Source organism: Chroococcidiopsis cubana SAG 39.79, assembly GCF_003991895.1.
GTDB lineage: Bacteria > Cyanobacteriota > Cyanobacteriia > Cyanobacteriales > Chroococcidiopsidaceae > Chroococcidiopsis > Chroococcidiopsis thermalis.
The window spans coordinates 1-57,671 of sequence record NZ_RSCK01000026.1 but is presented as its reverse complement, the minus strand read 5'-3'; the positions used below and the strand labels follow the sequence as shown (position 1 = coordinate 57,671).

46 protein-coding genes and 2 pseudogenes (1 of these 48 running past the window's edge) are annotated in these 57,671 nt (G+C 45.4%); 29 read left to right on the top strand and 19 right to left on the bottom strand.

Annotation, left to right across the window (positions count from 1 at the left end):
- The 5 genes from DSM107010_RS17135 to DSM107010_RS17115 all read left to right on the top strand — a co-directional run.
- Window positions 1-108, top strand: partial view of a phytoene desaturase family protein gene (locus DSM107010_RS17135; protein ID WP_106170608.1) — the end only. 1,422 nt of this gene lie to the left of the window's left edge; 108 of the gene's 1,530 nt are visible here — the last part of the coding sequence; its start codon lies beyond the left edge, outside the window; it ends in the stop codon at window positions 106-108.
- A 183-nt stretch (window positions 109-291) separates the two neighbouring features.
- A complete protein-coding gene (locus DSM107010_RS17130) occupies window positions 292-1,620 on the top strand; it encodes a GGDEF domain-containing protein (protein ID WP_241994245.1) in 1,329 nt (442 codons plus the stop codon).
- Between the two features lie 70 nt (window positions 1,621-1,690).
- Window positions 1,691-2,740, top strand: coding sequence for a type 2 isopentenyl-diphosphate Delta-isomerase (gene fni / locus DSM107010_RS17125; protein WP_106170694.1), 1,050 nt, complete (start codon window positions 1,691-1,693; stop codon window positions 2,738-2,740).
- 185 nt (window positions 2,741-2,925) lie between these two features.
- On the top strand, window positions 2,926-4,773 hold the full coding sequence (sppA, locus tag DSM107010_RS17120; protein WP_127023439.1) for a signal peptide peptidase SppA: 1,848 nt from the start codon (window positions 2,926-2,928) through the stop codon (window positions 4,771-4,773).
- A gap of 189 nt (window positions 4,774-4,962) precedes the next feature.
- On the top strand, window positions 4,963-6,402 hold the full coding sequence (locus DSM107010_RS17115; protein ID WP_199755584.1) for a cation:proton antiporter: 1,440 nt from the start codon (window positions 4,963-4,965) through the stop codon (window positions 6,400-6,402).
- Between the two features lie 37 nt (window positions 6,403-6,439).
- Here DSM107010_RS17115 and DSM107010_RS17110 read toward each other — a convergent pair whose 3' ends face one another.
- Entirely contained in the window at window positions 6,440-7,144 is a 705-nt protein-coding gene (locus DSM107010_RS17110; protein WP_015153676.1) for a rhomboid family intramembrane serine protease, read from the bottom strand.
- Between the two features lie 235 nt (window positions 7,145-7,379).
- Here DSM107010_RS17110 and DSM107010_RS17105 point away from each other — a divergent pair, with 235 nt between their 5' ends.
- The 7 genes from DSM107010_RS17105 (at window position 7,380) to DSM107010_RS17070 (ending at window position 13,706) form a co-directional block, all read left to right on the top strand.
- The gene (locus tag DSM107010_RS17105; RefSeq protein WP_106168862.1) at window positions 7,380-7,562 is read left to right on the top strand and encodes a hypothetical protein; all 183 of its coding nucleotides are present in this window, start codon (window positions 7,380-7,382) and stop codon (window positions 7,560-7,562) included.
- Window positions 7,563-7,734: 172 nt separating this feature from the next.
- Complete coding sequence (locus tag DSM107010_RS17100; protein ID WP_106168858.1) at window positions 7,735-8,304, top strand: DUF4126 domain-containing protein; 570 nt, start codon at window positions 7,735-7,737, stop codon at window positions 8,302-8,304.
- A gap of 359 nt (window positions 8,305-8,663) precedes the next feature.
- On the top strand, window positions 8,664-9,674 hold the full coding sequence (locus tag DSM107010_RS17095) for a zinc-dependent alcohol dehydrogenase family protein (RefSeq protein ID WP_106168859.1): 1,011 nt from the start codon (window positions 8,664-8,666) through the stop codon (window positions 9,672-9,674).
- Between the two features lie 96 nt (window positions 9,675-9,770).
- Window positions 9,771-10,262: a DinB family protein gene (locus DSM107010_RS17090; RefSeq protein ID WP_106168860.1), complete on the top strand. Its 492-nt coding sequence runs from the start codon at window positions 9,771-9,773 to the stop codon at window positions 10,260-10,262.
- An 18-nt stretch (window positions 10,263-10,280) separates the two neighbouring features.
- Window positions 10,281-11,075, top strand: a complete 795-nt coding sequence (locus DSM107010_RS17085) for an SDR family NAD(P)-dependent oxidoreductase (RefSeq protein ID WP_015153681.1) — start codon at window positions 10,281-10,283, stop codon at window positions 11,073-11,075.
- A gap of 124 nt (window positions 11,076-11,199) precedes the next feature.
- Window positions 11,200-12,600 (top strand): class II fumarate hydratase, encoded by a 1,401-nt coding sequence (gene fumC, locus DSM107010_RS17080; RefSeq protein ID WP_181246444.1) that lies wholly within the window; start codon window positions 11,200-11,202, stop codon window positions 12,598-12,600.
- 353 nt (window positions 12,601-12,953) lie between these two features.
- Window positions 12,954-13,706, top strand: a complete 753-nt coding sequence (locus DSM107010_RS17070) for an SPOR domain-containing protein (protein WP_127023436.1) — start codon at window positions 12,954-12,956, stop codon at window positions 13,704-13,706.
- Window positions 13,707-13,726: 20 nt separating this feature from the next.
- Here DSM107010_RS17070 and DSM107010_RS17065 read toward each other — a convergent pair whose 3' ends face one another.
- A complete protein-coding gene (locus tag DSM107010_RS17065; protein ID WP_106169607.1) occupies window positions 13,727-14,143 on the bottom strand; it encodes an MAPEG family protein in 417 nt (138 codons plus the stop codon).
- A 307-nt stretch (window positions 14,144-14,450) separates the two neighbouring features.
- Between DSM107010_RS17065 and DSM107010_RS17060 the strand changes: the two genes are divergently transcribed.
- The 3 genes from DSM107010_RS17060 (at window position 14,451) to DSM107010_RS17050 (ending at window position 19,220) form a co-directional block, all read left to right on the top strand.
- Window positions 14,451-16,010 (top strand): NAD(P)H-hydrate dehydratase, encoded by a 1,560-nt coding sequence (locus DSM107010_RS17060; protein ID WP_106169605.1) that lies wholly within the window; start codon window positions 14,451-14,453, stop codon window positions 16,008-16,010.
- 109 nt (window positions 16,011-16,119) lie between these two features.
- The gene (locus DSM107010_RS17055) at window positions 16,120-18,600 is read left to right on the top strand and encodes an EAL domain-containing protein (RefSeq protein ID WP_106169602.1); all 2,481 of its coding nucleotides are present in this window, start codon (window positions 16,120-16,122) and stop codon (window positions 18,598-18,600) included.
- A 311-nt stretch (window positions 18,601-18,911) separates the two neighbouring features.
- Window positions 18,912-19,220 carry a hypothetical protein gene (locus DSM107010_RS17050; protein WP_015153687.1) on the top strand — a complete coding sequence of 103 codons (309 nt, stop codon included), beginning with the start codon at window positions 18,912-18,914 and terminating at the stop codon, window positions 19,218-19,220.
- A gap of 182 nt (window positions 19,221-19,402) precedes the next feature.
- On the opposite strand, the gene DSM107010_RS17045 is transcribed toward DSM107010_RS17050, so the two are convergent.
- Window positions 19,403-20,755: an NAD(P)/FAD-dependent oxidoreductase gene (locus DSM107010_RS17045; RefSeq protein ID WP_241994243.1), complete on the bottom strand. Its 1,353-nt coding sequence runs from the start codon at window positions 20,753-20,755 to the stop codon at window positions 19,403-19,405.
- A 167-nt stretch (window positions 20,756-20,922) separates the two neighbouring features.
- Window positions 20,923-21,084, bottom strand: a complete 162-nt coding sequence (locus DSM107010_RS38505; protein WP_158631802.1) for a hypothetical protein — start codon at window positions 21,082-21,084, stop codon at window positions 20,923-20,925.
- Here DSM107010_RS38505 and zds point away from each other — a divergent pair.
- The 7 genes from zds to DSM107010_RS17010 all read left to right on the top strand — a co-directional run bounded on the left by zds (window position 21,083) and on the right by DSM107010_RS17010 (window position 32,202).
- On the top strand, window positions 21,083-22,549 hold the full coding sequence (zds, locus tag DSM107010_RS17040) for a 9,9'-di-cis-zeta-carotene desaturase (protein ID WP_015153689.1): 1,467 nt from the start codon (window positions 21,083-21,085) through the stop codon (window positions 22,547-22,549). The genes DSM107010_RS38505 and zds overlap by 2 nt on opposite strands.
- 68 nt (window positions 22,550-22,617) lie before the next feature.
- A complete protein-coding gene (locus DSM107010_RS17035; protein WP_015153690.1) occupies window positions 22,618-23,079 on the top strand; it encodes an SRPBCC family protein in 462 nt (153 codons plus the stop codon).
- Between the two features lie 355 nt (window positions 23,080-23,434).
- Window positions 23,435-23,935 (top strand): DUF4112 domain-containing protein, encoded by a 501-nt coding sequence (locus tag DSM107010_RS17030; RefSeq protein WP_015153691.1) that lies wholly within the window; start codon window positions 23,435-23,437, stop codon window positions 23,933-23,935.
- 19 nt (window positions 23,936-23,954) lie between these two features.
- On the top strand, window positions 23,955-24,872 hold the full coding sequence (locus tag DSM107010_RS17025; RefSeq protein ID WP_106169092.1) for an alpha/beta fold hydrolase: 918 nt from the start codon (window positions 23,955-23,957) through the stop codon (window positions 24,870-24,872).
- 450 nt (window positions 24,873-25,322) lie between these two features.
- Window positions 25,323-26,690 (top strand): thioredoxin-disulfide reductase, encoded by a 1,368-nt coding sequence (gene trxB / locus DSM107010_RS17020; protein WP_015153693.1) that lies wholly within the window; start codon window positions 25,323-25,325, stop codon window positions 26,688-26,690.
- A 433-nt stretch (window positions 26,691-27,123) separates the two neighbouring features.
- Window positions 27,124-29,979 (top strand): hybrid sensor histidine kinase/response regulator, encoded by a 2,856-nt coding sequence (locus DSM107010_RS17015; RefSeq protein WP_127023433.1) that lies wholly within the window; start codon window positions 27,124-27,126, stop codon window positions 29,977-29,979.
- A 3-nt stretch (window positions 29,980-29,982) separates the two neighbouring features.
- Complete coding sequence (locus DSM107010_RS17010) at window positions 29,983-32,202, top strand: two-component system response regulator (protein ID WP_015153695.1); 2,220 nt, start codon at window positions 29,983-29,985, stop codon at window positions 32,200-32,202.
- Between the two features lie 55 nt (window positions 32,203-32,257).
- On the opposite strand, the gene DSM107010_RS17005 is transcribed toward DSM107010_RS17010, so the two are convergent.
- From DSM107010_RS17005 to DSM107010_RS16965, 11 genes and pseudogenes are all read right to left on the bottom strand, one after another.
- Window positions 32,258-33,424: a hypothetical protein gene (locus DSM107010_RS17005; protein WP_106169246.1), complete on the bottom strand. Its 1,167-nt coding sequence runs from the start codon at window positions 33,422-33,424 to the stop codon at window positions 32,258-32,260.
- Window positions 33,425-34,090: 666 nt separating this feature from the next.
- A complete protein-coding gene (ppsA, locus tag DSM107010_RS17000; RefSeq protein WP_015153697.1) occupies window positions 34,091-36,544 on the bottom strand; it encodes a phosphoenolpyruvate synthase in 2,454 nt (817 codons plus the stop codon).
- Between the two features lie 326 nt (window positions 36,545-36,870).
- Window positions 36,871-37,050: pseudogene (locus DSM107010_RS39705) on the bottom strand (DUF4351 domain-containing protein); the annotation flags it as partial.
- A 12-nt stretch (window positions 37,051-37,062) separates the two neighbouring features.
- Window positions 37,063-37,263, bottom strand: a complete 201-nt coding sequence (locus DSM107010_RS39700) for a hypothetical protein (protein ID WP_199755582.1) — start codon at window positions 37,261-37,263, stop codon at window positions 37,063-37,065.
- Between the two features lie 132 nt (window positions 37,264-37,395).
- Window positions 37,396-39,969: an ATP-dependent DNA helicase RecG gene (gene recG / locus DSM107010_RS16990; protein ID WP_127023430.1), complete on the bottom strand. Its 2,574-nt coding sequence runs from the start codon at window positions 39,967-39,969 to the stop codon at window positions 37,396-37,398.
- Between the two features lie 55 nt (window positions 39,970-40,024).
- Complete coding sequence (locus DSM107010_RS16985) at window positions 40,025-40,930, bottom strand: hypothetical protein (RefSeq protein WP_127023427.1); 906 nt, start codon at window positions 40,928-40,930, stop codon at window positions 40,025-40,027.
- 11 nt (window positions 40,931-40,941) lie between these two features.
- Window positions 40,942-41,094 (bottom strand): hypothetical protein, encoded by a 153-nt coding sequence (locus DSM107010_RS38500; protein ID WP_158631801.1) that lies wholly within the window; start codon window positions 41,092-41,094, stop codon window positions 40,942-40,944.
- Between the two features lie 54 nt (window positions 41,095-41,148).
- The gene (gene tsf, locus DSM107010_RS16980; protein WP_015153700.1) at window positions 41,149-41,772 is read right to left on the bottom strand and encodes a translation elongation factor Ts; all 624 of its coding nucleotides are present in this window, start codon (window positions 41,770-41,772) and stop codon (window positions 41,149-41,151) included.
- Between the two features lie 92 nt (window positions 41,773-41,864).
- Window positions 41,865-42,668, bottom strand: coding sequence for a 30S ribosomal protein S2 (rpsB, locus tag DSM107010_RS16975; protein ID WP_015153701.1), 804 nt, complete (start codon window positions 42,666-42,668; stop codon window positions 41,865-41,867).
- A gap of 179 nt (window positions 42,669-42,847) precedes the next feature.
- Window positions 42,848-43,810, bottom strand: coding sequence for a glycosyltransferase family 2 protein (locus DSM107010_RS16970; protein ID WP_106168539.1), 963 nt, complete (start codon window positions 43,808-43,810; stop codon window positions 42,848-42,850).
- A 100-nt stretch (window positions 43,811-43,910) separates the two neighbouring features.
- Window positions 43,911-44,543: a DedA family protein gene (locus tag DSM107010_RS16965; RefSeq protein ID WP_015153703.1), complete on the bottom strand. Its 633-nt coding sequence runs from the start codon at window positions 44,541-44,543 to the stop codon at window positions 43,911-43,913.
- Between the two features lie 685 nt (window positions 44,544-45,228).
- Here DSM107010_RS16965 and DSM107010_RS16960 point away from each other — a divergent pair.
- Window positions 45,229-45,576, top strand: a complete 348-nt coding sequence (locus tag DSM107010_RS16960) for an STAS domain-containing protein (RefSeq protein ID WP_106168538.1) — start codon at window positions 45,229-45,231, stop codon at window positions 45,574-45,576.
- Between the two features lie 85 nt (window positions 45,577-45,661).
- Here the strand turns inward: DSM107010_RS16960 and rpsF are convergent, their stop codons facing one another.
- Both rpsF and DSM107010_RS16950 read right to left on the bottom strand, forming a co-directional pair.
- Window positions 45,662-45,985, bottom strand: coding sequence for a 30S ribosomal protein S6 (gene rpsF, locus DSM107010_RS16955; RefSeq protein WP_015153705.1), 324 nt, complete (start codon window positions 45,983-45,985; stop codon window positions 45,662-45,664).
- Window positions 45,986-46,122: 137 nt separating this feature from the next.
- Complete coding sequence (locus DSM107010_RS16950; protein ID WP_106168537.1) at window positions 46,123-46,767, bottom strand: M23 family metallopeptidase; 645 nt, start codon at window positions 46,765-46,767, stop codon at window positions 46,123-46,125.
- 445 nt (window positions 46,768-47,212) lie between these two features.
- Between DSM107010_RS16950 and DSM107010_RS16945 the strand changes: the two genes are divergently transcribed.
- The gene (locus DSM107010_RS16945) at window positions 47,213-47,596 is read left to right on the top strand and encodes a hypothetical protein (RefSeq protein ID WP_015153707.1); all 384 of its coding nucleotides are present in this window, start codon (window positions 47,213-47,215) and stop codon (window positions 47,594-47,596) included.
- A gap of 68 nt (window positions 47,597-47,664) precedes the next feature.
- Here DSM107010_RS16945 and DSM107010_RS39695 read toward each other — a convergent pair whose 3' ends face one another.
- Entirely contained in the window at window positions 47,665-49,005 is a 1,341-nt protein-coding gene (locus tag DSM107010_RS39695) for a glycosyltransferase family protein (RefSeq protein ID WP_106168536.1), read from the bottom strand.
- Window positions 49,006-49,461: 456 nt separating this feature from the next.
- Here DSM107010_RS39695 and DSM107010_RS16940 point away from each other — a divergent pair, with 456 nt between their 5' ends.
- The 4 genes and pseudogenes from DSM107010_RS16940 to DSM107010_RS42980 form a co-directional block, all read left to right on the top strand.
- Window positions 49,462-53,448 (top strand): magnesium chelatase subunit H, encoded by a 3,987-nt coding sequence (locus tag DSM107010_RS16940; protein ID WP_127023424.1) that lies wholly within the window; start codon window positions 49,462-49,464, stop codon window positions 53,446-53,448.
- A 93-nt stretch (window positions 53,449-53,541) separates the two neighbouring features.
- Complete coding sequence (locus tag DSM107010_RS42730) at window positions 53,542-54,135, top strand: transposase (RefSeq protein WP_106169436.1); 594 nt, start codon at window positions 53,542-53,544, stop codon at window positions 54,133-54,135.
- Window positions 54,136-54,245: 110 nt separating this feature from the next.
- Window positions 54,246-54,623 carry a GNAT family N-acetyltransferase gene (locus DSM107010_RS16930; protein WP_199755581.1) on the top strand — a complete coding sequence of 126 codons (378 nt, stop codon included), beginning with the start codon at window positions 54,246-54,248 and terminating at the stop codon, window positions 54,621-54,623.
- A gap of 18 nt (window positions 54,624-54,641) precedes the next feature.
- A pseudogene (locus DSM107010_RS42980) lies at window positions 54,642-54,812 on the top strand (GNAT family N-acetyltransferase); the annotation flags it as partial.
- 133 nt (window positions 54,813-54,945) lie between these two features.
- Here the strand turns inward: DSM107010_RS42980 and DSM107010_RS16925 are convergent.
- On the bottom strand, window positions 54,946-56,325 hold the full coding sequence (locus DSM107010_RS16925) for a WD40 domain-containing protein (protein ID WP_106169435.1): 1,380 nt from the start codon (window positions 56,323-56,325) through the stop codon (window positions 54,946-54,948).
- A gap of 76 nt (window positions 56,326-56,401) precedes the next feature.
- On the opposite strand from DSM107010_RS16925, the gene DSM107010_RS16920 reads away from it, so the two are divergent.
- Window positions 56,402-57,505: a tocopherol cyclase family protein gene (locus DSM107010_RS16920; protein WP_015153712.1), complete on the top strand. Its 1,104-nt coding sequence runs from the start codon at window positions 56,402-56,404 to the stop codon at window positions 57,503-57,505.
- The last annotated feature ends 166 nt before the right edge of the window (window positions 57,506-57,671 follow it).

Here is a 57,671-nt window from a genome sequence, read left to right as displayed (position 1 = left end):
TTCCCTGGTATCGGTTTACCCGCCGTCGCCGCCAGTGGTGCGATCGCGGCAAATACCCTTGCCCCATTATCTCAGCATTTGCAGTTATTGCGGAAATTAAGGGAGTAGGGAGTAGGGAGTAGGGAGAATTACTTTTGACTTTTAGCTTTTGACTTTTAGCTTCTCCCGAGTCGTGTTTTTACTTATACCAATTTCATATAAAAATTACATGTTGCTGCGCGTAATTACAGTAAACAGTTGAGATGGCTGCGGGCAAACTAAATGCAACTAAGCTAGCAGCTGCCAAACTTGATGAAAATCTGGGGTTCGAGTACCTCCATCCGCAATCGCTTCGCCTTTGGTATGGGAGCTATGCTGCTGCCGTTGATTTTGCTTGGTTGTGGGACTTTTATCTCGGTAGAAGGAGCGTTGAGTAAATTTGAAAAAAATGAAAACGCAACTTTAGAGGAATTGTTTCCCGTTACCGAGTTAGAATCACTGATTGTCATGGCATCAACTTCTGCTGATGATTATCTCAGCTACGGTACGCCAGATGCTCGCGATCGCTTTCTGCAGATAAGTGGTGAAATAGATAAAGCTTTTGTGACAATTCTGAATACCTCAAACGATACGCCAGAAAAAACAGCTTTGTTGTTCGTAGCTCAAAAAGCATGGCAACAAGCTAAAATCAGCAGCCAGGCGATTTTTACGAATTCCCATCTAGCTAGAACTAAGTTTACTGCCCAAGAAAAGAAGCGTTTGGACGTACAGCTCGAACAGGCTACAGAAGCTCTAGATCGATTGCAAGAACTCCTGACTCATTTGCAAATATCTGATAACGTCGCTCAAGCGCGAAACACCAAACTTTGGGTAAAGGCGATTGTAGTTGTTGTGTTTGGCTTGGGATTGGGAGTAGCGGCGATCGCGAGTTTAACTTTAGCTCGTTCTGTATTAATCCCATTGCAGATTTTAGCAGAGGGAGTCAAACACCTAGCTGAGGAAGATCTTTCTTACCGGATTGTCCTAACGAATCAAGATGAATTGGGGCAACTGGCAACGATGTTTAATCAAATGGCAGAAAAACTCGAACAGAGTCAGACAGCTTTGAGAAATTTAGCGACTTTGGATGGATTAACCGGAGTTTTTAACCGTCGCGAGTTCAACCAAAAACTCAAAACAGAGATCGAGCGATCGCATCGCTACATGCATCCTTGCTCTTTAATTATGTTAGATATCGACTATTTCAAAAAGCTGAACGATACCCACGGACACCAGGGGGGAGACAAAGCACTCAAAGTCGTTGCTGAGATCGTCAAACGCGAAATTCGCCCCGTGGACGTAGTGGCGCGTTATGGCGGCGAAGAGTTTGCCGTGATTCTACCAGAAACGCTCAACGATAGTGCGGCGATTGTCGCAGAACGATTGCGTCATGCTGTGGCTGTTGAAGCGATCGCTATTTCTCTCGAACTCTCGATTCATGTCACTGTCAGCGTCGGTCATGCAACTTTTCCAATAGATGCAATTTTAGAGGAAAAATTACTCGGTGCTGCTGACAAAGCCTTATATGCTGCTAAACATTCCGGTCGTAACCGAGTCGTGAGTTACAATAGCTTGCAGCAAACAGTAGAACAAGCCGGATGAAAACTTACCTGCATCTTCTACCCAAGACTGAGAAAATGGTAGTAAATGATGCTTCGATTTAAATCCACCTGTGAACCTTCCTACCAATTTGCCAGCAGCTACCGAATCTCGTAAAGCAGATCACCTGCGAATTTGCATCGAACAAGATGTCCAGTGCCAGTCTGTGACAAATGGATTGGAACGCTATCGCTTTACTCATACCTGTTTACCCGAACTAAATCGCGGTGACATTGACTTAACCACTACCTTTCTAGGTAAGAAGCTAGGCGCACCCCTACTCATTTCTTCCATGACTGGGGGTACAGAGCAAGCAGGCATCATCAATCGACGCTTAGCTGAGGTTGCCCAACACTATAAAATCGCGATGGGCGTAGGTTCTCAACGGGTAGCAGTGGAAAAACCGCAAGTTGCCGATACATTCGCCGTGCGATCGCTCGCTCCCGATATTCCCTTATTCGCTAACTTGGGTGCGGTGCAACTCAACTACGAATATGGCTTAGAACAATGCTTGCGGGTAGTAGACATCCTCGAAGCCGATGCCTTGATTTTGCATCTCAATCCCCTACAAGAGTGCATTCAACCCAGAGGTGATGTCAACTTCTGCGGTTTACTTGACAAAATCGAAAAACTGTGTGTAAGGCTACCCGTCCCGGCGATCGCAAAAGAAGTCGGTAATGGAATTTCAGGGGAGATGGCGCAAAAACTTATCAATGCTGGAATTGCAGCGATTGACGTAGCGGGTGCAGGTGGTACGTCCTGGGCAAAAGTAGAAAGCGAACGGGCAGAAACAGCCATGCAACGCCGCCTCGGACTCACCTTTGCTGACTGGGGTATTCCCACGGCAGAATGCATTATCAACGTGCGGCAGGCTGCCCCCAATATTCCTCTGATTGCCTCTGGCGGGTTGAGACACGGCTTAGAAGTTGCCAAAGCGATCGCCCTGGGAGCAGATCTGGCAGGTCTTGCCATGCCGTTTTTACGAGCAGCTGCCGAATCAGAACCGACCCTACACGCTCTTGCAGAAGTCCTAATTGCCGAAATTACCACCGTCCTCTTTTGTACTGGTAACGCTAACTTACAACAGCTCAAACAATCTCAAACTTTGCAGCGCGTAGCATAAATGATAGTTGTGGGAAAAATTAAATCAGTTGTCAGTTATTAAGTGACTAGTGGAACCAGTGGCTGGTGGCTAGAATACTCCCTCTGCTCCTCTACTTCCTTGTCCCCCTTGTCTCCCTTGTCCCCCTTGTCTCCCCTGTCTCCCTTGTTCCCTTCCCGACTCCCTACTCCCTACTCCCTAGTTAAATGCGTAACTTCCTCAAACAAACTTTTGCTAGTGCCATTGGAACCTTGCTCGGACTGCTACTATTTTTTGGTCTGAGTATATCTGGAATGCTTGTCATATTGGTGGCATTGGCTGCTCAAGATAACGAACCGCAAGTTAAGGATAGATCGGTCTTAGTTTACGATCTATCTCTCAATATCACCGATGCCCCGCGTAACTCCAGTACCAGCGCTTTGATTCAAAATGCTCTTTCAGGAGAAAGTAACCGCACGATCGCCCTTCGCACGGTGCTAGATACCCTGGAAAAGGCAAGGCGCGACCCTAAAATTATTGGAATTTATCTCGATGGCAGCAATAGCGCCGAGGATGGCAGCAGTGGCTACGCCAAATTGAAAGAGGTGCGGGGAGCCTTGGAAAAATTCCGTGCTGCTGGCAAAAAAATTATTGCTTACAGCTCAAGTTGGGGAGAGAAAGAATATTATCTCAGTTCCGTGGCGGATACCATAGTGCTGAACCCCCTTGGCGCAATGGAGATTAATGGTTTGGGTGCTTCAACTCCATTCTTAACGGGGGCATTAGAGAAATTTGGTGTTGGGGTGCAAGTGATTCGGGTAGGTAAGTTTAAAGCTGCCGTAGAACCATTAATTCGTCAAAATCTCAGTCCAGAAAATCGGCAACAGACACAGAAATTATTAAATGATGTGTGGGGAGAGTGGCGCACAGCAGTCGGTCAAAGCCGGAAAATTAGCCCTAACCAGTTACAAGCGATCGCAGACGGTCAAGGTTTCTTGCTGGCAGAAACAGCCCAAAAACAAGGATTAGTAGACAAAGTAGACTATTTCGATCGCGTTTTGGCGCAGTTAAAGCAGCTAACTGGTGAGGAAAAAGAAAATAAAACCTTCCGCCAAATTAGCTTGAGTGCATATGCTGGGGTTTCTGGTAAGGCTTTGGGCGTAGAACGGAACTCAGAGAATAAAGTGGCGATCGTCTACGCTGAAGGTGATATTGTGGACGGTCAAGGAGAGGCGGGACAAGTAGGAGGCGATCGCTTTGCCCGGATCTTCCGCCAATTGCGACAGAATCCCAATGTCAAAGCTGTTGTCTTACGGGTAAATAGTCCTGGTGGAAGTGCCACAGCTTCAGAAATCATTCAACGCGAGATCCGCCTGACGCGGGAATCCAAAAAACCAGTCGTTGTCTCTATGGGCGATGTTGCAGCTTCCGGCGGTTACTGGATTGTCACCGATGCCAATCGGATTTTTGCCGAACCCAACACAATTACAGGTTCTATCGGCGTATTTGGACTGCTGCCAAATTTCCAAAAGTTGGCAAATAACAATGGTATTACCTGGGATGTGGTGAAAACTGGAAAATATGCCGACAGTCAAACTGTTTCTCGCCCTAAATCTCCCGCAGAATTAGCAGTCTATCAACGCGCGGTCGATCGCATCTACAGTACATTCTTATCAAAAGTTGTTGAGGGACGGGATTTACCGCAACAGAAAGTCGAGGAAATTGCCCAAGGTCGAGTTTGGTCGGGTGTCAGTGCCAAACAAATTGGGTTAGTCGATGAAATTGGTGGGTTAGACGCAGCAATTGACTACGCCACGAAGCAAGCCAAGTTAGGCGATGACTGGGAAGTAGCAGAATATCCTGAAACCCGTTCTTTAGAAGAACGCTTATTTGGGCAAGTCTCTGATGGAGTCAGAACCGCCTTGGGTAACAATACTGCTGCAAACCAACTCGCACTACCAGCCCCAATCGCATCTGAAGTTGCTAAAATGCGCGACGAGCTAGCAATTCTGCAAGTCATGAACGATCCTTTAGGAGTTTATGCCCGTTTGCCATTCAATCTGACGATTGAATGATTGGTCATTGGTCACTGCTCATTTGTATTTATTCTCCCTTGTCTTCCTTGTCCCCCTTGTCCCCCTTGTCCCCCTTATCCCCCTTGTCCCCTTGTCCCCCTTGTCCCCCTTGTCCCCCTTGTCCCCCTTATCCCGACTCCCAACTCCCGAATTAACGGCACAATGAGAAAAGTGACTTGAGGTTAAAGCATGAATTTTGGTGGACTGATTTCCGCAGCACCAGTATTTGACGCGATCGCCTGGTTCGATCCGATTCGCATCGGTAGCACTTCTTTACTTGCCAGTGCTTCAACAGCAGACAATGCTCCCTTCATTTTTGCTGGCATCTTAGCTAGTCTGGTTGTCATTTACCTAGCCAGTACCATTGGCGGGGAAGTTTGCGCGCGGCTGAATTTACCACCAGTTTTAGGGCAACTTATCGGCGGCTTGGTGGTAGGAATCTCGGCTTTACATCTGTTGGTTTTTCCAGAAGGTGGCGGCGACAGTTCTAATTCCCTGTTAATGAGTTTTCTGGAGGCTACGGCAGGATTGAGTGTAGATGGAGTGACGACAACATTTCAGATAGACAGCGAAGTGATTTCCGTTCTGTCAGAAATTGGTGTGGTGATTTTACTGTTTGAAATTGGGTTAGAGTCCAATTTACAAGAATTATTGCGCGTCGGGACTCAAGCTACAATCGTCGCGATCGTCGGGGTGGTGACACCGTTTCTATTCGGTACTTTAGGCTTAATTACTTTATTTCACATCTCCACCGTACCAGCTATTTTTGCAGGCGCGGCTTTGACGGCAACTAGCATCGGTATTACGGCTAAAGTTTTGGCAGAACTCAACTATCTCAACCGTTCGGAAGGACAAATTATTATCGGGGCAGCGGTGCTAGATGATGTTTTGGGTATTATCGTCCTAGCAGTGGTTGCTAGTCTTGCTAAAACTGGAGAAGTCGAACTGACAAATATTATTTATTTAATCCTCAGTTCAGTCGTGTTTTTAGTAGGAGCAATTTTAATCGGACGCTGGTTAAATCCCTACTTCGTTCAGTTAGTCGATGCACTCAGAACTCGCGGTCAATTATTAATTCCAGCACTCATTTTCGCTTTTGTCTTGTCCTACATTGCCACTGTCATCAAATTAGAGGCAATTTTAGGAGCTTTTACTGCTGGGTTAGTTTTAGCAGAAACGCAAAAATGTCGCGAATTGAAAAGTCAAGTCGTTCCGATCGCAGATATTCTCGTACCGATTTTCTTTGTGGTTGTTAGTGCCAAAACAGACATCGGTGTTTTAAACCCAGCCGTCCCAGCAAATCGGGAAGGGCTAATTATGGCAAGCTTTCTGATTGTCGTGGCAATTTTGGGTAAAGTTGTCACTGGCTTCACCGTCTTCGGGCAAGAAAAAGTCAATCGTTTAGCGATCGGCGTGGGTATGATTCCTAGAGGTGAAGTAGGACTTGTTTTTGCAGGTATTGGTTCTGCTACTGGGGTGTTACCACCTGCTTTAGATGCAGCAATTATTGTCATGGTCATCGTCACCACATTTATCGCCCCACCATTATTACAAGTCGTGTTTCAGCGATCGCCAGAACAGAATTTACCGCAACCAGAAGCGATCGCATCATCACCAGAGTCTCGATAAAGAGACGTTACATCAACGTCTCTACATTTCGTCTCAATTAATCGCGTTTCAACAATCCAAACATTGGGGCGAGAATTGCCCCAAATACAAATCCTCCGGCGTGCGCCCAATAAGCGACACCGCCACTTTCCATCCCAATATTGCTAGGAACTTGTAAACTAGCGATACCATATAAAGCTTGTTGAACGAACCACAATCCTAAGAAAAAAATTGCTGGAATTTGCAAGGTAGTCACGAAGAATCCCAAAAATACTAAAGTCAATACCCTTGCTTGGGGATAGCGCAAAATGTACGCACCCATCACGCCTGCGATCGCCCCACTTGCACCCAATGAGGGAATAGTTGAATTTGGTGAGAAAAACCACTGAGATAATGCCGCTAAAACTCCACAAGTAAGATAAAAAATTAAAAATTTTACATGTCCCAAACGGTCTTCTACATTATTCCCAAAAATCCAGAGAAACAGCATATTTCCGGCAATGTGTAAGAAGCCGCCATGCAAAAATTGAGATGAAATTAATGTCATCCATTCTGGTAATTGCTGCGGTGTTGGAATGGGACATCTACCCACTATATTTCCTGACAATTGGCAAGGCACGACGGCAGCTGAATAGAAAAATTCTTGTAATTGTTGTTGGTTCAGGGTTAATTGGTAAAGAAAAATACCAATATTTGCACCGATTAATCCATAGGTAATATAAGGCGTAATTGATGTAGGAACATCGTCGCGCAAAGGGAACACGGCATTTTTCCTTATCGTGAAACTGCTTGTAAAATTTTAGCTTAAGTATTTTTTACCACAACAGAGGAAGTCAAAAGTCAAAAGTCAGAAGTCAAAACTTTTCTCAGAACTCACTTCAACAAAATTACTCCTAAAGGTGGAGCAAAAATTACACCAAACCACATGTAAGAGGGAGGAGAGTGCATTTTCTTGCTGTATAGAATGATGCTAAATTAGCATGAATTTGGAAAAGATTATGTCAGAAGAAGAAAAAAATACGTCATCAGCTTCCGGCGGCTATCAAACCCCCGTTGAGGAAGACATTCGCAAAACTGGTAATGCGGCTCAAACAGATGCTAAGCCTTCTGCTATACCAGAATCTGGCAGCAGCGATCAAATGGCTGAGGGTGGTGGCAATCAAGGCACTGAAAAGCGCTAGTATGTATCAGTTATCAGTGTAGAGACGTTACATGTAACGTCTCTACACAGTTGTCAGTTATCAGTTGTTGGTTATGACTTCTGACTCCTGAGTTTTAATTTTTAACTTTTGACGTTTGACTTTTAATTTTTGACTTCTCCCTTGTCTCCCCTGTTCTCTTGTTCCCTCAAAGATGGATACTCTAGAAGGTATTAGTATCGGTATTGCTCTCAGTGCGGCTTGTGGCTTTCGGATTTTTATTCCACCGTTAGTCATGAGTATTGCAGCTGTTTTCGGTCATTTACCCCTGGCTTCAGGTTTTGCTTGGATGGGGACTTATCCGGCACTGATAGCTTTTGCTGTGGCGACGGCGGTGGAAGTGGGGGCTTACTATATTCCCTTGGTAGACCACTTGCTAGATACTATTGCTACCCCAACCGCGATCGCAATTGGTACTGCTATTACCGCTGCTTTTCTACCCGATACCGATCCTTTACTCAAATGGACTTTAGCCGCGATCGCAGGTGGTGGTACAGCTGGTACAATTCAAGGCTTAACGGGAATTGCTCGGATATCTTCTACTGCTTTGACAATTGGACTCGGTAATTCAGTCGTAGCGACAATTGAATCTTTCGGCGCGTTTGTTTTGTCAATCTTGGCGCTCGTATTACCTTTCTTAGCTGTTAGCTTAGCTGTGGTTTTAATTGTCGTTAGCTTGAGTAAAATAATTCAGATCTTGTATAGTAAAAAGCAGGTTGAATAGTTCGCATTTTCTTAAGTTGCGATCGTCTATTTTCTTTCAACTACGTCATAAAAGATCCCCCCATCCCCCCTTAAAAAGGGGGGTGATAAAATTGGATATATGACAATGGCAAATGACTAATGAAGCTCAAAATGGGGGGCGATAAAATCGGATATTTTACAATGACGAATGACGAATGACAAATTTATGACAATTAAAAATATTGCGATCGCCACTGTTTCAAATTTGACAATATAAGCAATCAAACTAGCTATCTATTTTTTCCATCCTAGCTAATGCTAGATCTGCAACCAATTTTTTTACTATGTAGAGACGTTACATGTAACGTCTCTACAGCCAGAACCAGATGGAGAATTAGCATGAAGGTATACGAAATTCAGAATTCCTTCGGTTTAGACTCTCTAAACATTGCAGAACGTCCAGATGCTAGCCCCAGTTACGGACAAGTATTAATCAAAATCCGGGCAGTATCCCTGAATTACCGCGATCTGATGGTGGTTAAAGGACTGTACAATCCCAACATACCTTTACCTCTAATTCCCTTTTCTGATGGCGCGGGAGAAGTTGTAGCAGTAGGGGAAGGAGTGACGCGGGTAAAAGTGGGCGATCGCGTGGCGGGTATTTTCTTCCAAAATTGGATCGCCGGAAAACTAACCGCAGCAAAAACCAACTCGGCTTTGGGTGGAGCCAGAGACGGAATGCTGGCAGAATACGTAGTATTGCACGAGGATGGTTTAGTACACGTTCCAGCGCACCTCACAGACGCAGAAGCATCTGCTTTACCCTGCGCCGCCGTCACTGCTTGGAATGCCCTATTTCACTCCGGTAACCTCAAAGCAGGCGAGACAGTACTCGTACAAGGTACGGGCGGAGTTTCGATTTTTGCCCTTCAGTTTGCCAAAATTGCAGGGGCGCGAGTTATTGCTACCTCCAGCAGCGATGAAAAGTTGGAAAAAGTCAAGCAATTAGGGGCTTCAGAAACAATTAATTACAAACAATCTCCTCAATGGGGCAAAACCGCCAGAGAATTAACTGGTGGTGAGGGTGTCGATCTAGTTGTAGAAGTTGGCGGATCGGGAACTTTAAACGAATCTTTACGGGCTGTACGTATAGGCGGACAAATAAGTTTAATCGGCGTTCTCAGCGGTGGTAGTGGCGAGATTAGCACGGTATCGATGTTAATGAAAAGCGTGTGCGTGCAGGGAATTTATGTTGGTTCGCGAGAGATGTTTGAAGCCATGAATCAAGCAATTACGCTACATCAAATCAAACCAATTGTAGATCGTGTCTTTCCTTTTTCTGAAGCACGAGAAGCTTTGAAATATATGGAAAGCGGCTCTCACTTCGGCAAAATTTGTATCCAATTCTAAATTCCTATACGGGCGGGTTCACCGAAAATCTCTGCTAGTAGTAAAGCCGCTCGCTAAACTCGCCCCTACAATTCCCCAGCTCCCTTCAAAACTAATATGCTTGTCGAACACTTTCAAATGCTTGCCCGCTATAACAGTTTGGCAAATCACAAATTGTATCAAGTTTGTTCTCAGTTAAGCGATGCAGAACGCAAGCAAAATCGACCTGCATTTTTTAAGAGCATTCATGGCACGCTCAATCATATTTTAGTAGGCGACCGCATTTGGCTGACAAGATTTGCAGGCAAGCAAATACCATCAACTATGCTCGATGCAATTCTTTACGAAGATTATGAGGAATTGTGGACGGCACGTAGAGTAGAAGATGAGCAGATTGAAACCTTTGTTGCCAATCTAACTGCGGAGTTTTTGCACGGGACGATCGAGTATGTAAACAATGCAGGAAAAACTTGTGCAGATCCAGTCAATTTATTAGTCGCTCACTTTTTCAACCATCAAACTCACCACCGAGGACAGATTCACGACATGGTGACACAGACTACAATTTCACCACCGTCTTTAGATATGCATCGCTTGATTAGACCTTAATCTGTAAGGAGCGATCGAATGGATCTTCAACTAACGGACAAAATCGCCCTAATTAGTGGTTCTACTGCTGGAATCGGCTTGGCGATCGCGACGATTTTAGCCCAAGAGGGGGCAACAGTAGCGATTAATGGCAGAAAACCAGAACGAGTTGGGAGTGCGATGGATAAAATTAGGCAGATTTATCCAGAAGCAAAACTACAAGGTGTCACGGCAGATTTATCTACCGCAGTTGGTGCTGAGTTAACGTTTCAGCAAGTACCAGTCGTAGACATTTTGGTGAATAATCTGGGAATTTATCAAGCCAAGGAATTTGGCGAAATCACAGATGTAGATTGGATGGAAATTATCGAAACTAACCTCATGAGTGGCGTGCGGTTATCGCGGCATTACTTACCGCTGATGCTGCAACAAAACTGGGGACGGATTATTTTTATCTCCAGCGAATCATCTGTGAATATTCCCGCTGAAATGATCCATTATGGCGTAACCAAAACCGCTCAACTTGCCTTGGCGCGAGGAATGGCAGAAACTACAGTTGGTAGTAACGTTACGGTAAATTCTATCCTGGCTGGTCCCACCAAGTCAGAAGGGGTAGAAACTTTCGTGCAAGACATGGCGCAGTCTGGCAATATCGATCCGAGCCAAGTAGAAAAAGAGTTTTTCGAGAAGACTCGCCCTTCTTCCCTAATTAAACGCTTCGCCACGCCGGAGGAAGTTGCGGCTTTAGTTGCTTTCGTAGCCAGTCCCTTAGCGTCTGCTATTAACGGCGCAGCCTTGCGGGTTGAGGGGGGAGTGGTGCGATCGATTATTTAAGTAGTAGGGGCGCACAGCCGTGCGCCCCTCTAGATATTGTATAAACCATGTTCGTATGGTTTATCCAATTGCGAATTGGAGTGCCATAGGATGTAGGATGTGGTGAATTAAGGAACAAATGCTAATGGAACCCATGACTGCTCAAATCGGCACTCGGACTGAAACCGATAGTATGGGGACGATTGAAGTACCAAGCGATCGCTACTGGGGCGCACAAACCCAGCGATCGCTAATTTACTTCGCCATTGGCAACGATACCATGCCACGGGAAATGATTCGGGCGATCGGAGTTTTGAAACAAGCGGCGGCGGTTGTCAATCAAGAGTTGGGACAACTACCGGAAGATAAAGCGAGTTTAATCGTGCAAGCCGCAGAAGAGGTAATTTCTGGCAAGCTAGACGACCATTTTCCGTTACGAATTTGGCAGACGGGCAGCGGCACTCAAACCAACATGAATGCAAATGAAGTTATTGCCAATCGAGCGATCGAGCTAGCTGGGGGAGTTTTGGGCAGTAAAAAGCCAATTCACCCCAACGACCATGTAAATATGTCCCAATCTTCCAACGATACGTTTCCCACAGCAATGCATATTGCCGCAGCTGAAGAGATTTACCATCGACTGCTACCAATGGTCAAGAAACTGCGAGACGCATTGGCAGCTAAATCTGAGGAATTTCAGGAGATTGTCAAAATCGGTCGCACTCACTTGATGGATGCCGTACCTTTGACTTTAGGACAAGAATTTTCTGGCTATATCGCTCAATTAGATAAAGACTTAAACCGCATTCAAGCTGCATTACCAGATTTATATGAATTAGCAATTGGGGGTACGGCAGTAGGTACGGGTTTGAATACACATCCAGAATTTGCCGATCGCGTGGCGGCGAAAATTAGCGATCGCACCCAATTACCATTTATCTCTGCCCCAAATAAATTTGCCGCTTTAGCGGCTCACGATGCGATCGTTGCTGCTAGCGGGACGCTGAAAACCCTAGCAACTTCGTTAATGAAAATTGCTAACGATCTGCGCTGGTTGGGTTCTGGTCCCCGGTGTGGCTTAGGAGAGCTAATTTTACCTGCAAACGAACCTGGATCGTCAATTATGCCAGGAAAAGTCAATCCGACTCAGTGCGAGGCGATGACAATGGTATGCGTGCAAGTAATCGGAAACGACACCGCGATCGCAGTTGCCGGATCTCAAGGTAACTTCGAGCTAAACGTGTTCAAGCCTGTCATGATACACAACTTGCTGCACTCCATCCGATTATTAGCCGATGCTTGCTCGTCTTTTACCGAACATTTAGTTGTTGGTATTGAGCCAAATCGAGAACAAATTCAGCATTTCCTCACCAATTCCCTGATGCTAGTCACAGCACTCAACCCCCATATCGGTTACGATCGCGCTGCTGCTGTGGCGAAAAAAGCATATAGCGATCGCACTACGCTACGCCAAGCCTGTGTCGAGTTAGGCTACCTCACCGAAGTAGAATTCGATCGCCTCGTCCGCCCGGAGAAAATGATTTAATTAGGGAGCAGAGAGTAAGGAGGGACAAAGGGGAACTCGGGAACCCCACGACCGAAGGGAGTGGGGATTAGGGGGCGAAGGGGGACAAGGGAGCAACTACCCATTACCAACTCCCATTACCCATTACCTATTCTTCCCGTGTATCTACTGAACGTTCAATCGCAGCAGCATGAATCCAGAAAAAGTTTCCGCATAAATGCTCTGGGGGTAAGAGTGAGGGTGGGTTAATTTTTTTTATATTTTTGTTGCTTGTACTTAGCCTAAATGCTAATTTTCAGCGTTGTGGGTGGGAATGCAGCGAAAATTGTTTTATATTCAATAACTACTCGACTTAAAGCACAAGGCTAGCTACGATGAAGCGGCGAATTCAATCTTCCATAATAACCAAATTTTTTAATTTAGATATTAGTAGGAACATGGCGATCGCGCCAGTCGTAACTCTATTGGTAGGAACATGGTTGGCAGTAGTTGCTAACGCCACTGAAACGCAACCCATAGCTGAAAACAAAAAAACAATTCCGAATTCCGCATTCCGAATTTCTAATTCTAATTTCACTCCCCGCGAACTCGACTTTCAAGCTCCCTCTTCTGCACCAGCTAACCCCGCATCAGTTAAGCCTTTACCAGTAAATCCCGTACCTACTCCTCGCACAACGAATTACTTGGTTTACGTAAATAATCCGAATGCATTGACGCTACAACGAATCAAACAGTTTGAGCCATCGGCATTCGTGCGCCAGTATCAACAAAGAAACGTGATTCAGGCAGGAATATTTCAACAAACTGCCAACGCCCAAAAACTAGCGATCGCTCTAGAATCTCAAGGCATTGATGCGCGAATTGTCAATCTTTCAACTGGAGAAGATACAGATTTTACAGGTAAATTTTATTTCGTTGTCATTCCTGCTAAACAAGACAAATTAGGTGCGATCGAACAGCGAATCCAACAGCTAAGAATGGGAATGCCAGTCAGAATTAGCCAGCGCCAAGAACCGCGCACTCACGTCAGAGTAGGACCATTTTTGGCAAAAGAACAAGCCGAAAATTGGCGGCGCTATTTACGAGCTTCAGGACTGAGAAGGGCGCGAGTTTATTACGGACAATAGTTAATAATTGAATTAATAACCTAGAAAACTGCTAGTACAATTAAGGCGACCAAGCAAACAAACTGAATGCCTAAACAGAAAACTCGATACAACGGATTTAAGCCAGCTATGTGAATCAGTGAGTGTGCTAGCCGAAATCCGATGTACGCAACAACTAGTGAATCTACCGCTGTTCCAGATACGCCTCGAACTGTGAGCAGAAACACAACTCCTAAATATAAAGGTAGGTTCTCCACCAAGTTAGCTTGTACCCGATATAACCGCCAAAGCAAGCTTTCATCATTTGGTGTGGCGAAATCTTTGACAGAACCACCAGCAGAGAGATGTCGAATTCTAACAACAATCAAAGAGACAACGACAGCGATCGTCCATACGATGAAAATTACTAAACCCCAAAGGGGAAAGGTCATATTCACAGTACCCATGACTGAATACATACAATCTGTCCTGGTAATGAGACTGCTGCTACTATAGCGTTCCTCACGCAATTGCTTTCAATCGTCCTGGACTGCATATATAGCGCTCCTAGATGAATCGTGAAATCGATTGCCCGTGTAGAGACGTTACATGTAACGTCTCTACACGGAAAACGTTTGCAAATCAATTTGGATTGCTGTAGTTGCTGCTGATATGCGATCGCAGCACGACCCGAAAAACCGATCGCCTCAAGCTTTATGACTCAAGCGTTAAGCTGTAGCTCGATAAGGCTGGTAGTCTAGATAAAGTAAGCTTTGGATTTGAGCTTTGCTACCAGAACGATCTAGACGCAAACAAATTGAGCAAGTCGTAGTTACGGCTGAGCAGATGCGCCAGATTGAGGCGCGGATATTTGCTGCGGGAATGCCAGTAGCAGCTTTGATGGAAAAAGTAGGGGGCGCGATCGCCCGACGAGTGCAGACATTGTATCCCTATCCGCAGATACGGCGGGTCGGCGTGCTGGTAGGACCAGGACATAACGGTGGTGATGCGTTGGTGGTGGCGCGAGAGCTACATTTTCAAGGGTATGAAGTTCTCGTTTACCGTCCGATCGCCAAATTAAAAGAATTAACCGACCAACACGCACAGTATGTTAAGAGTTTGGGCATTCCACATTTTGAGGCGATCGCTCCCTTGCAAGATTGTGACTTGTTAATCGATGGCTTATTTGGGTTTGGCATGGAACGCCAAATCACCGAGCCTATCGCCTCAGATATTCACCAACTCGACCGCTGGTCTATGCCTATTCTCAGCATCGATCTCCCTTCTGGGTTGCATACAGATACAGGAGAAGTGCTAGGAAAAGCAGTTAAAGCAACGCGAACTTTTTGTTTGGGATTGTGGAAGCAAGGATTATTACAAGATCGAGCATTAGAGTATATCGGTACGGCAGAACTGCTCGATTTTGACATCCCCACAGCAGATATACACGCTGTTTTGGAAGCGCCTAAAGTCAAGCGCGTGACGAGTGACTTGGCGATCGCCACTCTTCCCCTGACTCGTCCGCCAGTTACCCACAAATACAAACAAGGGCATTTACTACTCATCTGCGGTTCGCGACGCTATGCTGGCGGTGCATTACTAACGGCTTTAGGTGCTAGAGCAAGTGGTGTCGGAATGCTGTCGATCGCCGTGCCTGAATCGCTCAAACCCCTGCTGAACGCGCAACTTCCTGAAGCATTAGTTGTAGGTTGTCCCGAAACCGATAACGGCGCGATCGCCCAGCTCGATTTACCAGAAGGAACCGATTTAGAATCATTTCAAGCTATTGCCTGCGGTCCCGGTCTGACTTTAGAAGCCACGCCGATTATCCAAGGAGTTTTGAACAACGATTGTCCCCTAGTTCTAGATGCAGACGGGTTGAATATTCTTGCCATTTTGGGGACGCAAAAGTTATCGCGGCGATCGTCTCCAACCGTCCTCACACCTCATGCAGGAGAGTTTAAGCGCTTATTTCCCGATGCTCCTAGCCCGATGCAAGACCGCGTTAGTGCTGTACGAGAAGCAGCGCAGACGAGCAAAGCAGTAGTATTGCTCAAGGGAGCGAGAACGGCGATCGCCAATCCATCAGGTCAAGTCTGGCTTAATCCTGAGAGTACGCCTGCATTAGCACGGGGTGGGAGTGGCGATGTTTTAACTGGATTACTGGGGGGACTGCTCGCCCAGGCAACCGCACAACATATCTCAGTAGATGCGATCGCGGCGTGTGCGGCATGGTGGCACTCCCAAGCTGGCATTTTAGCAGAACGAGAAAGAACTCAAATCGGAGTCGATGCATTTACATTGACGCAGTTTTTGATTCCAGTTCTGCATCAATCTGTAGGATAGTCGTTAAAAATCATACTTTTTGAGGGAGAAAAACTCTGTACTTAAATGGCAAGCTGAGAGAAATTAGCCTACGGCAGGATTTTCTGCTGCCAAAATCTCAGCAGCAAGTATGGTAGATCGGGAAATAATTCAGATAAGTAGAGCCTTAAGCGCCACCTACGATCTGCGGGTGGTTTTTCTTTCGCTAGCGATCGCGATTTTTGGTGCTTACACAGCGCTAGATTTGGTGGGACAAGTTATTTATGCGCAGGGAATTGCACGGAAATTTTGGACGGTTGGCGGCGCGATCGCTTTAGGAATTAGTGTCTGGGCAATGCATTTTGTTGCCATGCTTGCCTATCAATTACCAATTCCCATCTCTTACAACTTTGAAATCGTTTTACTGTCAATGGTAGTGGCGATCGCATTTGCTGGTTTGGGGCTGTTCCTCGTCAGTCGCCTACCGTTGAAATGGCTGTTGTTAGCGTCTGGCAGTTTTTTTGTCGGGCTTGCCGCTATTGGGATGCATTACATTGCTATGCAGGGGATGTTGGTAGCAGCAGAACCAATCTACGATCTGCGGTTCGTTGCTTTTTCCAATTTGTGTGCGGTTGGTCTGTCCTTTTGTGGCTTATGGCTGACATTTCATCCGGCTGCTAAAGTTCTGGTTCCGGCTGAGAGTTGGCGCAAGCTGGGAAGTGCCATCTTAGCGGGAACTGCGATTGATGGAATGCACTACCTGGCGATGGCGGGAGTCGATTTCTATCCCAGCGTCCAAAAATTAAGCACGATGCCTGCTGGCATTGATAACTACGTGCTGGCAATTACGATTGGTGGTGCAACTTTGGCGATCTTATTATTGGGTGGCTTGGCTTCTTTTTTTGGTCAACAACTCAGAGCAGAAATCGCCAGAGTTGAAGCAATACGAGAAAGTGAAAAGCGATATCAAGAATTATTCGAGCTGGCTCCCGATGCCTATTTTTCCCTGACACCTGATGGCACAATCCAATCGGCAAATCAGTTTAGTGCTGAGTATTTAGGCTATAGCCAAGAAGAACTAATTGGTAGTTCGGCTTGGATGACAGTTTACGAAGCCGATCTTCCTTGGGCGCAGCAGTGGATGGAGAGCATGTTTCGCGACAGAGTGACGACGAGCGAAATCGAACTGCGAAAAGTGCGTAAAGATGGCTCGGTGTTTTGGATTCGCGAACGCAGCAAATTAATTTTAGATGCAATGGGGACACCTGTAGGACTGAATACGATTTGCCGCGACATTACCCAATTGAAACAAGTAGAAGAACAATTGCGGCAGAATGCGTTTCACGATCCGCTCACGGGATTACCCAATCGCGTGCTGTTTATGGATCGCTTGCAATTAGCGATCGAGCATCACAAAAGGCATCCAGAAGATTTTTTCGCCGTTTTGTTTCTAGATTTAGACCGCTTTAAAGTCATTAACGATAGTTTAGGGCATTTACTGGGCGATCGCTTACTCATGGCGATCGGCGATCGCCTTAAAGAATGTCTGCGTCCTATAGATACGGTAGCGCGGCTCGGGGGAGACGAATTTACAATTCTGATCGAGGATATTACCGATGTTAGCGATGCAATTCGCGTTGCCGAACGAGTCAATACTGCGCTTGCTGTGCCGTTTCATTTAGACGGACAGGAAGTTTTCACCGCTGCCAGTATTGGTATTGCCTTAAGTACCACTGGTTATGACAACTCCGAAGACGTGCTGCGAGATGCCGACCTTGCCATGTATCGCGCCAAAAGTCAGGGAACGTCAGGCTATCAGATATTTAACCCTGACATGCACGCTAGGGCAGTAGCACTGTTGCAATTGGAAACAGATCTAAGAAATGCTGTGGAACGACAAGAGTTTCGCCTGTACTATCAACCAATTATCTCGCTAGCTACAGGTAGAATTGTCGGTTTTGAGGCTTTGATTCGCTGGCAACATCCCCAATACGGTTTGCAAAACCCCAGCCAATTTATCCACGCCGCAGAGGAGGCGGGACTGATTAACCGCATCTGTCAGTGGGTACTCTACACGGCTTGCGCTCAATTAGCTCAGTGGCAAAGGCAATTTCCTGCGATCTCACCTTTAACGATGAGTGTAAATATTTCTGGCAAGCAGTTCAGTCAACCCCAGCTCAGCCAGCAAGTACAGCAAGCTTTACAGGATACAGAATTAAGTGCCGAATGCTTGCACCTAGAGATTACTGAAGGCGCAATTATGGATGGAGCCGGAGCCGCACCCGATCTCCTCTGGCAGTTACGAAATTTAGGCGTGCAATTATGGATCGATGACTTTGGCACGGGATACTCATCTCTAGGGCGGCTCTACCACTTTCCGATTCACGGTTTAAAGGTCGATCGCTCCTTTGTGGCACAAATTGAAAACGCTGACAACGTCCCCCTTGTGGAAACTATCCTCACTCTCGCTCGCCAACTCGAACTAGAGGTGACAGCCGAAGGAGTAGAAACCGCAACACAACTTACCCGACTGCGAGCTTTACAGTCCGAATACGCACAAGGCTACTTTTTCTCTCCTGCTGTAGATGGGGAAGCAGCAACAGCCTTACTGAGTCAAAATCTGCAATGGTAAAAAAGTTGAAAGTCGTAAGTCGAACAAGGGATAGGGGGAGTAATTCTAGCCACTAGTCACCAGCCACTAGCCACTAATAACTGATAAATCTGTAGCTTTTCATCTTGACACAGCCGATCGCCAAATTGCGAGATTTTTATCAGGGTTTTTAACTTGTATTATTTGTTTACACTTACCTATTAATACTTAACGATCGCTGGCTCCCAATTAAGAATATCTTAATTTCAGTAATTTTTCTGACCCAGAAAATGTGCGGATAAATTATGTTTGATTTGTCTGCTTCATGAAATTTTTTTGAACTTAAACGGAAAATGCTGACTGGAAAGCAACTCACATACACACTTCTCTCTACTGCCACTTTTTTCTTTCCTACATTGGTTCGAGCTGAAGCAAATACCAATGCATACCCGGCAGAAGTCGTACAAAGTTTTATGCAGGAATGCACGGAAAAAAGCGGTAAAAAACAAGTCTGTGCTTGCGTCCTCGATCGCATTCAAGACGACTACGATCTCGAACAGTTTTCTAAACTAGAAAAAAAGTACAGAGCAACTGGCAAAATTCCCAAAGAAGTCAAGAAGTTTATGTTTGGCTGCGTTGCCAGCAATCTTGCTAATAATTGAGTCATTTGTCATTTGTCATTTGTGAATGATTAGTGTTCTTAGTTACGACTTACGACTTCTCGTTTATCATTTGTAGACTTACCAATAACTAATGAATCATTAGTCAGTTGTCAATATTTCTTTGGGCGTACCAATGACAAATAACGAATGACTAATGACAAACTATCAAGCCGATAACTTAACTAGGTGTGAGTAGTAACTACGTTCGAGCGATCGCCTGACGGCGCGTAATAATCACCGTTTTCATCAATCCCCAACTGAAGTAATGATTCTTCGCCAGTAATTAACCTCGCTCCTCGCTTGCGGGTGAAATAGTTCCAGCCCCATTGGAAAATTACTACCAACTTATTGTCAAATTCAATCAGGTAGTAAATATGCACGAACAGCCAAATTAACCAAGCAAAAAGACCTGAGAACTTGACGAAACGTAAATCTACGACTGCGGCATTGCGTCCGATCACCGCTAGGCTGGCGATATCAACGTAGCGGAAAGGAGTGACAGCTTGTCCCTGAAGCCTACGTTGGATCAGTTCTGCTACATATTGCCCTTCTTGCATGGCTACGGGTGCGACTCCTGGTAAAGGTTTGTCATCTTGGTGCGAATAATTCGCCAAATCGCCAATGATGAAAATATTGGAATAGTTAGCCAGACTTAGATCGGGTTCGACAATGACTCGTCCCGCCCGATCGAGTTGCGCCCCCGTGCGTTGGGCGATCGCTTCTCCCATCGATGAAGCCTTCACACCCGCTGCCCATAAAACCGTCCGCGCAGGAATGGATTCAATATTCTCACCTTGACGAATCGTCACAGCATCCTCGGTGACGTTCGTAACTAAAGTCTTAGTTTTGATCGTTACGCCCAATCGCTCTAAAGAGTGCGCCGCTTGAGCCGATAACTTTGGATCGTAGGGTGGTAGGATGCGATCCATACCCTCTATCAGCAAGATTTGGGTTTCTTTGGTGTCTATATTGCGGAAATCGCGCTTTAACGTACTGTAAGCAAGCTCTGCGATCGCCCCAGCTAATTCTACTCCCGTTGGTCCCCCGCCCGCGATCGCAAAAGTCAACCAAGCACGACGTTTTTCTGGATCGGTTTCCTTTTCCGCTGCTTCAAAAGCTAGAAAAATCCGCCGTCGCATTTCTAAAGCATCTTCTACAGTTTTGAGTCCTGGTGCAACTTCTGCCCAGTTATCGTTACCGAAATAATGGTGACTTACCCCAGTCGCGACAATCAGGCTATCGTAGGCTAATTCGCCATTCCGCAAAATAATTTTTTGCTGTTGAGGATCGAGATCGATGACTTCGCCCATCAGCACTCTAGTGTTTTTTTGTCGATTCAAAATCGCCCGCAACGGCGACGAAATATCGGCTGGGGAGAGAGTCCCCGTAGCAACTTGATAGAGCAGGGGTTGAAACAGATGAAAATTCCGCTTATCCACTAAAGTGACATCGAAACCACTTTTTCCTAATGCTTTGGCTGCATACAGCCCAGCAAAGCCGCCACCAACGATGACAACTTTATGAGGAGCTTTCATAGGTTCTACCATAAGTTAGATGCTAAATTTTCTCTACTTTTACTACCTACAGAGCTTTGTTGCGTCATTAAGCAAAGATCTGTACCTTTGCCAATACTTGCTTCACAGATTTTAATCCCAGATTACTGCGATCGCCACTTTTTGGGCGTAGCGACAGTTACCAGTTGTCAGTTATTAGGGAGCAGGGACGAGCTGGGAGCAGGGGAAGAAGATATTAACTTCTCCTCGTCCCCTTGTCCCCCTTGTCCCCCTTGTCCCCCTTGTCCCCCGACTCCCGACTCCCACTCCCTGTTAATATACGTAAAGAAACTGAGCGGGTAATAACACATGCGGGTTGCGATTGTCGGTGCGGGGCTGGCTGGGCTAGCAACTGCCGTCACGTTGGCGGATGCTGGCTGGGAAGTAGAGATTTATGAGTCTCGCCCCTTTGTAGGTGGAAAAGTTGGGAGTTGGATAGATCCCGATGGTAACCATGTTGAGATGGGGTTGCACGTCTTTTTTGGCAATTATTACCAGCTATTTGAATTAATGAAGCAGGTAGGGGCATTTGAACACCTACTGCGAAAAGAACACGTCCATAATTTTATTAATAAAGGCGGACGCACCGGAGCGTTAGATTTTCGCTTTATTACAGGTGCGCCATTTAATGGATTAAAAGCCTTTTTCACGACTTCGCAGCTGTCACTACAAGATAAAGTGCAAAATGCGATCGCCCTCGGTACTAGCCCCATCGTGCGGGGTTTAATCGACTTTGAGGGGGCAATGAAAACAATCCGCAGCCTGGACAACATCAGTTTTGCTGACTGGTTCCGCCGTCAGGGTGGCAGCAATGGTAGCATCAAGCGGATGTGGAACCCAATTGCTTATGCTTTGGGTTTTATCGACTGCGAGCATATTTCTGCTCGTTGCATGTTGACAATTTTCCAAATGTTTGCCGCTAGAAGCGAGGCTTCGGTGTTGCGGATGTTGGAAGGTTCGCCGGATGAGTTTTTGCACAAACCAATTGTGAAGTATTTAGAGGATAGGCAGGTCAAAATTTTCACGCGGCGGCGAGTTAGAGAAATTCAATTTGCCCAAGACAGGGGAGAAACCAGCGTCACGGGCATAGTTGTTGCTAGTGGCGAGACAGAAGAAACAATTACTGCCGATGCCTATGTCTGTGCTTGCGATGTCCCGGGAATTCAACGGCTCTTACCTGCGGCATGGCGGCAATGGTCGCAATTTGACAACATTTATAAGTTAGAAGCAGTACCAGTAGCAACCGTGCAATTGCGGTTTGATGGTTGGGTGACAGAACTGCAAGACGCTCAAAAACGCCAGCAATTGCAGCAAGCCGCAGGCATCGATAATTTACTGTATACACCGGATGCCGACTTTTCTTGTTTTGCAGACTTGGCTTTAACTAGCCCGACAGATTATTACCGCGAGGGACAGGGTTCTTTATTGCAACTGGTACTGACACCAGGCGATCCTTTCATTAAAGAAAGTAACGAGGCGATCGCTCAACACGTCCTCAAGCAAGTCCACGAACTATTCCCCTCGTCGCGGGAGTTAAATATGACTTGGCATAGCGTCGTCAAGTTAGCGCAGTCTCTCTATCGCGAAGCACCAGGGATGGAACCGTATCGCCCTTATCAAACTACGCCAGTAGCAAATTTCTTCCTAGCGGGGAGCTACACCCAGCAAGACTACATCGATAGTATGGAAGGGGCAACACTTTCGGGGCGATTGGCAGCGAAAGCAATTCTGGCAAGTGAAAAACTAGCCAGCCAAGGTGAGTTGTCGGCTGTATAGGTAGACGCAGGCGCGGTAGTAGCTTCGAGCGATACTGCATAGACACTAAACAACCAGAGGAAAAGTCAATGCCAGATTGGTTAGAGCATAGCGTACAGGTTGAAGTGCCAGTTCCCGTTGACCAAGTATGGGAATTGTGGTCAGATCTAGAGCAGATGCCGCGTTGGATGAAGTGGATTGAGTCGGTAAAAGTGCTGGAGGATAACCCTGATTTGTCACGCTGGCATTTAAATACGGGGGGATTGCAGTTCGACTGGCATTCGCGCATTTTGAAGAAAGTACCAAATCAAATTATTCAATGGGAATCTGTGGATGGTCTGCCCAATCAAGGCGCAATTCGGTTTTACGATCGCCACAACAGTACCATTGTTAAGCTCAGCGTTGCCTATGCTTTTCCAGGAATTTTAGGAAAAATTATGGATAGCCTATTTTTAGGTCGTGCAGTCGAATCGACGCTGCAAGCCAACATGGAAAGATTCCGCGATTATGCCATTCAAGCTCAAGCCCAAAAGCAAGGGGTTAGTTGTTAGTTGTTAGTTGTTAGTAATTGGTTGATGGTTGTAGGGGCGGGTTCACCAAAAAACTTTGTTTGTAACCGAGACTTTAGGTAAACCCGCCCGTACAGTTGATGGTTGTAGGGGCGGGTTCACCAAAAAACTTTGTTTGTAACCGAGATTTCAGGTAAACCCGTCCCTACAGCAGTAGTAAGTGGCAATACCCACATTTCACACCCTATTGCTAGGTAAATATGGCTATAGGTACAACCCATAGTGTATTCAGCTATGTTTAGATTGACAGTAATAGCCTTTGTGCCAAAGTTCAATTTGCAGTCAATAATAGAGTTATTTTCCCTAGCCCCTAGCCCCTAACTCCTCACCCCTCATTATGTCTCGGACTTCGCCAATTCCTGTTGTGACAAACCATCCCAGGCTTGCTATTATTCAACGCTTGCGTAAGCTAACACACCTAATGGATAATGCGATCGCAATTCCAGGGACGAAGTTTCGCATTGGTTTAGACCCCATTTTAGGATTGCTACCAGGAGCGGGAGATTTTATCGGCACGGCGCTTTCGGCATATATCGTACTGGAAGCCGTGCGCTTGGGACTTCCCAAAGAGACATTGGGAAAAATGGTGAGTAATATTCTGTTAGAAAGCGTAGTTGGTACTGTCCCAGTGGTGGGTGATTGGTTTGACTTTGCCTGGAAAGCCAACGTTAAGAATCTGGAGCTAATAGAGACACATTTGGGGGTAACAAATACTAGTAAGCCTGCCAATCGCTGGTTGATGTTTCTACTGGTAGTAGGGTTCTTAATTATTGGTATAGGTTTAGTGACCTTGAGTGTGCTAGTTTTTAAACTGCTCTTAAATGCAGTGACTAGCTAATTGAGGTTTTAAGACAGGAATGAAGGACTGGTGGCAGGCGACATTTCCCCAGGGGAGACAAACATTAAAAATTATCGATGCGAATGGCTACCCAGTTTCTATATCTTACGGAGAGAAAGGCACGGGTAAGCCACTATTTTTAATTCATGGAATTGGCAGTTGGAGTTACAACTGGCGTTATAGCGTCGAACCCTTATCGAAATACTTTCGCGTGATTTGTTTCGATGCCAAAGGTTACGGGTTTTCGGAAAAGCCACTACGTAAAGAAAGACACGATCACCAATTGATCGAGCTATCGCGGATTATTAGCGGCTTGTGCAACGAACCAGCCATCATCGTTGCAGAGTCGCTGGGTGCATTAGTGAGTTTGGGGCTGGCGCTTGCTTATCCTCAACTGATCGAAAAATTAATTGTTGTTAATGTCCCAATCTTTCCCGAACGCCTACCGCATTGGGGTATGTGGTTGCTGTCGCAATTACCAACAGAAATAGTCAAAGCGATCGATTCAACTCGGTTTCCATATTTTTTTGCCCCCGTCATGCGGGAATTAATGCGATTAGAGCGGCGATCTGTACTATACGATCCCTCAATATTGACGGACGAAGATGTCTATTGGCTGACCTATCCGTTTGTAGAATTTCCTGGGACGATCGCCAAAGTTGCGGAAGACTTACAAATTGCAGCAGCAGAAATCGAACACTTGCAGGCAAAAAAACCAAGCTTAATTACTAAAATTCAAAATTATCTACACAAAATTAAATGTCCTACCCTAATTTTATGGGGAAAACAAGATAGCTGGTTTCCGTGTAGCGATGGTGAGAAACTGCGATCGCGCATCCCTAACGCTCAATTAAAAATTCTTCCCAATTGCGGTCATGATGCCTCAGCTGGTGCAAACCAGGCAGTGAATGCAGCAGTGTTGGAGTTTCTGAAGTGAGTAGTGGCAAATTGGTAATTGGTAATTGGTAATTGGTGAACTCTCCTGAAGCCCCTGAACCTTTCCTACTTCCTTGTCTCTGTTGTCTTTTTTCCTGATATCATGTCCGGTTATTGACCGTAAATTCTGTCAGGGCGGGTTTATTGAGATCTTCTGTATTATGTATGAAGATCTCTGTTAAAACCCGCCCCTACGGTGATATGGCTGTTTGAACAGACATGATATGACTTCGGTAAGGGCGGGTTTAACCGCAGAATTATCTGTTCTACCAGAGGTTCTTCAAAAAACTCGCCCCTACGACTTTGACTTTTGTACGGGCGGGTGCGCGCAAATAGGTTGACAACCTTAAGTGAAAATTTTCGATCGAAACCCGTCCCTACGACTTTTGACTTCTCAATAGCTCTGTTATAATAACAAAAACGTAGTCGTTATGAGTTTATATATTCCCCTATGACCAATCCTGCTGTTGAGAACTTAGTGATTATTGGCTCTGGACCCGCTGGATACACGGCAGCTATATATGCAGCGCGGGCAAACCTCAAACCTGTTGTCTTTGAAGGCTTCCAAGCAGGGGGCTTACCTGGCGGACAGCTGATGACGACGACAGAAGTAGAAAACTTTCCTGGTTTTCCAGAAGGAATTACAGGACCGGAACTAATGGATCGGATGAAGGCTCAAGCAGAACGCTGGGGAGCTGAGTTATACACCGAGGACGTAATTGCAGTTGACTTGTCGCAGCGTCCGTTTACTGTCCGTTCTGAGGAGCGGGAATTTAAGACGAATAGCATCGTTATTGCGACTGGAGCTACTGCAAAGCGTTTGGGACTGCCGGATGAACACCAGTTTTGGAGCCGAGGTATATCAGCATGTGCGATCTGCGATGGCGCTACACCGATTTTCCACAGAGCGAAATTAGCCGTGATTGGTGCTGGTGACTCCGCCGCTGAAGAATCGATCTACCTGACCAAATATGGCGACGAGGTACATATGTTGGTGCGGGGTGACAAAATGCGTGCTAGTAAGGCGATGCAAGACCGGGTTTTGAATAATCCCAAAATTACCGTTCACTGGAATACGGAAGCGGTAGATGTGTTTGGCAACGAAAAGCACATGGAAGGCTTGCTGATCCGTAACAACAAAACAGGCGAAGAAAGTAAGCTAGAAGTACGGGGTTTATTCTATGCGATCGGTCACAATCCCAACACATCTTTATTTAAAGGTCAACTGGAATTAGATGATGTAGGATACATTGTCACCAAGCACGGTTCGGTAGAAACCAGTGTCGAAGGAGTATTCGCGGCTGGAGACGTGCAAGACCACGAATATCGTCAAGCAATTACGGCTGCTGGTAGCGGTTGTATGGGAGCAATGCTAGCAGAGCGGTGGCTGTCGGTGAATGGATTGATTCAAGAATTCCACCAAAAACCAGAGACTCCCAATAACGAACTGGAACATCAAGCCAAGCAAGCCGCCACCCCAGAAGAATTCGATCTCGCTCAGACGCGGCATTATGGTGGCTATGCTTTACGCAAACTATTTCATGATAGCGATCGCCTGTTGATGGTGAAATATGTCTCGCCTGGATGCGGTCCTTGCCACACGCTCAAACCGATTCTGAATAAAGTTGTCGATGAGTTTGACGGCAAAATTCACTTTGTCGAAATTGACATTCAAGCAGATCCTGATATTGCCGAGAACGCTCAAGTTACGGGAACGCCGACTATCCAATTCTTTAAGGATAAGGAACTGCTGAGCGAAGTCAAAGGCGTAAAGCAAAAGAGTCAATATCGCCAGTTGATTGAAGGCTATCTGAATTAATTTGTGGCAATAATCGCGATTGAATTTGATTTTGACTCTTTGTTAAGGGTCGTTTCATGGGTTGTAGAGACGTAGTAACTTGCGTTTTTACAACCCATTATTTCAGGCAATTCTCAAGTTAAATTTTAAGTAAATAAAATTATAACTAATGATACATGTAATACTCTAAATGTTAAAATACTCGGTTAAGCAAAATTTCAAGAAAAATTAGAGATTGAACCCGGTCATTGCCCTAATCTAGCGAAGCTCCTCAAACATCCTTTTTGACTTCTCTATGTTTAAATAATTTAGAAAAAGTGAAGATCGGCAAAAACTCGGATGTCGTTCGACTATTTTGCAGTCTGTAATAAATTATCTCCATTGAGCTGCCTAGATTAGCACTAATTCTCTGCTCGTTACGGTTTGCTTATTGTGGAGTTGTTGAATTTACAGTATGCTGCCAAAACCTTTAACCAACCAAAAAAACACAAGCGATCGGGAAGTATCTCTACGCCTCCTGTTGATATTGCCATTCGTGCTGCAAATTTTTGCCGCTGTTGGATTGACTGGATACTTTTCTTTGCGTAACGGACAACAAGCAGTTAACGATTTGGCTAATCAGTCGATCGAGAAAACCAACCAGTTAGTGAACGAACATCTCAATGCTTACCTAGCAATGCCTCATCAAATCAATCAGCTTAATGCCAATGCTATAGAGATGGGGAAACTCAACCTGAAAGATTTTCAAGATGCAGGCAAGTATTTTTGGCAACAAATGCAGGTTTATGACAAGCCTAGTTATATCGGTTATGCTCTTGCAAACGGCGAGTCTGCTGGGGCAGGACGCTGGATCAAAGGGCAAGACGTGACAATCGAAGAAATTTCTGCTCGTACTCAAGCTAAATCCTACACTTATTCCACAGACAAACAGGGAAATCGGCGCAAACTAGAACAAGTAGTCGAGTACGAACCTTTGACTGATGTGTGGTATACCCAAACCGTAAAGGCAGGCAAACCGCTTTGGACGCGGGTATATACGACAGACAGCTATGAGGAATATGTAGCGGCTTCTGCGAATTACCCGATCTACGATAAAGCTCGCAAACTAGTCGCTGTGATTGGGGTCGATCTGCTGCTGTCCGATATCAGCGATTTCCTCCGAAAGATTCAAATTAGCCCTTCAGGACAAGTCTTTATTATCGAGCGAGATGGGCTGTTAATTGCTAATTCTGGTGCTGAAAAACCATACAAAGTTGTTAATAAGAGTACGCACCGCATCAGTGCAACAGATAGCCAAAATCCGCTAATTCGAGCTACAGCCAAATATTTACAGCAAAAATTTGGCAGCTTTAAAGCAATTCAAAATAGCCAAGTATTAAACTTTCAACTGAAAGGCGATCGCCAATTCCTGCACGTACAACCGTGGCGCGATCGCTATGGCTTGGATTGGCTAGTTGTAGTCGTCGTCCCAGAATCCGATTTCATGGCACAAATTAATGCCAACACGCGCATGACAATTTTGCTGTGTTTTTTGGCATTACTAGTAGCAACCATATTGGGAATTGTTACTTCTCGTTGGATCGCTCAACCGATTGGGCGTTTGAGTCAAGCTTCTGAGGCGATCGCGACAGGAGATCTGAACCAAGAAGTCAAAGTTGTTGCTGTCAAAGAATTAAAAACTTTGTCCCACTCCTTCAACCGGATGGCGGCGCAACTCAAAGACTCATTCGAGCAATTAGAAAATCGAGTTCAGCAGCGCACCCGCGAACTCAACGAAGCTAAAATCGCGGCGGAAACAGCAAAAGAAACGGCAGAAGCGGCAAATCAAGCGAAAAGCGAATTTTTGGCAAACATGAGTCACGAATTGCGTACTCCCCTCAACGCCATTCTCGGCTTTGCTCAACTGATGCAACGCAGTCGTACCCTCACTTTAGAACAGCAGGAAAACGTTAGCATCATCAATCGCAGTGGCGAACACCTACTAGCGTTGATCAACGACGTACTCGACATGTCCAAAATCGAAGCTGGGCGGCTAACACTGCATCCACAGGAATTTGACCTGTACTTAATGCTGAATGCAGTCGAAGAAATGTTTCAACTCAAAGCAGACTCTTTAGGTTTGCAACTGATCTGCGATCGCCACCCAGATGTACCGCGCTACATCAAAAGCGATGAAAAGAAACTGCGTCAAATTTTAATCAACCTCATTGGCAATGCCCTGAAATTTACTTCTCATGGTAGCGTGACCGTGCGTGTAATAGCAGGGAGCAGGGACGACGAGCAGGGAGCAGGGAGTAGGAGGGAGAGTGGGAGAAGGGGAGTAATTACCAACTACCAATTACCAATTACCAATTACCAATTACCAATTACCAATTACCAACTCACTTTTACAGTCCAAGATACAGGCGTAGGCATAGCCGCAGAGGAATTAGGGCGGTTGTTTCAAGCTTTTGTTCAAACGGAAACTGGGCGCAAATCGCAACAAGGTACGGGTTTGGGTTTAGCAATTAGCCAAAAGTTCGTGCAACTGATGGGAGGCGAGATTTCTGTCAGCAGCCGGATAGGAGTCGGGACGCAGTTTGAATTTACCATTCCCGTACAGCTAGCAGATCCTAGCAGCATTCCCCAGGAGCGACCGCAGCGACAGGTAATTGGACTCGTACCAGGACAACCACAGTATCGCATTTTAGTAGTAGACGATCGCCCAGAAAATCGACAAATTGTCATCAAACTGCTGACTCCAATCGGCTTTGAAGTGCGCGAAGCCGAAAATGGTAAAGACGCGATCGCGGTATGGTCGAGTTGGGAACCACATCTGATTTGGATGGATATGCGGATGCCCGTGATGAATGGTTACGAAACGACAGAATATATTAAATCGCACCTCAAAGGGCAAGCAACGATAATTATTGCCTTAACTGCTAGCACGTTAGAGGAAGAAAAAGCAGTGGTACTTTCGACGGGGTGCGATGATTTTATGCGTAAACCCTTCCGTGCCGAAGAACTGTTTGAGAAGATGGCACAGCACATTGGCGTGCGCTACACCTACAAAGAGGAAGGAGAAAAACAAGATGTAGCGATCGAGGCATCATCGTGCGTCCTTAATCCTTCATCCTTACAAATTATGCCCCACCACTGGCTCGAACACCTACAGCAAGCAGCGGCACAACTCGATGGGGAGACAATCGCGCAGCTCGTAGCGCAAATTCCCGAGACTCATGCGCCTCTGGCAACAGCCTTACTCGAACAAGCAAACAATTTTGATTTTGATGATATTCTCAATCTCGCCCAAGCAGCGATCGGATTATAGTTTATGAACAGTGAGTGGGCGACTGCCTCTGAAAAGACAATCTTAATTGTGGACGATATTCCCGATAATTTGCGAGTGCTATCAGCAACGCTATCCGAGCAGGGTTACAAAGTCCGGTGTGCTAAAAATGGCAACATGGCATTAAAAGGAGCGCAGGTAGCTGCACCAGATTTAATTTTGTTGGATGTCAAAATGCCGGATATAGACGGTTATGAGGTTTGCCAACACTTAAAAGCTGAGATGCGAACCCGTGAAATTCCAATAATTTTTATGAGCGCTCTAGACGACGTGCTAGACAAAGTCAGAGCTTTTGAAGTCGGGGGAGTTGACTACATTACTAAGCCGTTTCAAGTCGAAGAAGTTTTAGCTCGAATTAAAAATCAACTTGCCTTACAAGCAGCTAAGGCAGAAATTCAGCAATTAAATATCAAACTAGAACAACGGGTAGAACAGCGTACCGCGCAATTAGCAGCAACGAATCATAAACTACAACAAGAAATTCTCGAACGGCAGCAAGCAGTTCAGCTATTAAATGAAAGCGAGGCACGACTGGAGAGCATTTTAAACTCTTTAGAAGAAGTTGTCTGGTCTGTTACTGCTCAAAATCCCACCTTGATTTATCTCAATCCTGCCGCACAGAAGGTTTACGGTATTCCGACGACAGAATTTTTAAAAAATCCGCACTTGTGGCTAGAAGTCGTACATCCAGAAGACCGCGAACAAGTGGAAAAGGGGGCGCAAATCTTGCGATCGCAGGGTAGCCATAGCTCGGAATATAGAATTGTGCGTGCTGATGGTGAAGTGCGCTGGTTGTACGCTCGCGCTCATTTAATTTGCGACCCTACAGGCATTCCCCTACGAATTGATGGCATTATCTCTGACATTACCGATCGCAAGCGGATCGAGCAACAACTCATCTACGATGCTTTACACGATGACCTGACGGGATTACCGAATCGCACGTTTTTTCTGGAACGGTTGGAGCTAGCGTTGAGATATACCAAACGACATCCAGATTATCTGTTTGCCGTACTTTTTATCGATCTCGATCGCTTCAAAATTGTGAATGATAGCCTCGGACATGCAGTAGGCGATCGCCTCTTGATTGCTTTTACCAGTTTAATGCAACAATGCTTGCGTACTTCAGATACCGTGGCGCGCTTTGGCGGGGATGAATTTACAATTTTACTAGAAGACATTGAGCAAATTGCCGACGCAATCAAAATTGCAGATCGCATTCAAGCAGAACTCGCCCAGCCGTTTGAGTTAGAGGGGCATACGGTTTTTACTACTGCTAGTATCGGCATAGTTTTTAGTGGTATGGGATACGAGTCTCCCGCCGAGTTGCTACGGGATGCTGACACGGCGATGTACCGAGCTAAAGAGAGCGGCAAGGCACAATATACAATTTTCAACCCTGATATGTACGCTCAAACGCTACAACTACTGCATTTAGAAAGAGATTTGCGGCAAGCTTTGGAGCGTCAAGAATTTTGCTTGCATTACCAACCGATTGTATCTTTGAGTAGCGGTCAGATGGTTGGCTTTGAGGCACTCATCCGCTGGCAACATCCAGAACGAGGTTTAGTTTTCCCTGGTGAATTCATTCCTATTGCCGAAGAAATTGGCTTAATTGTACCCATTGGTGAATGGGTTTTAGAACAAGCTTGCGCTCGATTGCGGCAGTGGCAGTTACAGTTCCCTCAAGCAGCGAATTTAAAAATTAGTGTCAATCTAGCTAGCCAGCAAATTAACCACCCCAAATTAAGCGAACAGATAGACCGAATTTTGGCTGTAACTGGCTTAGATGGTAGTCACTTAAGATTAGAAATTACTGAAACCATGTTGCTACACCATACAGAAGCAACGATTGACATGTTATTAAAAATTAGGTCTAAAAATATTCAACTAAGTATTGATGATTTTGGTAAAGGTTATTCTTCCTTGAGCTATTTACATCGATTTCCTATTAATACTTTAAAAATTGATAGTTATTTTATCAGTCAAATAAATCCTAATTCTGAAAATGTGGAAATCGTCAGTACGATTAATACCCTAGCTCATAATTTGGGTATGGATGCGATCGCTGAGGGTATAGAAACGGCTCAACAATACGCTCAACTCAAAGCTTGGGGATGTGATTTTGGGCAAGGATATTTCTTTGCTAAACCTTTGGACTTCCATGCGGCAGAAGCGTTGATTATATCGAATCCGCAATGGTAATTGAGTAGTGCGTGAGTAGCATAAGATGGGCATTGCCCACCTTACTCGGACTAAATTAATTCTCGATTGGTGGTGCGAGCGGCGCTCTCAATCTACCACCACCACCGATGTTATCAGGTCTGTTATTGTCAATGATGTGTAGTGCTGAAATTAGCTTTATCATGTCATCATAAAAAGCACCACTCCGACCTTCAAAACTATAGCCGTAGCGATTGCGAAATTCTTCTGGAACTCCTTGTTCTACAGCAAGATAGTAAGCGTCCCAATAAGCATCATCGACTATGTATGCACCATAATTTTGTAATGCCTTGAAAATCTTCTGCCCCGCAGGAGTCTTTAATCCTAAACTGTCTATCTTCACGTGAGGCGGGATTGCCAATAAACTACCTTGTACGAGTTTAGAATTAGTCCCCTTATATTCACTCTCGGCATATCGGTCGGCGCGGTCGGCGGGCCAGCGATAACCGGGCATAGATTTAGAATAATGAAGATATTTTTTGCCCCAAACCAAGATTTTGATCGCGTGGCGAATTGGTTCGTCACCTGTTAGTTCGCCTCGGCGAATAGAACCACCGATCGCCGACATCCCAGAACCGAAGTGAGTACCTTTAATCCCGTCACCGTAAATGTCAACACCCCCCCACGGGTTACGCCAGCCGTGGATGTTGCCACCTGCGGTACAACGAGCCAGGGGTTCGAGTTGCTCGATCGTTCTTCCATCTGGCATCAAAAAAGCTGCGGCATTATTAGGGGTAGAGTATGGTTGACTGGTTGCGTCTGGAACGATTAAATTGTCGGGGACTGGGAGAGAAAGACCCATTGATTGCTTACCCGTACAGCGTCCAGGACCGAAACTTCCCGGTGATACAACTTGTCGCATCGGATCGCCAGCTTTGAGCTTGTAGAAGTACTCCCGATCTGCACCAAAAAAGCCTGCTTTTGGAAGATTTGCTGGTACATATGTTGCAGTAGCTCCAATTGGCATATTCCAAATTGAAGTAGAGGAGAAGGGCCACAACCATTTGTCTCGCGATTTGGGGTCTTGAGCTAGAATGCCAGAAGTCACTTGCTGACTAATGAGAAAATCTTGGCTTGGCTTTTGAGCCGACAGATTGTCAGATTTCCCTTCATTATTTGCAGTCGTTGTATGACAGCTACCGATAGTAATACTAAGAACAACACTAGCTGCTAGTGCAATTTGCTGAGCTTGAAACTTACGCATGATCTACTGTATATCTTTAGTGAGTGCGAGCAAGACAGAGGTTGCTGCTAGTTGAATTTGAGTTGGGGGATAGAAGAAACTTGAAAAATGCGATCGCATATATCTAAACACTTAAGGAAATAGAGTGAAATATCTCGACCGTGAAACTCAGAGCGATCGCGCTTGGTTTAAGTTAAATTTATAGAACCATCACAAAATCAAGTTAATATGTATTTTTCAGATCGACCAAGGGCAATTCTACTGAAGTTAAATTACAGTAAAATTGCCGATCTGCAAGCATTAACTCGATCGATCTACGTTGTTTGGAGATGTTTGCTAAGCGATCTACCTACGCTTGAGGACGATTGCTGGCTACTATGCGTTTTACTTATGAGTTAGCAAATTAATACAGTATCTATCGTATAAATACGTAAATTTTACCTATATTTGAGATCCATAAAAATAATTAGTACAGCACTAAGCCCCAGCGAATAGAATTCGCGGCTAAATAAACATAGATGTAAAGCAGTTTGCCGTAGGCAAACTAGCCCGCGCGGATTCATGGCAAGTTAAGGGTTGAACCTACATTCACGCAGGATAGGCAGGTTTTGCGTGTGTAGCAGCGATTTCAATCGCCAAGGGCAAGATCTCAAAAAATAGGGCGGGTATAACCCACCCCACAAACTCTTAGCACCCACGACCTAACTTCTCTTCTACTTCTGCTACCATCAACAGAGTTTTTAGTACCGAATCGGGGTTGAGGCTCATAGAATCTATTCCCTGTTCTACTAAAAACTGAGCGAATTCTGGGTAATCGCTGGGGGCTTGACCGCAGATCCCAATTTTACGACCCTTAGCTTTAGCAGTAGCGATCGCCATTTGCACTAATCGCTTAACTCCTGGGGTGCGTTCGTCAAACAAACCCGCCACTAAAGCCGAATCTCGGTCTAATCCAATTGTCAGCTGAGTTAAATCGTTAGAACCAATCGAAAACCCATCAAAGACTTCGCTGAATTCCTCCGCCATCAAAACGTTGTTGGGCAACTCGCACATGACGTAAATTTCTAACCCGTCTTTACCTCGTTCTAAACCGTGCTTTGCCATTTCTGCCAAGACTTTACGCCCTTCTTCGGGAGTGCGGCAAAAAGGAATCATCGGAATTAAATTGGTTAACCCCATCTCTTTTCGTACCTGCTTGATGGCATGACACTCCAAAGCAAAAGCATCGCGGTAACGCGGATCGTAGTAACGCGCCGCCCCCCGCCACCCTAGCATCGGGTTTTCTTCCTTGGGTTCAAACTGCTTTCCACCGAGTAAGTTGGCATATTCGTTCGATTTAAAATCACTCATCCGCACGACAACTGGATTAGGGTAAAAAGCAGCTGCCAGCGTCGCTGCACCTTGGGCTAGTTTCTCGATAAAATACTGGGGCTTCTCTGCAAAGAATGCCGTCATTTCAGCAATTTTGGCTTTTTCCGCTTCGTCCTCTAAGCGATCGAAATGCAGCAGTGCCAAGGGATGAATTTTGATATAGTTGGCAATAATAAACTCTAGCCGTGCCAATCCCACACCATCATTAGGAATTGCCGAGAGGCTGAAAGCTTCCGCAGGATTGCCTACGTTCATCATAATTTTGGTACGAGTGCGAGGCAGGTTATCTAAGGGAACTTCTCGAACTTCAAAAGGTAATAATCCTTGGTAAACCTTTCCCTCATCGCCTTCAGCACAGGAAACCGTAACTTCTTGCCCAGAATGCAACACGCTAGTAGCATCGCCACAACCGACGATCGCCGGAATTCCAATTTCTCTAGCGATAATTGCGGCGTGACAAGTTCTACCACCTTGATTTGTCACGATCGCGCTAGCTTTTTTTAAAATAGGTTCCCAGTCGGGGTCTGTTTTATCAGTAACTAACACATCCCCAGTTTGGAAATGGTCGAGTCTATGCACGTCTGTAATGACTTTAACTTTCCCCTGACCGATCGCCTCGCCGACACTGCGACCTGTAATTATAGGTGCATCGCCGTTAGCCCCGACTAAGTGATAACTCCGTAAAACGTTGAGACTTTTTTGCGATTGTACGGTTTCGGGGCGGGCTTGGACGATAAATAGTTCTTCTGTTACGCCGTCTTTTGCCCACTCAATATCCATCGGGGTATAAGTACCGCGCACTTTAGAGTAATGATCTTCGATCGCGCAAGCCCAACGCGCTAATTGCAATATCTCGTCATCGTTGAGGGCATATTTGCCGCGATCGCTAGGTACGACAGGAACGTTTCTGGTAACTTTCGATCCGCCTGTATCGTAGACCATTTTGAATTCTTTAGAACCCAATCTTTTACCTAAAATCGGGCGAAAACCTGCTTTGAGTGTAGGTTTGAAGACGTAGTATTCATCGGGGTTAATTGCCCCTTGGACGATATTTTCGCCCAAACCATAGGCGGCTGTAATCAGTGCGGCATTTTTAAATCCTGTCTCCGTATCGATAGAGAACATCACCCCAGAAGCCGCCAAGTCAGAACGTACCATTTTTTGTATGCCAATTGAGAGGGCAACGCTGAAATGGTCAAAACCTCGGCTGTGACGATAGGAGATGGCGCGATCGGTAAATAGGGAAGCAAAACAACGATGACAGGCAACTAGTACGCCTTCAACGCCGTTGATGTTGAGGTAGGATTCTTGCTGTCCGGCAAAACTAGCATCTGGTAAGTCTTCAGCTGTGGCGCTAGAACGAACGGCAACATCAGTGTCAATCCCGTAATTTTCGCATAACTTTTCGTAGGCAGTAGCGATCGCCTCTTTTAAGTCTTTCGGGAAAGGCGTGTACCGCAGCATAGATCTTGCTTGTTTACCGCGTTGGCGTAAGTTATTCAGATCTTCTACATCTAAATCGGCAAACAGCGATCGCAATTTGGCATCTAAACCAGTCTGCTGAATGTAATAGCGATAGGCATAAGCAGTAATTGCAAAGCCGTTGGGAACGTTAATACCTTGGGGTGTGAGTTGTTGGATCATTTCGCCTAAAGAGGCGTTTTTCCCGCCTACCAAAGCCAGATCGTGAATTCCTACCTCTTCAAACCAGAGAATCAGCGATCGCTCTTTTGCTGCTGGGGAGGTCGTTTCTGTTACCGCCGTTACCATAGCTATTTTCCTCTCTAGTGATTGCTACTGCGATCGAGTCAATTTATATCAAAAAGTAAATTTAGTATTTTCTTTTCTAATCTATTAGGGATCAAAGCCTTTTGACATCAAATCTAAACGAACCTACATATTTGTAAGTTACCAGCAATTTTGCAAAGAGTATTATTTAGAACTTATAGTGACAAAGATAAAATTGAATTACGCAAACTCTTAGTATTGACTAATCTAACAATTTTTGCGAAGACTTGTTGTATAACCTACTGCAACTAGTAAAAATCGAAAAAAACATCAATTGTGTAGTAGTAGGCGAGAATATGTCTAAATTCTTAGTTTGCTGAATTGTTCAACCAGTTGACTAAATCTTCTGGATTAGAAAACTCCAATAGAGCTTCAGCCAAATTCTCTAACTGAGTTAAGGATAACTGGCAAATACGCTCTTGTAATTCAGGCTCAACGGCTCCAACTCGGCGCGGTAGCTGACGTAGAATCAACGTGAGAGCTTCTTCCTGTCTTCCTTGTTACAGTCCTTGTTCCATCCAGCTCGTTACTATTTGCATCACAACCTCCTGTTCCTCTGGTGCAATTTGATTTATGTTAGTGCGAAAAAGTTCTTCTTCGGCTGTATTCAATTTTAAATAGGTATCAATAAATCCAGAAATTAATTGCATTCTTGTCGGATCTAACCGCAAAGTTGCCAAAGCTCTTACGAATGTATTCAATGGTACATGATACAGGAGCAGTTTCCAGGTCGTAGAGTTGTCGTAGCTACGGAAAATCTCGAACACTTGGAACGATTTACTGATTGCCAGCATTGGAAGGATATTACTTACTAAGATTTCATAGACCCTAACTTAAGTTAAAATCGTCCCACCCATCAACTTTTGATATCTATAAGTTAATTCTGCTTGCATTAAAGTCCAACGTTGCAAAGTTGGATCTTTCTCCATCACCTTCTCAGCGGCTTCTCGCGCAATTTCTAAAACAGCCTGGTCGTCGATTAAACTTGCCAAAGTAAAATCTGGTAGTCCAGCTTGACGCATTCCTAAAACTTCCCCAGGACCGCGAAATTTCATATCTGCTTCAGCAATAAAAAATCCATCTTGAGATTCTTCTAATACTTTTAAGCGCTGACGGGCAGTTTCATTCTTAGGATTACCCATTAACAGACAAAAAGATTGCGCCGCACCACGTCCGACACGTCCCCGCAACTGGTGCAATTGAGATAAACCAAATCGCTCGGCATTTTCAATTAGCATTACCGTAGCGTTGGGAACGTCTACACCAACTTCAATTACAGTTGTAGAGACGAGAATTTGCGTTTGGTTGTCGCGAAATAAATTAATCGCCTCGTCTTTATCGGCTGACAACATGCGACCGTGGAGCAATCCGACTTGAAACTGGGGAAAAATGCTTTCTTGCAACTTTTGATATTCATCGACTGCTGCTTTTAAGTCCAGCTTTTCCGATTCTTCCACCAAGGGCAAGACAATGTAAGCTTGTCTGCCTTGAGCAACTTCACGCAGAATTAATTCATAAGCGTGCGATCGCTCTTTACTAGATAAAACTGTTGTATGAATCTTCTGTCTACCTGGGGGCAATTCATCAATTTGGCTCACATCCAAATCCCCGTGTAAAGTTAAGGCTAGCGTGCGGGGAATTGGCGTAGCTGTCATCGTCAAAACGTGGGGAGACTCGCCCTTTTGTTGCAAACGCGCCCGTTGTCCGACACCAAATCGGTGTTGTTCGTCAATTACGACTAATCCTAAACGTTGAAAAATGACTTTATCTTGAATTAAGGCATGAGTCCCCACTAATAGGGGTAACTCTCCTGTTTCTAATTGGGCGTGAATTTGCCTTCGTTTCGCCGCTGGAGTCGAACCCGTTAGCAATTCTACAGGTAAATGCAGTAAATTAAACCAACCAACTAACTTGCGATAATGCTGTTCTGCTAATACCTCTGTGGGAGCCATCAACGCCCCCTGGTAGCCTGATTGAATCGCGGCGAGAATTGCTACCACTGCAACAACCGTTTTCCCCGAACCCACGTCTCCCTGAACCAGGCGATTCATCGGTACGGATTTTTTTAAGTCATTGAGAATGTCATTAATCACCCTTTGCTGCGCACCAGTGAGTTTAAAAGGTAAAAGTTGATAAAACTTTTCCACCAATTGACCGCTTGGCGAGAGAACGGCACTATTAGCAATTTGCCGTGCTTTATATTGGCGTTGCAGCAAACCTAGTTGTAAATAGAAAAACTCGTCAAATACCAGCCGACGACGGGCAAGTTCTAAAGCGTCAGTATCAGCTGGAAAATGGATATTAGCGATCGCTTCCCTTACCTCAACAAATCCGTAATAATCGCGTAAAGCTTTTGGTAGCGGATCTTTGAGATGAACTAGGGATGGAAGTGCGGTAGTGACAGCCTTGCGCACCATATCTGCCCCGACACCTTCCGTCAAGGGGTAAATTGGTACAACTCGACCCACAGTTAATGAATCAATTGTATCTCCTGGGTGTGCCAGCACCTCCAGAGCTGGTTTGTCCAGCGTCAGACCGTATTTACTCTCTTTCACCAATCCCGACGCTGCGATGACTGCGCCAGGTGGATATTTGCGCTTTTGTTGTTCTTGCCAACCGCGATGAGAATAACGTCCGCCAGCGAAAAAGTAGTTGAGGCGAATTTGACCCGTATTATCTTTCAGGACAATTTCCAGAATGGATAATTTAGCATTACGGGGACTGGTAAAACACTGGCACTTTTTTACCGTTCCTACTAGCGTTGCTGTTTCTCCCGCCTCTAAATTGCAAATCTTAACCTGTCGTGCGTAGTTAATATGATCGCGGGGATAGTAGAGTAAGACATCTCTGACGGTATACAGTCCCAACTTGGCTAAAATCTCACCTCTTCTCGCACCAATCTCCGGCAACCTAGTCAAGGGCTGCTCTAAACTGGGTGCAAGACGTTGATTTATCTCTGAAGATTTAGTAGAAATTAGGGTTGAGGTTTTAGGTTGGACGACGGGGGAGTCGGGAGTCGGTAGGGGCGGGCTTCCAAACCCGCCCGTACGGGAGTCGGGAGTCATGTTTTGACTTTTAACTTTGGACTTTTGACTTAATTCGTCACCTAACTCATAGAAATGCTGCTGTTCCGAGACTTGCTGAGAAAGGTGCAAGCATCTACGTGCTGCTGCAACTACGCTTTGTCTCTCTTCCTGCGTCATCTGATGGTATTCGGCAAATTGCATTGCCATTTCCTGCCATCTACGTCTTTCTTCTACAGATAAAGTGACAGGAGGTTTGCCAAAACTTAAACAGAGAAACTCGCTGAAGCGGTATTGTTTCCCTACCAAGTCTACAAAGCCTTTCTCTGCCTCCACAGCTAAGGCTTTCTGCAATCGCAACCAGTCTATATCGTCATTAGTCATTGGTCATTTGTCGTTGGTCATTTGTATCTAGTGAAGGTTGTTAACCGATCGCTTACTATTCATCAAACCAACTCGCACGCCATGCAGCTTCTGCTTCAGCGATCGTTCGCTCCCGCTGCCTCTTCTGATATTCTCGCCCTAAAGAAACTAAATTTGATTCTAGTTGCCGTACTTGGTTGCGTGCAGTCCTGACATTGGTATCTGCAAACTCAACTTCTGACAACCGCAACTGAATTGCAATTAACTGCGTCACGCCACCTTCTTGCAAATCCTGCGGATTTTCAGTTTCAATTAATAAATTCATGACATTGGGTGGTCCTGCTGTCATTTCGCCTGTAGCTTCCGAGACTGCGGTAGCAGCTTCTAGTAAAGGAGCAGGTAGTTTTTGAGGTAGAATGCCAGATTTTTGCAGTAATTGATTCGCATCTAAGGATAAGGTTTTGAGGACTTGGGCGATCGCTCGTTCTAAAATTTGCTGCCATTGTACTAGTTCTAAAGGGTTAGAAGGCGTAGCAGGAGACTCAGAATTCGGAATAGACGCTGACGCTACACTGCGAGAACGGAATTCGGAATTCGGAATTATCTGTTCCTGTTCCTCGATCGAGTCCTGTTCTATTTCAGCGATCGCACTTTCTCTATCTAGCTGAATACTATATGCTAACTCCCGCGCCATTTCCATTGGGTTGTTCAACAGTTCTAGCAATCGTTCGGCTGCTGTTTGCCCTAACTGACGAAGCGATCGCTGCAATTGCTGTCTTTGATTCATCGACAGACTCAAAAATTGCTTGGGATACGCCTGAGTGCAGACTTGATAACTTGCTAAGATCAGCTGCTGGCGTGTAGCTTGTCCTAAAGCTTGACAATAACTCGTGTAGGCGCTGTTGAGTTCGGCAAATAACTTATTTGCCGACTTTTCCAAAGCTTGCATGTCTCGCTCAATTTGTTCGATTGCTCTTGCCATCTTTTCAGTTATCAGTTATCAGTTATCAATGGTACGTGGTGCGATCGATGCGGGTGTGGGGTGTAGTGTTTTTTCTCCGCGACTCTCCCTTGTCTCCCTTGTCTCCCTTGTCTCCCTAATTCCCTGCTCCCTAAAAAAAAGGACGGGTGGGTGCGTCGCACCATTTTAACCCGTCTGGTAAATTGAAGGGAGCTAATCAATAGCTCGATGATTTGGCTCTATTCTTCGGATGACTTTTCGATGCCTTCACCTAAGACGTAGCGGGAGAAGCGACGGATTTGGATATTTTCGCCTAACTGGGCGATCGCTTCTTTAACCAAATCTTCTACTGATTTGTTTTGATCCTTGATATACGCTTGATCCACTAAGGACATCTCTTTCAAGCGCTTGTCAATGCGCCCAACAACGATCTTTTCGCGAATGTTCTCTGGTTTTCCTGCTAGATCGTCTTTCCCCATTTCAATTGCCTTTTCCTTTGCGACAACTTCAGGGGGAATATCGCTGACTCTAACGTACTCTACGTTAGGACAAGCAGCGATTTGCATGGCAATATTTCGCACTAATTCACTAAATGCTTGGTTGCGCGCTACGAAGTCAGTTTCGCAGTTCACTTCCACTAGCACGCCAATTCGCCCGCCAGTATGGATGTAACTATCTACTAGTCCTTCTGCTGCTACACGTCCAGCTTTCTTTCCAGCAGAGGCAAGTCCTTTCTGCCGCAGCCATTCAATGGCTTTTTCCATATCGCCATCGGTCTCTTGGAGTGCTTTTTTGCAATCCATCATGCCAGCGTTTGTTCTCTCGCGTAGCTCTTTAACAGCCTTTGCAGATATTTCCGCCATCTTCCCTCAATTCCTATTTGTTATTTGTTAATTGTTTGTTAGTCAACGGTTAATTGTTTGTCACTATCAACCATTAACCATTAACCATTAACCTATCCTTCTTCCTCTTCTTCGTTAGGAATCACCGCATCAGTGTATTCACTTTCGCTTTCATCATAATCGAAATCTTCTTCTGCACCCTCGTAATCTTCGTAATCCTCTTCCGCATCCAATTGTCCGTGTCGTCCTTCGTAAATTGCGTCAGCTAATTTGCCTACAATCAATTTGATCGAACGGATGGCATCATCGTTAGCAGGAATGGGAACGTCAACGAGATCGGGATCGCAGTTTGTATCCAGCATAGATACAATTTCAATGCCTAGCTTCTGGCATTCTAATACTGCGTTGTATTCCCGCCGCTGGTCTACAATTATGACCACATCAGGAACCTTCCGCATGTTCTTGATTCCACCCAGGTATTTTTGAAGTTTAGCTAGCTCTCGGCGCAGTACCGATGCTTCTTTCTTGGGTAGTAAATCCAGCGCTCCGCTTTCCTCGCGACGTTCTAACTCTTTCAATCGTTCGGCGCGAGTTTTAATCGTCGTCCAGTTAGTCAGCATTCCGCCTAACCATCGCTGGTTGACATAGCTAGCGCCACAACGCAAGGCTTCTTGAGCTACAATCCCTGCTGCTTGACGCTTCGTACCAACGAAGAGAAACTTTTTCCCTTGCTCGGCAGATTGTCTGACGTAATTGTAAGCTTCATCCATTAACTGAGCTGTCTGCACCAAGTCAATGATATGAACGCCATTACGAGCAGTGTAGATGTACTGCGACATTTTCGGATTCCACCTGCGGGTTTGATGCCCAAAGTGAACCCCAGACTCCATCATTTGAGCCAATGAAACGACTGGCATATCTTCTTTAACTCCTGATTCGGGTTAATCCTCCACCCAGCTGCGTCTCCCAGGAAACACCCGAAAACACTGGATGTGCGATTTGTAGACAACTTTTCTAGTATAATATGGTTTCAAACTAAAACGTTTCGGCACTTACGAAAAGTCTATACGGGTTTCTCTCCCATAACAGAACGTCTCTACTCGGTTCTAGGTTTCATCAAAGCGTACTCTTCGTAAACTCCTTGGACGTTGTACCAATTGAGAAAAATGCGGGCGACTTGTTCGGCTAACTGAGGCTTACCTTGGTTAATCAACCACCTTAAAACTGGGGCTAGGGTACGCTCGTTGAGTTGTCCGCCGAGGGAAAGAATCCCCCATAGCAAGCGGTGTATCCAAGTCATTTGGATCATCATCCGCACTTCCCATGTTGGGTGCTTTTGGTAGAACAAAACTCCCATCCGACCGCGTTGAATTTCTTTGTCAATTAAATTAGGAATTTGCTCTAAATTAAAGGCTGGATGCCAGTGATAGCCGACTGCATCGGGGCATTTCACTAAATTTAATCCCAACTGTTTCAACCGCACGCCTAATTCCAAATCTTCCCAACCGTAGAGTTGAAAGCGCGTGTCGAATAACCCAGCTTTTTCTAGCCAATGACGAGGAATAGCTACATTTCCCGTGGCAAAATAAGCCGTAGAAAAATCGGTAATTTTATAAGGCTCGGCTGTAGGATTGTCAAAATTACATGTATTAATTACTCTACCATAGGTGAAAATGCGATCGCTGCCATACATTTCTCGTCCCTGCTGCAACCCTTGAGCGTGCGCCTGCAAGAAATTCTCAGTCACGACCAAATCGCTATCGATGAACACGATCGTATCGCCTTTTGCCCGTTCTACTCCCAGATTGCGAGCCGCAGCTGGTCCCTGGTGGTCTTGTAGAAGCGATCGCACGTGGGGAAATTCAGCTGCATTTGCCTCTAGCCATGCCAAAGTGCCATCTGTAGAGCCATCATCGACTAAAACTACCTCATAGCCTTCTATAGCCACATCGTCATGGTTTTGGCGTTCTAGCGATCGCAAGCACTTCGCCAAAATTGGCAGGCGATTGTATGTAGGAATGACAATACTGAAAAACACGGTTTTTCCCCTTAATACCATCTATAAGGGTAATTGGTAATTGGTAGTTGGTAGTTGAGTGGTGCGTGATGCGATGCGGTGCTTGGTGCTTGTAGTTGGTCGCTGACAACTTGGTCACTGGTCACTGGTCACTGGTTCCGACTCCCGCTTTACGTGCTTCCAGCCACAGGGGAACAAAAATGACAGCGAAAGCGATCGCTAGTGCTACGATGCCAAACTTAGCTGTGAGAGCAACTAATTCTTCTAGAGAAACAATTTTACCGACGAAGAAAGCCAGCGTCACCATGACTGATGCCCAAGCAGCAGCCCCCGCTAAGTTATAAATAAAGAATTTGGCGTAGGGCATTTGGGCAACACCAGCCAGTGGACCAGCAAAAATACGTAATAAAGCAATAAATCTGCCAAAAAATACGGCTTTGGTGGCGTTGTTACTAAACTGTTCTTTCATTTCTAGGAGTCGGTCTTCTGAGATGCGGAAAATTCGACCGACTTGCAACATGAACGACCAACCGAATTTTCTGCCGATTAAATAGCCGCAAGTTCCACCAATAGCAGCTCCCGCGATCGCATCACCTAAAACGAGCCAGTAATTTAACTCGTCACTACCTGCAAGAAACCCTCCTACTATGGTTACGGTTTCACCTGGGACGGGAATACCGAGGTTTTCTAATAAAATTCCGAGAAAAACTGCCCAATAGCCGTACTGGTGGGCAATTTCCTGAATTCTTTCCAACGATAAAAACTCTAGTGACATCCAGCCGCCTTTACAAAGTTTTACTTTTCTTCCATCTTGGCGCGAGCCTGGAAAATGTGTCAATCCAAGTTATGCTGCCGTTTATCCTCGCACCGGTCGAATATTACGAAAAACTACTGAAAATCAATAAATATTACATTGCTTGCTTTACGTAATCTTTATAAAAATCCAGATTTGTAATAAAGATTCGGTAAAAACTGTTGATTTTACTGACACTTGAGGGTTTCCATGCTTAAATCGATTCATCTGAAGCAGCCGCTCGAATACTTTCCTAATTGTTTTGGTATTAAACCTAAAATGTAGCGATTGAGGCAGCAGTATCCGCGCGTGAATCTACTGAGATCGATTGAATTAACTCTATGAACTACAACAGAAACAGCAGTGATTTTACGGTTGGATATATGTACTAAAAATCGTTAGCCTAAAATAGGAGTCAAGTTTACGTAAATAAAAGCGATTAATTCAGTCATTTTTTATTTAAATATTTGTGGATTCATTAAACTTAAGGACAAATTTTTATAGCTTGAAATTCCCACTGCTTTTTGAGTAACTAAATTTCAAAATCTCTTGAATGGAGAAGCTTCAGACAATCGACAATTTGTGCCAGTTGATTCGGGTTTATATATAAATTCACAATAACTGGCTTGTCTAAAACCCTATTGTATGCACTGATAAATCGGCAATAATGATGAGTACACAAGAATTTCAACTAATTTTGCTTCAGCCACCAGAACGCCTAGACGAAAATGGTGGTAGTGCCTTAGAAACTCAATTGGCTAGGCTATTGCCTCAAAAGCAAGCTCTCTGGGTGATCGATCTAGCCCAAGTTGATTTCATGGATAGTGCTGGCTTAGTTTCCTTGGTTAGTGGGTTGAAATCTGCAAGACAAATCGGTTGCCGTCTAGTCCTATGTAATGTGCAAGCTTCCGTAAGGCTAGTATTAGAACTAACACAACTGGATTCTGTATTTGAAATTTTTGATAGCTATGATGAGGTGCTAACAACTGTTAATTCACCTGCTCTAATGCGTTAGTTGGCGATCGCCTGAAATTGAGAGTTTTGAAAAATGAAAAAGGGTGGGCATTGCCCACCCTTCTTGTTTTAATTTTACGATAGCTTTATTCCACTGCTGCGGCTTCAGGAGTGGCTGTTGGTTCTTCTGACTTAAGCGTCAGGTAGCGAATGACTTCTTCGCTCAAGCGCATTGCCCTTTCCATCGGAGCTATAGCTGTCCCTGGTGCTTCATAGTTCATTTGAACGTAAACGCCTTCGCGCTGTCTGCCAATCTCGTAGGCAAGACGGCGCTTACCGCGCAGCTGAATTTGTAGGTTAGTAGCTCCCTGGTCTTTGAGGAAGTTTTCATATTTAGCGATCGCCTGTTCGATCTGTTCCTCTCCCAGGTCGGGACGCAAAATGTACATTGTTTCGTAGGCTGATGGCATGGTACGCTCAGTAATCTCCTTTTGGACAAAAAGGCTGCTCTCCGTTTTTTGACGAGCAGCAAGGATTCATCATTATATCAGTTGATGAGTGGTAATTGGTAATTGGTAATTGGTCGGCAGATGCTAGCAAATGACTATTAAGACTGCCCATCTTTTTGCTGAGCGTACATGACCCGCAGGACTAAAGCGGGGTCGATGTAATTGTTAGCGTATTTCAAACCCCAATGTAGGTGAGGTCCTGTAGTGCGTCCTGTCATACCGACACGACCGATTCTAGCTCCAGCGGGTATTGTTTGCCCTTCCCAAAGGACAATTCCGCCTTCGCGATCGATCATGTAGCGGTTTTTGCCTTGAGTGCCGACCTGTCCTTGCATGTGACAGTAAATGTGATCCCAAGCTCCAGAACGAATAATAACGTGCGTACCGCAGGCATCGCGATCGGCAACCTTAACTATTGTGCCAGTCCACCAACTGCGGACGTAACTACCTTGAGGTGCTACTAAATCTAAACCACTATGAAATTCCAAGCCCGAACCGCCAGTAGGAGAGCGACGGTAACCGAAAGGCGAACTATAGTATTGGAAATTTTCGACCGGAAAGGATGCTTTGCGCCAAAGATTACCAGTGGCAATTTTGTTTTGCGCTACTTCCTCTGCTGTCACCTTTTTTTGATGCCATGCTAGTAGGGGTAAGCTGGCAAGACTGAGTGCAACCAGCAGCAAACTTTTTTTGGAAACAGTAAAACCCAGTCTTTGAGACCTCAGAAGTTGAAATTGCTTCATGCTTTGACTCCTAGATCTGGGTACTGGTTTGACACCACGGGCATTAGCAGAATTCGAGCGATCGCAACTTGATTCATATAACTTAAATAAAATACTGGCAACTGACTAGTGGAGAAGAAAAAATTCCGAATATTACTGACTGATTAGTTTTAGTAGACTGTTGAGGTCGAACTGGTGTTGCCTCTATCTGAAATTTATATTTAAGTTCGCTATAGATTTAGGTTCGCTAACAATGTGAATAATCAGATTTTTCACAATTTGCTGAAAATCCTGCAAAAACTTAACACGATTTATCTTGCCATAGCAAGGGTAAATCTACGGAAGGACGCATCTTCTCTGAGTTAGCGATCGGCGAACTGTGCAGAACCACTCGCGAATGTGTAAATTTATCGTTAGAATTTTTAAATTAATGAATTAAATCTCGATCGCCAGACGCTCTTACCTCATGCTGACAGAAATGTTGCCGTTTACTCTCAATTTAGATGCTACTGCGATCGCTGGAGCTAGTTTGTGGTCGCTGGCGTTATATTTAGCTTTTTCAGGCATAGGCGACTGGATAATACACCAACTCCAACGCTGGTTTAATTTTGCCGAGCAATCGCTTTACATAAATCGAGCAGAATTTGAAAAAACCCGCATAGCGAGAGAATCTCAGAATGCTTTTTACGCTTCGTTATTCAGCATTGTGCCTTTTTTGATTTTTGGCAGTTTGTGTAATTACGGCATCGAACTGAGCTTAGGTCGGAGTTGGGCAATTAGTATGGGTATACTTGCCTGCGTTAGCTGCGGAGTCTACGAGTTAGGACGACGAGATGGTAGGGAACAGTGACCAGTGACCAGGTGAGTGGTAGCTTCTGACTTCTGACTTGTAGACTTCTGACTCCCGATTCCCCTAGTTTACTTAAGTTCTTCATAAACAATTTGAGCAATTTTAGCGGCGGCTCCTGTTTGTCCGCGCACGCTGCGTAATTTGGAGCGCATTTCTTCTAGTTTTTCAGGATGCTGTAGATAGTCGAGTACGAGTTCTGCTACAGTCTGAGGTTGGAGTTTACCAACCAGTTCTGGCACAATTTCCGATTTTGCCCAGATGTTGGGCCACGATCGCAAGCCCAATCGCTGCAATACTAACCAGTTTATTACTTTTGCCATACTCGTTCCTATAAAAGGTAAATTTACGAGTACCCCAGGGATACCATCCCAAGCCCGCATCGCGTCTAGTTGCTGAGTTGGTAACAAAACAATCATTGGCACGCCTAGAGAGCCTAGTTCGGCTGTATTTGCGCCTATGGTTGTCAAGCATAAACAACATTGAGATAACAGATCGTAAGCTGGCGATCGCGTCCACAATTCTACTACTAAGCCGCTAGCTGTTTTTAGTAGGGGTGAGGGGTGAGGAATCAGTTCGGCTGTGGAACCTTCTACTAAAGGAATAATTGGATTTTTTTCACGGTTGGCAAACTCAGCCAAGGTTTGCACGTCTAAAGTAGGTGCGACGGGAATGACAAAGCGGGTCTGCGGTCGTTGTGTATGAATGTATTCGGCGATCGCCAGCATCAACGGTACTCCCTGTGACAGTTTCGCAGCTTTAGAGCCTGGTAATAAACCAATTAATTCAATTTTGGATTGGTCATGGGTAATTGGTAATTGGTAGTTGGTAGTTGGTAGTTGGTAGTTATTCTCTCCTGCTTCCCCTGCTCCCCTGCTCCCCTGCTCACTCCTCACTCCTCGCTCCTCACTCCTCACTCCTCCAGAGGCTTCTGCCATCAAATCCCCTACTACCGTAAACTTGTGGGTATGTTTTGATGGAGCGCTATCGATTAAGTCTGGTTTCATGACGGCAAAGCGATCGATCCAACTATGCCAGCGCGTCTCCCACTCGGCATAAATTACGGTACGATAACCGAGACGCTTGCCAATGATGACTGAAAATAATTGATCTCCACCTAAAAACACCACAACACCGCGAGTTCTCCAATCCCAGTTGTCTGCGGTTTTGCCCCAGAGCAAAAATTGCCAGAAATGCTTCGCTGCTTGCACTCTATCGACTTCTGGGTAAGATTGGGCGATCGCGGCTTCTTTGCCACTAGCATTCGGACAAGGAGAAAGCACTACCGAAATTCTGACGCGATCGCGATCGTCTGCTAGTTTCTGGCGCAAAGCTTGCACGACGGGACGCACCCAGGTTGTGACTTCCCCAGGACCATTAGACAAAACCAAGATATCGATGTTATTTGTCATTTGTCATTGGTCATTTGTACCTTTTCATACCCTTGTTTTTAATTTTTCAGACTTTCATGCCTATCATAAAACGAAAATTTAACAGCATAAAGTTAAATTTTATTTATTAAATTTTTGCAAAGATTAGTCAAAATCCTAATGATTAGCCACTTCAGGCAAAATTAACAAACGTAACGAAAAGTTACGAAATTTTTATCAAATTGTGTCAGTTACAGCCTGAATCTAACTTTTGGTAGGCACTTTCTGATAAAAAAAACTCATGTGCCGTGTATTTTCTACGCCGATCGCAGTTCGGTTTTTCAACTGTAACGCGACCAGTTCACAATCTGTAGAGATCGTCGAACTTACTGCGTAGAGGTACAAGTGGGACATTAGGAAAGTGTGTATCTGGTGTCCTACGTTCATTGCCAGAGATCCCTACAGACAGAAGAACACGCATCAAAGGAGCCTTACCGAATGTTCACACACGTCAAGTCCACCATCCGACACATTACGCCCGACAACCTGGCAGAACGTGCTTTAATCAAGGTGGTCTATGTCGTGCTAGAGTCCCAGTATCAGAGCGCCTTATCGCAAGCGGTACGCCAAATTAACCAAAGCAATCCGAATTTGGCGATCGAAATTAGCGGCTATCTGATCGAAGAACTCCGAGACCCTGAAAACTACGAGGAGTTCAAGCGCGATATCCAAAGTGCCGACATCTTCATCGCCTCACTGATTTTTATTGAAGACTTGGCGCAAAAGGTGGTAGCGGCAGTAGAACCATACCGCGATCGCTTGGATGTGGCTGTTGTCTTCCCCTCAATGCCAGAGGTGATGCGCCTCAATAAAATGGGTAGCTTCTCGATGGCGCAGTTGGGACAATCCAAAAGCGCGATCGCCCAATTCATGCGCAAGCGTAAAGAAAAATCTGGGGCTTCTTTCCAAGACGGGATGCTGAAGCTACTCCAAACCTTGCCCAAGGTACTGAAGTATTTGCCCATCGACAAAGCCCAAGATGCGCGTAACTTCATGTTGAGTTTTCAGTATTGGTTGGGGGGGTCGCCAGAAAACCTGCAAAATTTCTTGCTGATGTTGGCGGATAAATACGTGTTGAATGGTGTAGAGAGGTTGCACGCAACGTCTCTACAATACCAGGAACCCGTAGTTTATCCCGACATGGGTATTTGGCATCCTTTGTCAACTACTATGTTTGAGGATGTCAAGGAATACCTCAACTGGCACAACAGCCGCCAAGATATCTCTAGCGACCTAAAAGACCCGCTTGCGCCTTGCGTGGGACTCGTACTGCAACGCACCCACCTAGTAACGGGCGATGATGCCCATTACGTAGCAATCGTACAGGAACTCGAAGCGATGGGGGCGCGAGTGGTTCCTGTATTTGCGGGTGGTTTGGACTTTTCCAAGCCCGTCGATGCTTATTTCTACGATCCAGTTAGTAAAAATCCGATCGTAGATACGGCGATCTCCCTAACGGGTTTTGCCTTGGTAGGAGGACCTGCACGACAGGATCATCCCAAAGCAATTGAAGCACTGAAGCGGCTGAACCGCCCTTACATGGTTGCCCTACCTTTAGTGTTTCAGACGACGGAGGAGTGGCAAGATAGCGATCTAGGCTTGCACCCAATTCAAGTAGCACTACAAATTGCCATTCCAGAATTGGATGGGGCGATCGAGCCGATTATACTATCAGGTCGAGACGGTGCGACAGGTAAAGCGATCGCCCTGCAAGACCGAATTGAAGCCGTTGCCCAACGTGCGATGAAATGGGCAAACCTGCGCCGCAAGCCGAAACTTGACAAAAAAGTGGCGATTACCGTTTTCAGTTTCCCGCCTGATAAAGGTAATGTGGGGACAGCCGCCTACTTGGATGTATTCGGTTCCATTTACGAGGTGATGCAAGCCCTGCGAAATAACGGCTACGACGTGCAGGATTTGCCAGAGTCGCCCAAAGAGTTGATGGAACAGGTGATCCACGATGCCCAAGCGCAGTACAGCAGCCCCGAACTCAATGTTGCTTACCGGATGTCCGTACCGGAATACGAAGCACTGACTCCCTATTCGCAAAAATTAGAGGAAAACTGGGGACCACCACCAGGGCATCTCAACAGCGACGGGCAGAACCTTTTGGTATACGGCAAGCAATTCGGTAATGTTTTTATTGGCGTACAGCCGACATTCGGCTATGAAGGCGACCCGATGCGGTTGTTGTTCTCTCGTTCTGCCAGTCCCCATCACGGTTTTGCGGCTTACTACACATATTTAGAGCAAATTTGGCAAGCCGATGCGGTGTTGCACTTCGGGACGCACGGTTCCTTGGAATTCATGCCAGGAAAGCAAATGGGGATGTCGGGTGACTGCTACCCAGATAATTTAATTGGCATGATTCCCAACTTGTACTATTACGCAGCAAATAACCCCAGTGAAGCCACAATTGCCAAACGCCGCAGCTACGCCGAGACGATTTCCTACTTGACACCACCAGCCGAAAATGCTGGATTGTACAAGGGTCTGAAGGAATTAAGCGAACTAATTGGTTCTTATCAAACTTTAAAAGATTCCGGTCGCGGTATCCCCATTGTCAACACCATCATGGATAAGTGCCGGATGGTAAATTTAGACCAAGATATTAACTTGCCCCAGCAAGATGCCAAAGATATGACTGCTGAGGAGCGAGATAATATTGTTGGCTTGGTGTATCGCAAGTTGATGGAAATTGAGTCGCGGTTGTTGCCTTGCGGGTTGCACGTTATTGGGAAGCCGCCTTCAGCAGAGGAAGCGATCGCAACTTTGGTTAATATTGCTGGGTTGGATCGGGCTGAAGAAGAGATCCAGAGTTTACCTCGGATTATTGCCAATAGCATCGGGCGGGATATTGACGAAATTTATCACAATAGCGATCGCGGTGTCTTGGAAGACGTGCAATTATTACAAGACATCACCCTTGCCTCCCGCGCCGCAGTTAGCGCTTTGGTACAGGCACAAACCGACGCAGAAGGCAGAGTTTCCCTGGTTTCCAAACTCAATTTCTTCAACATGGGTAAAAAGGAACCTTGGGTAGAAGCTTTGCACCAAGCAGGTTACGCCAAAGTCGATCCGAATGCCCTCAAACCCCTGTTTGAATACTTGGAATTCTGCCTGCAACAAGTTTGTGCGGATAACGAACTGGGGGCTTTGTTACGGGGATTAGAAGGCGAATACATCTTACCTGGTCCTGGTGGCGACCCGATCCGCAACCCCGATGTTTTACCTACGGGCAAGAATATTCATGCCCTCGATCCGCAAGCAATCCCAACAATGGCAGCGGTGCGATCGGCGAAAATCGTCGTAGACCGCCTTTTAGACCGCAATAAGGCAGAAAATGGCGGAAAGTTTCCTGAAACCATCGCCTGCGTCCTCTGGGGAACCGATAATATCAAAACTTATGGCGAATCCCTGGCGCAAATTATGTGGATGGTCGGCGTGCGTCCGGTTCCCGATGCTTTAGGACGGGTGAACAAGTTGGAATTGATTCCTTTAGAAGAGTTGGGACGACCCAGAATCGATGTCGTGATCAACTGTTCCGGTGTTTTCCGCGATTTGTTCATCAACCAAATGAACCTGCTAGATCAAGCGGTGAAAATGGCGGCGGAAGCGGACGAACCTGTAGAAATGAATTTTGTTCGCAAACACGCCTTAAAGCAAGCTGAGGATATGGGGATTAACTTGCGCCAAGCTGCAACCCGCGTATTTTCTAATGCTTCCGGTTCCTACTCGTCCAATATTAATTTGGCAGTGGAGAACAGCACTTGGGACAGTGAAGCTGAGTTACAGGAAATGTATCTCAAGCGCAAATCCTTTGCTTTCAGTGCCGATAATCCAGGGACGATGGAACAGTCGCGGCAGATTTTTGAAACTACCCTGAAAACTGCTGAAGTGACATTCCAAAATCTCGATTCTTCCGAGATTAGTTTAACGGATGTCTCCCACTACTACGACTCAGATCCGACAAAAGTTGTGGCAAGTCTGCGGAATGATGGTAAGATGCCTACTTCCTACATGGCAGATACAACTACAGCTAACGCTCAAGTCCGTACTTTATCAGAAACCGTGCGTTTAGATTCCCGTACCAAATTATTAAATCCCAAGTGGTATGAAGGAATGTTGTCTCATGGTTATGAAGGCGTGCGGGAACTCTCCAAGCGATTAGTTAATACGATGGGTTGGAGTGCAACTGCGGGGGCTGTTGATAATTGGATCTACGAAGATGCTAACGACACGTTCATTAAAGATGAAGCCATGCGTCAGCGGTTGTTGAATTTAAATCCTCATTCTTTCCGCAAGATGGTTTCTACTTTATTAGAAGCAAATGGGCGCGGTTATTGGGATACTGATGAGAACAATTTGGATCTGCTACGCGAGTTATATCAGGAGGTAGAAGACCGGATCGAAGGGATTGAATAGATCGTAGGTTCATTAGGTTATAACCGTGTAGAGACGTTGCATCGGGTGTAGAAACGTTGCATGCAACGTCTCTACATATATGCCTAAACCGATATGACTTTATTCAAAAATAAATATTGCATTGAATCTACACGATTATCAAATCGAGATTATGCGGCAAATGGACTATATTTCATCACGATATGTACGGGCGATCGCACCTGCTTTTTCGGCGATATAGTCAATACACAGATACATTTATCTGCGATCGGGCAAATAGCTGAGAAATTTTGGGTGGAAATTCCTCAGCATTTTAAACATACATATATTGATGCTTATGTTGTGATGCCTAATCACGTACATGGGATTATTATAGATAAACCATATGTTGTTGAAACAACATGTAGAGACGTTGCATGCAACGTCTCTACAGACATATCAAACGATCTTGATGATTGCAATTTTTTTACAACAATGTCAATGATTTCGCCAAAATCTGGCTCCTTGAGTGCAATTTTGCGGTCTTATAAATCTGCTGTTACTCAATGGTGTAGGAAAAATGGTGACGATAACTTTACTTGGCAACCAAGATTCTACGATCGCATCATTCGTGCAGATGGTTCTCTAGATAAAATTCGAGAATATATTGTCAATAATCCTACAAAATGGAAAGAAGACAAGAACAATCCTTCTAGTTTGTGGATGTAATACCAATTTACTCATTGACTACGACAAAAGAGATCTCCCCAACCCCCCTTATCAAGGGGGGCTAGGGGGGATCTTCTGTAGCATAGTTTTAGTGAAATGGTATAATAAAATTGAAACAAAATTGCTCCAAGAAATGTAGAGACGTTGCAGGCAACGTCTCTACATTTCTTGTTTTTATTAGAAAACCAACTGAAGCAGATTGTCAAGAATTGCTATCCTTTCACCAAAGAAGCAAGGAGTTTCATTTCCCTTGGGCTTTTCCTCCACTTAATGAGCAGGAGTGTAAAAACTATATTAATCGTTGCCAAAATGAAAACTTTGAAGGTTTACTGATTTGCCATTTAACCGACCGTAAAATTATTGGAGTAGCAAATTTCAGTCAAATCTTCTATCGAGCATTTCAAAATGCTTATCTTGGTAATTATGTTGATGTAGATTTTGCAGGTCAGGGATTGATGTTAGAGGGCGTACATTTAGCGATTGATTAGGCTTTTGATACACTTAATTTACATCGAGTTGAAACCAATATCCAGCCTGAAAACAGAGCATCAATTAATTTGGTAAAGCGGCTAGGTTTCACGAAAGAGGGCTTCTCTCGACGATACCTAAAAATCAACGGAGGATGGCGCGATCGTGAACGTTGGGCTTTAACGCTTGAAGATTGGGTAAAGAGTTAGGAGGTCAATGTAGAAATTATTATGCAAGAGTGGATCGAGACTGCGAAGGAATTAGGACGTACTATTTCTGAACTAGAACACAATTGAAATCAGCCTAATTTTTGTAGAAATATCGCTACATTCTCCAAGCACCTTAGTCCAACTGCCAAATTTTAATTGTCATATCCCGACTGCAACTAGCTAGTACGTTCCCTTGCGAATTGAAAGCAACCCCATTCACCCAATCGGTATGTCCCTGAAGCGAACATAATTGTTTTCCCGTACTGGGATACCATAACTTAATCGTATTATCTCCTCGGCTCGCTAAAGTCTGCCCGTCGGGACTGAATACCACAAATCCTACATAACTGTGATGCCACGTCACAGCAGAAAAAGGTTTAGCCGTACCCAATCGCCATAACTTAATCGTCTTGTCATAGCTAGCACTGGTCAAAAACTGCCCGTCAGGACTGTAGGAAATCGAATTCACCCAACTTGAATGTCCTTTAAGGACGTGCAGCAGTTGTTCCATGCCTAAATGCCAAATCTCAATGGTTTTATTACAACTGCCGATCGCTAAAGTTTGACTGTTAGGACTGAAAGCAACAGAATAGGCTGAGTTTGCTTGACCGACGCGAGTATCTAATCTTTGTCCTGTGGTTAAATCCCAAAAGTGGATTGTCTTGTTTTTACCATGACTAGCCAGCTTTGTCCCATCAGGCGCGATCGCAATCGACCAAACTGGATCGGAATGTCCGATTAATGTATGTAGTAATTCTCCCGTATCTAGCCGCCAAATCTTAATCGTGCGATCGTCGCTACCGCTAATTAACCATTTGCCATCGGGACTGATAGCAATAGATCGTACCCATGCTGTATGTCCGATCAGAGTCTTTAATAATTTTCCTGTCGCTAAATCCCAAATTTTAATTGTTGTATCCGCACTAGCACTGACTAGAGTTTGTCCGCCTGGACTAATCGCCACGGCAAATACCCAGTTCGTATGTCCAATGAGGGTGTTGACGCATTTCCAGCGAGTCTGAGGCGATGCTGTAGGCGATGGCTTAGGTGTTTTGGGTTTTGGTTCCAGTTCTAGGGCAATTTTAAAATCAGAGTCTGCCCGATGTTTGTATCCCAGTCGGGCGCAGGCGAGTCCGCGATATTTATAAGCAGCTGCAAAGTTAGGTTGGAGGCGAATCGCTTGCGTAAAATCCTCGATCGCCACAATATATCTACCTCGTCTCGCGTTCTCCATTCCTCGCTTAAAATAAGTCTCGGCGCAAGATTTGTAGGTTGAGTAAGTTCCTGTAACCGTAGCTACTCTACTCGCGTGTGGCTGTTGCCATTTGAGTTGCTGGTACGCCTCGTTAATTTTTTTGATTTCTTCTTCGGCTTGCTGCTTTAATTGGGAGCGATCGGGAAATAAATCGGGATGCCAAGTTTTTGCCAAGGTACGATAGGCGTGCTTCACCTCAGCAGCAGTTGCACCAGGTTTTAGTCCTAGTATTTGGTAATAGGTTTCGACTTGACTCATCTCAATGGCGATAACTTTCTTGCGTCAATAGCATGAGGCGATCGCTCATACTGGAATAGGACTTACAAATCCGGTCATGGTTAGTATTCCCAAAAATTTTTCTTTCTCAACACAAACTCCCTCAACACAAACTCCTCATAGTGGTTATCACTGGGATGGTAGCGATCGCCGTTTTTTTGAAGGCTGGTACTATCGCGTTACCTTGCCTACTGGCGAAACCTTCGCTTTCATGTACTCCATCGAAGACCCTATCGGTGGTAAAACCCATAGTGGCGGCGCAGCCCAGATTCTCGGTCCCGACGATAAATATTTATGGCGGACTTATCCCGATGTAAAACGCTTTTGGGCGAGTCCGACTCAACTTGCTTTAGGACATTGGGGACAAACAGACTTAGAGACTCAAGCAAAATGGCTTTCTCCTGACGAATTCGATCGCCACATCCAACAGGGTTATCAAGCAACTGCGACTTGGAACCAAGGCATTATCCGCGATCCCGCCAATAATGGTGATTGCCGCTGGCAGTACGAGATCCAACCGATTTATGGATGGGGCGATCGCGGTAGAATACAGCAATCTACGGCTGGTTGGCTGTCTTCGTTACAAATATTTGAACCTGGCTGGCAAATCTTGATGGCGCACGGTTTAGCTACGGGTTGGATCGATTGGTACGGCAAGCGCTACGAGTTTACCAACGCCCCAGCCTATAGCGAAAAGAATTGGGGCGGTGCTTTTCCCCAAAGATGGTTTTGGCTGAATTGCAATAGTTTTGACGACGAACCCGACTTAGCTTTAACTGCTGGCGGTGGTAGGCGTGGGGTGTTGTGGTGGATGGAATCTGTAGCAATGGTAGGCTTGCATTATCGGGGTAAATTTTACGAATTCGTCCCTTGGAACTCCGAGGTAACATGGAACATCCAGCCCTGGGGTTGCTGGCAAATGCAGGCGAGAAATGCTGACTACGAAGTTGTTTTAACGGGGACGACAGATTTACCTGGCACTCCCCTACGTGCGCCCACCCAGAACGGGCTAGTTTTCTGCTGTAAGGATACGATGCGCGGGCAAGTGAGTTTACAACTCTATTCTTGTCGTGGTGGCAAGAAATCGATCCTGGAGGCTACAAGTTCAGTCTGTGGCTTAGAAATCGGTGGTAACCCGTGGGATAGTGCGTGGCAGCAATGAGGAGTGAGGAGTGAGGAGTGAGGGGGACAAGGGGGACAAGGGAGACAAGGGGGAACTCGGGGACCCCGCGACCGAAGGGAGTGGGGATTAGTGGGACTTTGTAAAGAAAGAGCGTGAAATCAGGGTAGAATACAAACCAAGACTCAGATTTACGTCAGTCTCGACA

Excerpts from the sequence above, each read along its gene's own strand:
- DSM107010_RS17065 (WP_106169607.1), bottom strand. The coding sequence starts at position 14,143 with ATGTATTCAGTCATGGGTACTGTGAATATGACCTTTCCCCTTTGGGGT.
- sppA (WP_127023439.1), top strand. The coding sequence starts at position 2,926 with ATGCGTAACTTCCTCAAACAAACTTTTGCTAGTGCCATTGGAACCTTG.
- DSM107010_RS16925 (WP_106169435.1), bottom strand. The coding sequence starts at position 56,325 with ATGAGTCAAGTCGAAACCTATTACCAAATACTAGGACTAAAACCTGGT.
- DSM107010_RS17095 (WP_106168859.1), top strand. The coding sequence starts at position 8,664 with ATGAAGGTATACGAAATTCAGAATTCCTTCGGTTTAGACTCTCTAAAC.
- DSM107010_RS16970 (WP_106168539.1), bottom strand. The coding sequence starts at position 43,810 with ATGGTATTAAGGGGAAAAACCGTGTTTTTCAGTATTGTCATTCCTACA.
- DSM107010_RS38505 (WP_158631802.1), bottom strand. The coding sequence starts at position 21,084 with ATGTGTTATTACCCGCTCAGTTTCTTTACGTATATTAACAGGGAGTGG.
- DSM107010_RS16950 (WP_106168537.1), bottom strand. The coding sequence starts at position 46,767 with ATGAAGCAATTTCAACTTCTGAGGTCTCAAAGACTGGGTTTTACTGTT.
- DSM107010_RS17050 (WP_015153687.1), top strand. The coding sequence starts at position 18,912 with ATGCTGACTGGAAAGCAACTCACATACACACTTCTCTCTACTGCCACT.
- recG (WP_127023430.1), bottom strand. The coding sequence starts at position 39,969 with ATGACTAATGACGATATAGACTGGTTGCGATTGCAGAAAGCCTTAGCT.
- DSM107010_RS17115 (WP_199755584.1), top strand. The coding sequence starts at position 4,963 with ATGAATTTTGGTGGACTGATTTCCGCAGCACCAGTATTTGACGCGATC.
- DSM107010_RS16940 (WP_127023424.1), top strand. The coding sequence starts at position 49,462 with ATGTTCACACACGTCAAGTCCACCATCCGACACATTACGCCCGACAAC.
- DSM107010_RS17130 (WP_241994245.1), top strand. The coding sequence starts at position 292 with ATGAAAATCTGGGGTTCGAGTACCTCCATCCGCAATCGCTTCGCCTTT.
- DSM107010_RS17090 (WP_106168860.1), top strand. The coding sequence starts at position 9,771 with ATGCTTGTCGAACACTTTCAAATGCTTGCCCGCTATAACAGTTTGGCA.
- fumC (WP_181246444.1), top strand. The coding sequence starts at position 11,200 with ATGGAACCCATGACTGCTCAAATCGGCACTCGGACTGAAACCGATAGT.
- DSM107010_RS16945 (WP_015153707.1), top strand. The coding sequence starts at position 47,213 with ATGCTGACAGAAATGTTGCCGTTTACTCTCAATTTAGATGCTACTGCG.
- DSM107010_RS17030 (WP_015153691.1), top strand. The coding sequence starts at position 23,435 with ATGTCTCGGACTTCGCCAATTCCTGTTGTGACAAACCATCCCAGGCTT.
- DSM107010_RS38500 (WP_158631801.1), bottom strand. The coding sequence starts at position 41,094 with ATGGTGCGACGCACCCACCCGTCCTTTTTTTTAGGGAGCAGGGAATTA.
- DSM107010_RS17105 (WP_106168862.1), top strand. The coding sequence starts at position 7,380 with ATGTCAGAAGAAGAAAAAAATACGTCATCAGCTTCCGGCGGCTATCAA.
- DSM107010_RS17055 (WP_106169602.1), top strand. The coding sequence starts at position 16,120 with ATGGTAGATCGGGAAATAATTCAGATAAGTAGAGCCTTAAGCGCCACC.
- DSM107010_RS16920 (WP_015153712.1), top strand. The coding sequence starts at position 56,402 with ATGGTTAGTATTCCCAAAAATTTTTCTTTCTCAACACAAACTCCCTCA.
- ppsA (WP_015153697.1), bottom strand. The coding sequence starts at position 36,544 with ATGGTAACGGCGGTAACAGAAACGACCTCCCCAGCAGCAAAAGAGCGA.
- DSM107010_RS16960 (WP_106168538.1), top strand. The coding sequence starts at position 45,229 with ATGATGAGTACACAAGAATTTCAACTAATTTTGCTTCAGCCACCAGAA.
- DSM107010_RS17035 (WP_015153690.1), top strand. The coding sequence starts at position 22,618 with ATGCCAGATTGGTTAGAGCATAGCGTACAGGTTGAAGTGCCAGTTCCC.
- DSM107010_RS17045 (WP_241994243.1), bottom strand. The coding sequence starts at position 20,755 with ATGAAAGCTCCTCATAAAGTTGTCATCGTTGGTGGCGGCTTTGCTGGG.
- trxB (WP_015153693.1), top strand. The coding sequence starts at position 25,323 with ATGACCAATCCTGCTGTTGAGAACTTAGTGATTATTGGCTCTGGACCC.
- DSM107010_RS17010 (WP_015153695.1), top strand. The coding sequence starts at position 29,983 with ATGAACAGTGAGTGGGCGACTGCCTCTGAAAAGACAATCTTAATTGTG.
- DSM107010_RS17005 (WP_106169246.1), bottom strand. The coding sequence starts at position 33,424 with ATGCGTAAGTTTCAAGCTCAGCAAATTGCACTAGCAGCTAGTGTTGTT.
- DSM107010_RS39695 (WP_106168536.1), bottom strand. The coding sequence starts at position 49,005 with ATGACAAATAACATCGATATCTTGGTTTTGTCTAATGGTCCTGGGGAA.
- tsf (WP_015153700.1), bottom strand. The coding sequence starts at position 41,772 with ATGGCGGAAATATCTGCAAAGGCTGTTAAAGAGCTACGCGAGAGAACA.
- DSM107010_RS16965 (WP_015153703.1), bottom strand. The coding sequence starts at position 44,543 with ATGTCACTAGAGTTTTTATCGTTGGAAAGAATTCAGGAAATTGCCCAC.
- DSM107010_RS17070 (WP_127023436.1), top strand. The coding sequence starts at position 12,954 with ATGAAGCGGCGAATTCAATCTTCCATAATAACCAAATTTTTTAATTTA.
- DSM107010_RS17085 (WP_015153681.1), top strand. The coding sequence starts at position 10,281 with ATGGATCTTCAACTAACGGACAAAATCGCCCTAATTAGTGGTTCTACT.
- zds (WP_015153689.1), top strand. The coding sequence starts at position 21,083 with ATGCGGGTTGCGATTGTCGGTGCGGGGCTGGCTGGGCTAGCAACTGCC.
- DSM107010_RS16985 (WP_127023427.1), bottom strand. The coding sequence starts at position 40,930 with ATGGCAAGAGCAATCGAACAAATTGAGCGAGACATGCAAGCTTTGGAA.
- DSM107010_RS17025 (WP_106169092.1), top strand. The coding sequence starts at position 23,955 with ATGAAGGACTGGTGGCAGGCGACATTTCCCCAGGGGAGACAAACATTA.
- rpsB (WP_015153701.1), bottom strand. The coding sequence starts at position 42,668 with ATGCCAGTCGTTTCATTGGCTCAAATGATGGAGTCTGGGGTTCACTTT.
- rpsF (WP_015153705.1), bottom strand. The coding sequence starts at position 45,985 with ATGCCATCAGCCTACGAAACAATGTACATTTTGCGTCCCGACCTGGGA.
- DSM107010_RS17100 (WP_106168858.1), top strand. The coding sequence starts at position 7,735 with ATGGATACTCTAGAAGGTATTAGTATCGGTATTGCTCTCAGTGCGGCT.
- DSM107010_RS42730 (WP_106169436.1), top strand. The coding sequence starts at position 53,542 with ATGACTTTATTCAAAAATAAATATTGCATTGAATCTACACGATTATCA.
- DSM107010_RS17015 (WP_127023433.1), top strand. The coding sequence starts at position 27,124 with ATGCTGCCAAAACCTTTAACCAACCAAAAAAACACAAGCGATCGGGAA.